Genomic DNA, 54,806 nt, shown 5'->3' with positions numbered 1-54,806 from the left:
AGCGCGCGCAGCACCTCCGCGATCTCCCGGACGGCCCGGACGAGCACGGCGCGTCCGTCCGGGACGGCGGCGGGCGCGGTGCGGGCCAGCATCAGGCAGGCGGCGCCGAGCAGGCCGAGCCGGTCCGCGTGCTCCACCTCCCTGGCCGAGTGCCCGCCGCGCAGGCGCCAGGCCAGGGAGAACCGCGGCAGCGTGGTGGTGGCCCGCCGCATGCGGTCGACGTCGCCGACGCGGTCGTCCGGGTCGCGCAGCGTCTCGATCGCCTCCGCGGCGAGCCGGCCGCCCCGCTCCCCCGCGTCCCCGGGCGCCAAGGCGCGCGCCACCGCCTCCAGACCGGCGGCCGCCCAGTCCAGCGCCGCCGTCTCCGCGCGCCGGAGCAGCGCGACCGGTTCGGGCGTGAACAGCAGCTGCGTGAACACGAGCGCGACCCCGGCGCCGATCAGCGCGTCGACGATCCGGTACACCCCCAGCTGGTCGTCGCCCACCCCAACGGTCAGCACCGCGCCCGCCGCCGCCTGCGCGATGACGAGCCGGTTCTCGCCGAGCGCGGCGGCCAGCGCCGTCGCGACGAACACCGCCGCCGCCATGCTCGCCGTGCCGCCGCCCGGCCCGATGAGCGTCAGCTCCCCCACGCCGATCCCGAGGATCACGCCGGTGAGCAGGTGCAGCGCGTTCACCCCGCGCCGCCCCCGGGCGGCGTTCAGCGCGATCACCGCGGCGATCGGCGCGAAGAACGGCTGCCGGGCGCCGCCGACGGCGTCGGCGATCGTCCACGCGACGACGGCGGCCGCCGTCTGCTGCGACAGCGGCCAGAACGCGCCCGCCAGCCGGTGCAGGGCCGCGGCGCCCGCCGCGCGCAGGCGGGCGCCCGGGTCAGCCGCCGCCGGCGGCATGCTCCGGCGGACGGCGCCCGAAGCGGCGCTGCAGGTCGGCGTCGATCTCCGCGTAGTCGCGGTGCTTGGTCTCCGGGACGTAGCGGGCCACGAACAGCAGGCCGAGCAGCGAGATCGCGGCGAAGATCCAGAAGGTCTCGCCCTGCCCGATCAGGTGCGCGATCGGCAGGAACGCGAGGCTGACCGCGAAGTTGGACGCCCAGTTGACGGCCGTCGACGCGCCGGACCCCGCCGCGTGGACCCGCGCGGGGAAGATCTCGCCGATCATGGTCCAGAAGACCGGCCCCAGGCCCCCCGCGTACCCGGCGATGTAGAGCACCATGAACACCAGCGCCAGCTCCGACGACCAGTCCGCCACGAACGCCAGGCCGAGCAGGACCATGGTCACCGTCATCACGGCGAGCGACACCAGCATGAGGCGGCGCCGGCCGGCGCGGTCGATGGCACGGATCGCCACGATCGTCATCAGCAGGTTGATGACGCCGATGGCGATCGAGTAGAAGATCGCGTTCGACGCCGTCAGGCCGGTCTGCTCGATGATCGTCGGCGCGTAGTAGATGATCGTGTTGATCCCCGCGAACTGCTGCAGGGCCGCGAGCCCGAGCCCGACGACCAGCGCCGGGCGGACGCGCGCCCCGAGCAGCGCCCGCGCCCCCCTCTCCCGCGGCTCGTGCCGCTCCGCCTCCTCGCTCGCCCGCCGCTCGTACCGCTCGATCAGCCGGTCGGCGGTCGCCGTGTTGGTGACCGAGGCGATCAGTTCCCGGCACTGGCCGCGCCGCCCCTGCTCGAGCAGCCACACCCCCGACTCCGGCAGGACGAGCACCGCCGCGACCACGATCACGAACGCCGGGATCGCGCCGACCGCGATCATCGCGCGCCAGTCCCCGGCGCCGGAGAACGCGAGGTTGACCAGGTACGCCGCCAGGATCCCGGTCGTGATCATCAGCTGGTTGAGGGTCAGCAGGCGGCCCCGGATGTCCTTCGGGGAGATCTCCGACAGGTAGATGGGAACGGTCGCGGACGCGGCCCCGACCGCGAGCCCGAGGATCAGCCGCCCCGCCAGCAGCGTTCCGTAGCCGGGGGCGAACACGGCGATCACCGTGCCGACCAGGAACACCAGCCCCTCGACCTCGAGCGCCCGTTTCCGGCCGAACCGGTCGGCGATGCGGCCGGACGTCAGCGCGCCCACCATCGCCCCGAGCACCAGCACGCTGACGACGCTGCCCTGCTGGAAGGAGTTCAGGCCGAAGTCCGGCCGGATGAACAGCAGCGCCCCGGAGATCACCCCGGTGTCGAAGCCGAACAGGAAGCCGCCGAGGGCGATCAGGACGCCCCACGTCCAGATCTTGCGGAGGCCGGCGGGCGGGACCTCCGCCAGCGGACCCTCGCGCACCGGAGCGCTGGAGAACCCCTGCATGCTCGCTTCCCTCCCGGCCGGGACCGCCGATCGGCGCCGATGCCGATCACCGGACGTCCTCCCCCGGCCTTCCCCCCGTCGCCCTTCGCGATCTCGAGCTTCAGCAAAATGATCGTGACGTCGCCCGTTCACCGGCTCCGGCCGAGAGAGGGCGGCGGTATCGGCGGTCAAATGGACCATCTACGGGCGATGATTGTGCACAGAACCTAAATCCACCGGTTGTTCGTGGAGGAGTACATGACGGGCGGTCTTCGAAAGTCATGCAGGTCGGCGTGATGTTTGAGCACCAAATTGCGTAGGCGCACCCCGTTCAGCACACTGGCGTTGAAGATCTCCACCCCCCGACCGTGCGCGAATGCGCACTGCAAGGAGACGTTTCTCGGTGAAGTTCAGCTATGCCATGCTCCCCGACTACCCGGTCGCGGAGTCGCTGGCCTCCATCAAGCTCGCCGACGAGCTCGGGTTCCACGCGGTGTACGCCGCCGACGAGCCGTGGCACAAGGACCTGTGGCTGCTGTTCGCCGCGGCCGCGGCGAGCACCTCGCAGATCCGCATGGGCCCGTCGGTGTCGGCGGTGACGCTGCGCGAGCCGTCCCTGATCGCGCAGGCCGCCGCGACGCTGGACGAGCTCACCGGCGGCCGCGCGGAGGTCGTCCTCGGCAGCGGCAACTTCGGGGTCCTCGCCCAGTACAAGATCGACTGGGCTCGGACGAAGCCGCTCACCCGGGTGAAGGAGGCCGTCGCGGTCGTCCGGACCCTGCTGGACGAGGGCACGATCACCCGCGACGGCGAGTTCTACTCCTACGACGGCCTGTTCACCTTCGCGCGTCCGGTGCAGGAGCGGCTGCCCGTCAAGATCGGCGCGATGCGCGGGCCGAAGTCGTTCGAGGCGGCCGGCGAGCTGTCCGACGGCGTGCACCACGCGCTCAGCTACTCGCGCGGCGCCTACGAATACGCGGTCGAGCACTTCCGGGCGGGCGCCGAGCGCGCGGGCAAGGACTGGCGGTCGCTCGACATCGGCGCCTGGGTGGTGTTCGCGGTCGGCCCGGACTCGGCCGCGGCCAAGGAGTCGGCCCGCAGCATGGTGGGCCTCTACGCGTCGGCGATGCCGCCCGAGCAACTGGAGCGCAACGGCGTCGACCCGGCGGACATGGCACCGATCATCGAGGCGATCGGCGCGGGCGACCTCGCCAAGGGCATCGAGCTGACCACGCCGGAGATCACCGAGAAGCTGTCCCTGTCGGGCACCCCGGAAGAGGTCCGCGCCAAGATCGAGCGCGACATCGCGCCGACCGGCGTCAACCACATGATCTGCGCGATCACGGACCCCGGCCTGGTGAAGTCGTTCACCGGCCGCGACCTCACCGGCGTCCCGGACGTGGACGGCCAGCTCCGCCTGATCCACGAGCACCTGATGCCCGCGTTCGCGTAACGGCCGCGCCACGGGGGTCATCGCCCCGCGGGTCCTCCCCCGCCGTTGCGGACGGAGGAGGACCCGTCCGGGGTCGCTCCCGTGCTCGCCGCCCGGGCGAACCGCCCCGGTGCGGATCCTCACCCGGCGGGCACCGTCGCGGCCGCCCGCCGGCCGTCCGGCGGCGGAGCGGCGGTCAGTCCTCCAGCAGGGCGCGCATGCGCTCGATCTCGGCCGCCTGGGTGGACTGGACGTCGCGGGCCATCTCCTGGACCGTGACGTCCGTCCCCTTGTCCAGGACGTCGTCGACCATGGTGATCGCGCCCTGGTGATGGGTGATCATCAGCTTCAGGAAGAGCTCGTCGAACGCCGCGCCGCGCGCGCCCCGGAGCCGTTCGAGCTGCTCCGGCGTGGCCATCCCGGCCATGCGGGCCGTGTGCCCCGCCCCGTGGTTGCGGCCGTGCGCCTTCAGGACGGCCTCGGGGTTCTCCTCGAGCCACGAGCGCATGACGTCGATCTCGATCTTCTGCGCGGTCTCGATGCGGGAGGCCAGCGACTTCACCCGCTCGTCGGACGCCCGGGACGGCGCGAGCGCGGACATCTCCAGCGCCTGCGCGTGGTGCGGGATCATCATCTGGACGAACCCGACCTCGGCCGCGGTCGGCGGCGCGGCCTCGCGCGGGCCGGCGACCCGCGTCTCGTTGGGCTCGCCCGGACGGTCGGGGACCAGCACGGTCCGCGGCGGCGCCGCCTCGGGCTCGTCCTCGCCGCCGAAGAACGCCAGTGCCCCGGCGGCCAGCAGGACCACCGCGCACACCAGCACGATCCGATGCCGCATCGCACCTCCCACGTCCAGCCCGAACCGTACCCACAGAGCAGTCCGCCGCAAAAGGGCCTTTGATCTCTAGAGGCTTACATTTGCGTTCAGACCTATGCACGGGCCGCAAAGCGCTACATACTCCGGAAGATCAGCACCTGTACGCCGGGGGACGTGTAGACAAAGGAGTCAGGGGTGGCGCCAGTTCCCATGCGAAGAACCAGACGCAGGACCCTCGTGGGTGCCCTTTCGGGCATCCTCCTGGTGATGTCGGCCGTGCTCGTGCCGTCGGCCTCGGCCGACGGCGTCCCGGGCGGGGACGAGATCGTCAAGAGCCGGAACATGCACCACGTGGCGAACATCCCCAAGCAGGGACCGCTCGCCGCCGCCAACGCCTACGGCTCGGACTGGGCGTTCAAGGGCCGCTACGCGTTCGGCGGCAACTACGAGGGCTTCACGATCTACGACATCAGCCGGCCCAAGCGGCCGAAGGTCGTCACGGTCGTCCACTGTCCCGGCTCCCAGAACGACGTGTCGATCGCCGGGAACCTGCTGTTCCTGTCGACCGACAGCTCGCGGAGCGACGACTCGTGCCGGTCCGTGCCCAAGCCCGCGACGGAGAAGTCGTCGTGGGAGGGCATCAAGATCTTCGACATCAGCGACGTGCGCAACCCGCGCTACGTCAAGGCCGTCGAGACCAAGTGCGGCTCGCACACCAACACCCTCGTCCCGGGGAAGCGCGGCACGGCCTACATCTACGTGTCCTCGTACTCCCCGAACGACACCTACCCCGACTGCAAGACCCCCCACGATCTCATCTCGATCGTCAAGGTCCCGCTGAAGGATCCGCGCGCGGCGCACGTGGTGGCCGAGCCGGTGCTGTTCCCGGACGGCGGCAACCCCGGTGACCCGCCGGGCACGCCGTGGCCGAACGAGACCCGCGCCACGTCGGGCTGCCACGACCTGACCGCCTACCCCGACAAGGACCTGATGGCCGGGGCCTGCATGGGCGACGGCGTGCTGTTCGACATCTCCGACCCGGTCAAGCCGCGCACGATCACCAGCGTGCGCGACGACGAGAACTTCGCGTTCTGGCATTCGGCGACGTTCAACAACAGCGCCACCAAGATCGTCTTCACCGACGAGCTGGGCGGCGGTTCGGCCGCCACCTGCAACGCGGAGGTCGGGCCGGAGAAGGGCGCCAACGCCATCTACGACATCGTCGGCAAGGGCGATGCCCGGAAGCTCGAGTTCCGCAGCTACTACAAGATTCCGCGCCACAACGCCGACAGCGAGAACTGCGTGGCCCACAACGGCTCGCTGATCCCGGTCAAGGGCAAGGACATCATGGTGCAGTCCTGGTACCAGGGCGGCATCTCGGTCATGGACTTCACCGACTCCCGCAACCCCAAGGAGATCGCCTGGTTCGACCGCGGCCCGTGGGCGGACGACCTGAGCACCCTGGCCGGCACGTGGTCGACGTACTACTACAACGGCTACATCTACTCCAACGGCATCCAGCGGGGCTTGGACGTCATCGACATCCGTGACCACCGCACCAACAAGGCCAAGCGCGTCCGGCTCGACGAGCTGAACGCCCAGTCGCAGCCGAACTACTTCGACTGATCCGGTTCGACTGATCCGGTTCGATTGATCCGGCGGGACGGGTCCCCGGCCTCGCGGAGCACGGTGCTCCGCCGGGCCGGGGACCCGACCTCGTGCGAGGACGGGCCCGGCCGGACGGTCGGGTCGACGCGCCCGCCCGGCGAGGGACGGGCCTCGTCGTCCCCGGTCACCGGCCGCGCACGGCGGTGCGCGCCGGGCGCCGGACGTCCGCGGGCGGATCGTCCGTCGACGATCGTTCGGCGGTGGCCGCGGGGCGGGACAGGGCGGGGGCGAGCCAGCGGTCGAGCAGGGCGCGGAGCCGGGCCTCGTCGTGCGGCGGCTCGCCGGGGTGCTGCAGGAGGGACGTCAGCAGCCGCATGATGATCTCGGCCAGGCCGTCCAGGTCGTCCTCGCCGATGCCGGCGGCCGCCCAGTCGACGGGGTAGCGCTGGAGCATCCGCGCGCCGTAGGCGATGGTGTCCCCGGTCGTGGCGCCGCGGCCGAAGGCGCTCGCGTCGCCGAGCCGCAGCAGGAGGCTCAGGCGCGGGTCGGCGGGGATGGTCCGCACGCAGAAGACCATGCCCTCCACGACGGCCTCGGCCGGGTCGGTGACGCCCTGGAGGTGGGCGATCAGCCGATCGACGAACGACTCGGCGCCCTGCGCGGCCACCTCGCCGATGATGTCGCTGATGCGGCCGAAGTGCCGGTACACGGTCTGGCGGGTGACGCCGAGCTCGTTCGCGACGTCGGACAGGGTCGTCTTCGCGACGCCGTGCCTCTCGATGCAACGGACGGTCGCGTCGACGATGCGCTGCCGGGCCTCGGCGTCCGACGCGGGTGGCCGCCCGGCCCAGCCGTGGTGCCCCATGGCCTTAGGATCGCACAGGCCCGGCCGTCCGCCGTCCGGTCGCGCGGAGCGCGAGCGCGATGAACGCGGACGCGGCGACGGCGCACGCCACGACGTACCAGAGGCTGCCGACGGGCGTGCCCTGCTCGGTGACGCCGTGGTCCGCCCCGAAGTACGCCGGCAGCGCGGCCAGCCAGAGGACGGCGTGGACGCCGAGGAACAGCGCCGGGTAGGTGCGCGCGAACAGCGGCGACGCCGCCGGGGACGGCGCGGCGCGCGTCGCCCGCCGGGCGTCCGCGAGCAGCCAGAGTCCGATGATCCAGACCAGGGCGAGTTCGGCCCCGAGGACGGCCCGCTGGATCCACAGCACCTCCTCGCCGCGGAAGGCGCCGCTGGGAGCGCTCACGATGATCATCGCCAGCGGCGTCGCGGCCCCGGCGACGGCGGCGCGCCAGGCGATCCGCGGGCCGCCGAGCGTCGCCGGCCCGTCCTTCCCGCCGGTCAGCCGGACCACGAGGTAGGTCATCGCGCCGAAGGAGACCGAGGCGAACAGGAGCATGCTGTTCATCGGGACCGAGGCGAGCGCCGGCTGGTTGATCATCTCGTTCTCGGGGTTCCACGCCCACCACTTCAGCTGCGGCCCGAGGTGGTCGAAGATCTCGTAGAAGACCTGGCAGGCGAACGCGACCGCCAGCGAGCCGACCAGCGGCCCGCGCCGCGCGAAGACGCCCAGGACGCGGACCAGTTCGTAGGCGAGCTGTGACAGCGCGGGGTAGAAGGCCACGATGTAGAGCGGCAGCCGGTCGTACATGAACTGCACGGTGAACACGTTGTGGGAGAAGATGAACCCGACGTGCTCCTCCAGGCCGAACCACTCCGGGAAGTAGAGCGGCGGCTCGATCACGGCCAGGTAGACGACCGAGGCGAACCACAGCGTGATGTTGGCCGGGTCGCCGTCGCGGCGCCACCGCCGCCACGCGTGGACGAGGGCGAACACCGCGCCGCCGACGACGAGCAGCTCGAGGACCGGCATGGTGCCGTTCTCGAGGCCGAACGGGTTGCGGAGGTCGACCACGGGTTCGGCGTCGTGGCAGGAGAAGCCGAGTCCCTCGGCGAGCCGCCCGGCGGCCGGGCCGCAGGTGTTGTCCATGCGTCGCTCCTCGGGTCAGGCGTCGACGAGGCCGGTGCCGGCGGACGATGACCGGGCGGACCGCGCGTAGCCGGTGAAGTCGGTGCCGGGCGGGTCCTGCTTCTCGTCGAATCCCCCGGGGACGACCGTGCGTCCCAGCCGCCGGCGCACCTGGTAGCGGACGATGCCGAACCAGAACCGGGGATCGAGGGCCATCTCCCGGAGCGACTTGTCGAGGTTGAACACCTCGGCGAACGTCCGCTCGACGTAGGCGTCCTCGCGGCTCGCGGCGTTGACGGCGTTGAAGACCGGCCAGCTGAACCGCGCGGTCAGCCTGCGCCGCCAGGGGGCGGCGACCTCCGTGCCGGTGGCGAAGTCGTACGCCTGGTCACGGGCCATCGCGAGCATCCACGGCACGTCGAGGGACGCCTTCTGCCGGTCGAGGAACGCGCGGAAGAAGGCGGGGTCGAGGGCGTCGCGGCCGCGCAGCAGCTCGGCGAGGATCAGCGCGGAGCGGGCGGCCGAGCTCATCCCCTGCGCGTAGAACGGGTTGAAGGCGCAGATCGAGTCGCCGATGCAGACCAGCCCGGCCGGAGGGGTGTCGAGCAGGTCGAAGCGGCGCCACTTGTTGCCCGTCGACCGGGTCAGGTGCACCTCGGACGTCGGCGTGCAGGCGCGCGCCGCCCGCCCGAAGGCGGTGGCCCGCACCCGGTCGACCGCGGCCTCGAACGCGTCGGTGTCGCGCGGCATCCGGATGCCCCACGACCCCATGCACACGATGGCGCGGTCGCCCTCGATGGGGAAGAAGTTGCTGAGGAACTCGTGCTCCTCCGGACGGTCGCCGCGGTCCTGGGACGGCGTGACGACCAGGTGCTTCCACCACCACGACTCCGGGCGCCCGTCGGCGGGCGGCAGGTCGTACCACCGCGAGGCGTAGGTGACCTTGGCGTCGAGCGTCTTCTCCGGCGGCGCGGGCCAGCCGGCCGCGGCGAGCCAGCCGGTCACCTGGGAGCCGCGCCCGAGCGCGTCGACGACCAGGTCCGCGGCCAGCCGGCCCTCGCCGCCGGCGGTTCGGTACTCGACTCCCTCGACGCGCCCGCGGGCGGTGCCGCCCCCGGTGGCACGAAGCCCGGTGACGGTCACGCCCTCGCGGATCTCGATGGCGGGCAGCTCGCGGACCTTGTCGCGCAGGACCCGCTCGATGAGCACGCGGGAGCCGTAGATCATCGTCATCGATCCCGACTTGCGCGGCGCCCAGCCGTCGTTCTCGCAGTACGCGGCGTCCATCGACGGCATCAGGCGCATCCCGCCGGCGGCGATCAGCGCCTCCTCGAAGCCGGGGAAGATCTCGCCGATCGCGCGCCGCCCGGAGTTGAGCAGGAAGTGCGGGTGCTTGCTCTGCGGCACGCCCCTGCGGTGCTCCGCGCCCGGCGGCAGCCGGTCCCGCTCCAGGACGATCACCTCGTCGAAGTGCCGCGCGAGCACTCCGGCGGCGCACAGGCCCGCCACGCTGCCGCCGAGCACCACGGCCGTCCGTCCCCGCATCCCGCTCACCCCTCATTCATACAGATTATGAGTGAATGTATGATCGGGGCGTGGGCGGGTCAATAGCCCGGACCGAACCGGCTCGTGAGGCGGTGGATCCTCTCCGGGCGCCCGCGGAGGACGCCGAGCCCGCCCGGCGAACGGACGGCGAGCGGGGTCAGGCCGGGTGCCCCGGTTCCATGGCGGGCAGCGAGCGGAAGGTGAGCGGCGCGGTTTCGACGTCGACGGCCACGTCGATCGGGGCGAGCAGGAGACCGACGTGGTCGCCGAGGTCGGCGCGCGCCACGATCCGGCCGACGAGACGGCGCCGGGCCCCGGCGAGCAGCGGCACGCCTTCGGGGCCCGGCCGCCAGGAGCAGCGGGCGAACTTGTCGACCTCGTCGCCGGTCCGCGTCCCGAACAGGGCCGCGAGCCGCTGCTGGTCCTCGTCCCGGCCGAGGACGTGGACGGCCAGGACCGTCGCCGCCTCGGCCACCCGGTACGTGTGGTTGCGGCGGGACAGGCACACCAGGAACCGGAACGGGTCGATGCTGGTCTGCGTGGCGAACCCGACCAGGCAGCCCGCCCGCGTCCCGGTGCCCGCGTCGACGGCGGTCACCACGAACATCGGGTAGTCGAACCCGGCGACGAACTCATCGCTGTCCACCCGGGCAGCCTACGGCCCGTTCGCGGCGGGGGCCGGTCGCGCGCGCCGTTCGCCCGCCACCCGAGTGCACGTTCCTCCCCGCCGGCGCGGGGGAAGGCTGGGCATTACGGGACACGGCGGCTGACCGGGGGTAGGCAATGGACGACGCCTGCGGGGAAGGGACCGGCGGGCTCGCGCTGGAGGCGTTCGATCCCGCGCCTGTCGCGATCGCCCTGACCAGCGGGCCGCGGCATCGCCTCATGTACGCCAACGCCGCCTACCGGGCGTACTTCGGCGGCCGTCCGCTCGGGGAACCGGTCCAGGAGGCGTTCGCCGACCTGGCCCGGCCGGAGTGCCCCGATCTGTTCGACCGGGTTCTGGCCACCGGGGAGGCGATCACCCTCGCCGAGTCGCGGCTGAAGGTCGGCCCGGGCGGCGCCGGCCGTGGAGAGCGGTTCTTCACCTTCAGCCTCTCCCGGTTCCGCGAGGAGCCGCCCGGGGTGATGGTGATCGCGGTGGACGTCACCGAGCGGGTCGCCGCGACCCGCCGGGCGGTCCGCTCGGCCGAGGAGCAGCACCGGTTCCGGCGCAGATTCGAGAGCCTGGTCCAGGTCGCCGGGACGAACGCGCCGATCATGTGGGTGACGGGACCGGCGGGCGGGGTCATCGAGCCGAGCCCGGGCTGGGAGCGGGTGACCGGGCAGAGCTGGGAGGAGTTCCGTGGCAACGGGTGGCTGCGGGCGCTGCATCCGGACGACCGCGAGGCGGCGAGACGGTCACGGGACGAGGCCCGCCGGGAGGGGCGTCCCTGGCGGTTCGTGTACCGGCTGCGCACCGTCGACGGCGAGTACCGGCATTTCGAGGTCCGCACCGCGCCTGTCTACCAGGACGGCGCCCTGATCGAATGGATCGGGGCCTGCACCGACATCGAGCAGCAGTGGCGGGAGGAACGCCGCCGGGAGCTGATCGACCGCGCCGCCGCCGCGATCGCCGAGAGCTCCGGGCTGCCGGAGATGTTCGGGGCGCTCGCCGACGTGCTGGTCCCGGCGCTCGCCGACGGCTGCGGCGTGCACCTGCTGCCGAACTTCAGCGACCGTCCCGAGGGCGCCCCGGTCGTCGCCCAGCGCGTCGCCACGGCCGCGCAGGACGGCATGCCGCGCCAGCCGCCGCTCGGCTTCGAGCGGTTCGCCGCCGACAGCGGGTTCACCCGCGCGGTGGAGCGGCGCCGCCCGCTGCACCGCACGTTCCCGTCGGGCGAGCCCCCGGCCGGGGTGCTGCCGGAGAGCACCACCACCTGGCTGAAGCGGGCCGGTGCCAACAGCGTCGTGCTGATGCCGGTGGTCGTCGACGGCGTCGTGGCGGCCGCCGTCACCGCCGCCCGATGCGGCGACCGCGCCCCCATGACCCCCGAGGACGTCGACCTGATGCGGCAGCTGTTCGACCACACCCACGACGCCCTGAGCACCGCCGTCCAGGCCCACCGGACGCAGCAGGTGGCGCTCGCGCTCCAGGACGAACTGCTCGCGGAGCCGCCGCGCCTCACCGGCCTGGAGGCCGTGGCCCGGTACCGGCCCAGCCCGGCGGCCGCCGAGGTGGGCGGCGACTGGTTCGACTGCTTCGTCCTGCCCGACGGAGCGACCGTCCTCGCCATCGGCGACGTGGCCGGCCACGACCTCGCCGCCGCGGTCGCGATGAGCCAGCTCAGGAACATGCTGCGGGCCCTGGCCGTCGACCGCGCCGGCCCGCCCGGCGAGACCCTGCACCGGCTCAACACCGCGATGGCGACGCTCGCCCCGGACGCCACGGCCACGGCGGTCCTGGCGCGCGTCAGCGGCACCGGGCCGGACGATCGGCGGCTCGACTACGCCGCCGCGGGCCACCCGCCGCCGCTGCTGGTCACCGCCGACGGCGACGCCCGGCTGCTGGAGGACGCAGCCAACCCCCTGCTCGGCTTCCTGTTCGACGAGCCCTACGGCACCGCGACCGAGCCGCTGCCCGCAGGCGCCACCCTGCTGCTGTACACCGACGGGCTGATCGAACGGCCGGGCGAGCACCTGGACACCGGCCTGGACCGGCTCCGCGAGCAGGCGTCCGCCCTCGCGCACCGCCCCCTGCGCGCTTTCTGCGACACCCTTCTGGACGGCCTTCCCACCACCGGGACCGACGACATCGCCGTGATCGCCCTCCGCGTCACCGGCCGCCCCCGCCCCCGGGGCGCCGGAGTCGGTCCGCGCCGCTAAGACGTCCCCGCTTCGCCGGCGTCGAGTTCCCGGCGGTGCGGGGGTCGTGCGCCCTCCCGGGTCGTCGCGAGGGCACCGGCGAGCACCGCGCGGGCGAGCAGACGCCGCAGCGCCTCACGTCGGACGGGGAAGCGGACGGACGGCCGTCCCTCCGCTCCGGGGCGGACCAGCCCGTCCAGGAGCGCCGCCTGGAAGGAGTCACCGGCGCCGATGGTGTCGACGACCTCCACCGGGGGCGCCGGTACCGAGACCGCCGCGTCCGCGGTGTGAGCCGTCGCCCCTTCCGCGCCGCGCGTCAGCACGACCAGCCGGGGGCCCAGGCCCAGCAGCCGGCGGGCGCTGTCCTGAGGATCGCTGTCGGGCCACAACCAGCGGAGGTCCTCGTCGCTGGCCTTGACCACGTCCGCGACCTCGGCGACGCGGTGGACCGCCGCCCGGTACTCACCGCGATCCGGTTGCACGGCCGGGCGGACGTTGAGGTCGACGCTGACGGCGCGGCCGGTCCCGCGCCGGAACCGTGCGCACAACTCCAGGACGCGCCCGGCCCCGGGCTCGACGATCACCGCGAGCGAGCCGGTGTGCAGGAGCACGGCATCGTCGCTCGGCTCCAGGGCCGGGGGCGCCCAGTGAGGCACGAAGTCGTAGGTCGCGGAGCCGGTGTCGGGGTCGAGGTAGGCCAGGGCGACCGTCGAACGCGGTGACGTCCCGGCGGCCCGGACGACGTCGAGACCGGTGTCCGCCAGGTAGCGTGCGATCACCTGGCCGGGCGGGTCGTCGCCCCAGCATGTGACCAGGCCGACCGAACGGCCCAGGCGCCGCAGCCCGAGCGCGACGTTGGCCGGGCTGCCCCCGGGGGACGCGTGCACGCGGTCGGCGCCGGCTCGCCACATCAGGTCGACGAGCGTTTCGCCCACCACGACGAATGGTGCGTTCGGAATCTTCATGGGTCCTGTCCTTCAGGTGGGCGTCTGGCCGGGCTCCGGGCGTCCGAGGGCGATGAGTCTCGCCGTGGTAGCCGGTCAGTATCCCCGACACGCGTATCGACCGGACCGAGGAGAGCATCGTGACCGCCACCTACACCTTCGACGTCTTCTCCAGCCTCGACGGCTTCGGCGCCGCGGGCGGCGACTGGAGCGGCTACTGGGGCAAGCAGGGCCCCGAGCTTCTCGACCACCGCCTCGCCCTGTACGGCGAGGAGCAGCGGATGGTCTTCGGGGCCAACACGTACCGGGCCTTCGCGCGGATGCTGGCCTCGAGCACCGAGGAGTCCGACGTGCGCGACCCCTGGGTCACGCGGATGAGGAACCTGCCGGCGACGGTGGTGTCGACCACCCTGGAGGGACCCCTCGACTGGCCGGACGCGACCGTCGCGCGCGGCGACGCCGTCGACGTCGTCGCCCGGCTCAAGGAGGAGTCCGAGGTGCCGTTGCGCTCGCACGGCAGCCTGTCGATGAACCGGGCCCTGATGGCCGCCGGCCTGGTCGACCGCGTCCAGGTGACGCTCTTCCCGGTGATCACCGGCCGGACCGGGCTGGACCCGGTCTTCCAGGGCGCGGCCGACTTCGACCTCGAGCTGATCGAGCACCGGACGCTCGACGGCCGCACCCAGGAGCTCGTCTACCGCCCCACCCTGCATGCCTGACACCGTCCGCGCTTCCCGCACACCGCGAGCACCAGCCCCGCGTACGGCACAACGATCTTCCGGCACATGGGGAACGGTCGTCAGCGGCGGACCCGCCCGGCCGGGTGCGGCGACGGCGTCCTTCCAGACCGCGCGGACGGCGCCCGCGCCGGAGCCGCGCCACCTGTCGGCGGCCGCGGCGAGCTCCTCGGCGAGCTCCTCGGCGAACACTTCGGAGGGCCCGCCCCCGAGCGGGCGCCCGGGGGGCGGGCCGGTGGAGCTCCGTCAGGAAGGCCGCCGGGATTCGACAGCAGACCGACGGCGGACGAAGCGGCCCGGACGCCGAAGAACGCGGCGTCCGGGCCGGGACTGTCAGGTCAGCAGTTGCCCTCGACCGGTTTGCCCGCGAACCGGTCGTCGAGGAACTTGGTCACGTCCTGGGCGGCGGCCCAGTCCGTCGAGAGATGCTCGGACATGTAGGTGTTCTTCCAGGTGGTGTTGATGCCGGCGTCGCAGTAGAGCTGCCGGGTGCCGTCCTCGGTCTCGTGCGGGATGATCTCCTCGAGCCAGCCGCGGTACTGGAACACCGGGAAGCCGATCTCGTAGCGGGCGCCCGAGCCCGCCGGCCCGATGCCGACGCCGACCTTCTGCCGGTCGACGATCTCGCCCCAGGTCACGCCCCCGGGCCCCTCGATCGCGTACAGGTCGTCGAGCGTCAGCTTGTCGGTGGTGAAGTTCTCCACCCGCGCGCCCGTGAACACCGCCAGGGTGCCGAGCAGGCAGTTCTTCTTGACGTCGTCGACGGCGCGGCGGCCCGCGTCGTTCATCAGCTCGTCGAACGGCATCTCGGGATACTGGGCGTTCAGGCCGACGAGGGCGTCCGCCAGGAAGCCCGCGAACAGGCTGCCGTTGAGCGCCTTCGCGGTGACCCGCAGGTCGCCCGGGACGCCTCCGGCGGCGGCGCCGACGACGTTCAGCTCGGGGGCGTACGACTCGGCGAGCTGGGCGCCCCACAGGGAGGCGTGCCCGCCCTCGGAGTACCCCGCGATGCCGACCTCGCCGTCGGCCTTCAGGCTCCCGCCGGGGATCTGCCGGGAGGCGCGGACGATGTCCAGCAGCGCGTGCCCGGCGTTGACGCCGTTGACGTAGGTGTGCACCTTCCCGTCGATGTAGCCGACGCCGTCGGTGGCCGCGATCGCGTGGCCGGCCTTGAGGAACGTGGCGATGTTGTCGCCCTCGTACATGTCCTGCTTCTGGCCCGCGAGCTGCTTGGAGAACGCGCACTGCGGCCCGGACCCGAGCGTCCCGGGGTTGAACGCGACGGTGGGCCGCGAGCCGCCCTTCGTCCACGCCGCCGTGGGGATCGCGACGGTTCCGGTCACCGCGACCTTGGCTCCCTTGGCGTCGGTGGAGACGTAGCGGACCTTCCACGCCTTGTGGCCGGGCGGGTTGCGGACGCCCTCGAGCTTCACTTCACGGCAGGCGAGCAGGTCGCCCGGCGAGCCCTGGACGTCGTTCGCCGCCGCGTAGATCTGGTCGTCGGAGGACCAGCAGAACCACGGCGCCGCCGACGCCGACGGGGCCGTCAGCAGGGGGACCGCCAGCGCGGCGCCCAGGACGCCGGCCGTGAACAGGGATCGGAAACGCATCGACCGCTCCTGACAGTGGGGGTGGCAGCAGAGCCCGACCACCTTGCCAAGCCGGAATCGCCGTCAGAAATGTGTCGGGAGACGAACTTCAGAAACGGCATTAGCACTCCCGACCAATTTCGACCGGGCACGGCCCCGCCGCGCGCAGGTCAGCGGCCGCCGCCGTGCGAGCAGCGCCCCGAGCCGCCGCACGTGCCGCAGGTGCGACCGCCCGGCAGCGTGCCACTGCCCCCACATCCGGGACATCCCGGGCAGTCGCACGCCTGCGAGACATGACCGGAGAGAACACGGCCGGGGTTCATCGCGGTATCGGACATGAGGTCGGCCTCCTGGCGTATTCGGGCTGGACGACCACAGGGCGTTCATGCCGACGGAAGACGCGGCGCCCGCCGATCGCCGTCGTCACGCGGCGATCGGCGGGCGGCGCGGTCGCCCGGCAGCGCTGTGGCACCCCTCCCGACACGCTCACCGTCCGTCGATGACGCGTGACCATGCGTCTATCACCTCGGCGTCATACGATCTGCCCGTTACCGTAAGTAGCAGCCCGCCGACCGCCGCTCTCGAGCGCCTGGAAACGAACCGCCGACGCTCTCGGCCGTCCCCTCGATCACCGTTGGGCGGGTCCGGGAACCGAACCGCGGCGCCGGCGGTCAAAGCCCTTCGGGATGACGATCTGGGAGGGGCGGGTGCGTACTTTCGCGCGTGCGGTGACCGCACTGGGACTGTTGGCCGCCTCGTCGGCGGCCGCCGTGGCGCAGCCGGCGTGGGCGTGCGGCTGCGGTGCGATGATCGCCGACAGTTCGGTCAGGATCTCCGGTGAGACGTCGATCGTCCGCTACGACGCGGCGGCGCGCACCGAGGAGATCGTGATGAGGCTGTCGGCGGAGTCGGCGGCGAAGGACGCCGCCTGGCTCCTCCCCACGCCGTCCGAGGCCGCGGTCCGGCTCGGCGAACGCGGCTGGTTCGAGCAGCTCGACGCGCTCACCGCACCGCGCGTGGTCACCCGTAAGGTCTGGTTCCCCGACCTCGGCCACGGCGGGGCCGGCGAGGCCGCGGCGCCCGGCGGCGGCGGGGGCGTCGAAGTGCTCGGCGAGCGCGACCTCGGACCGTTCCGCGTCGCGACGCTCGACGCCGGCGACCCGGACGCGCTGAGCGACTGGCTCGCCCGGAACGGCTACCGCCTCCGCTCCGACCTCGCGAAGGCGCTCGGCCCGTACGTCGAGCAGGGATGGAAGTACGTCGCGGTGAAGCTGCGGCCGAGCTCGGGCGAGGCCCTCACCGGTGAGCTCGACCCGCTGCACGTGTCGTTCTCCTCGGACGAGCTCGTCTACCCGATGCGGCTCTCCCGCCTCGCGGAGAACGCGCAACGGCTGCATCTCTACGTGCTCGGCGAGCACCGCGTGAAGCAGACGACCGGGACGAAGATGCGGCTGGCCTTCGCCGGGCCGGTGACGCCCGAGCAGGTGCGCTCCCCGGGACTCCGGCGATTCCTCGGGAAGGGCATGTTCCTGACCGAGCTCACCGACGGCCGGATCGACCCCGAGGAGATCGTCGACGACTACCGCTTCGTCTCGACGGACGACGAGCCCTACCGGCAGGTCGTCTACAGGGAGGAGGTCGTCCGGTTCCTGGGCGTGCCGGCCGGATGGCTGATCGTCTTCTCCGTCGGCACGCTGGCCGCGGCGCTGGGCGTCGTCCTCCTCGTCCGCCGCCGCGCCCGAGCGACCTGACCCGTTCCCCTCCACGTTCAGGGGTTCCCGGACGGGCCTTCGAAGACCCCGGGGGCGGTCCGATAATCCTTTGCTCGTGCGACGAACACGCGCCTAAGCTGGCATTTCATGCGATCGATCACCGAACGGGAGCTGCGGTCCTGCTTCGTCAACTGCTCCAAGGGCGACGCCAAGCGCCTCAACCTCTCCAAGGACTTCGACCAGTCCCCCTGGGACGACCTCGACTTCCTCGGCTGGCGAGATCCCAAGGCGCCCGACCGCGCCTACCTGATCACTGAGACGAGCGAACGGCTCACCGGAATCGCGCTGCGCATCGCGTCCGCGCCCGGCAAGGCGCGCGGGTTCAACTCGACGAACCTGTGCTCGTTCTGCCAGACCGTGCACCTCGGCGGCGGTATCGCGCTGATGAGCGCGCGCCGCGGCGGCGAGGCCGGCAAGCAGGGCAATACCGTGGGCCGGTATCTGTGCGCGGACCTGGCCTGCTCCCTCTACGTGCGGGGCAAGAAGCAGACCCTCCTGGGCGACGGCCACGGCGACGGCGTCCCCCTCGAGGAGAAGGTCTCGCGTATCAGGACGAACCTGGACGCCTTCCTCGCCGCCGTCGTCGCCTGATCAGCGGGTCCGCCGTCCCGGCGGGACGTCCCCGTGACGAGCCCCGGGGCGGCGCGACATGCAGCCACGGCGCCGATCGGCCACCTCCAGTGGAGGCGTGCAGGGCACCCGCCGTGAAGGCGCGACGATCAGAGAAACCCCTGCACAGTGATCTACGAAACTCTGTAGTGGCCGATGTAGTTTTTCGGGGCGGCTTCGGGTAGTGTTCCTGTCATCGGAGAGAGAAGAGTCCATGAGCAGCGGCAGTGGACGAACTGCCGGAACGGATGGATGAGGCGGACCGGGCGTGCCGGGGCCAACGCAGTGGAAGGGGCTCCGGCAGCCGGTCCGGCCGGTGGCCGGGAAGCCGCCGGGAGCAAGGGAACACCGGAAACACGCAGTACGAGTAGTGATGTCGAGGAAAGGAGGGTCCGACGCCATCGGGATCGCCCGCCGCGGGCTCCGGTCACGCCGCGCGGGTACCGCAGTTCCACAGATTGGACGGTGGTCTACGGTCACGCATCCGCGATCCCCGCGTCACCACGCGCCCATGGGCGGGCGACGCGGAAGACCGGCCCGTCAGAGCCGGTAGATGGTGTTGCACCTCTGGGCCCCGGCGCCGTGGTACGGCGCCGGGGCCCCTGTCATTCCGGACCCGCCACCGGCGGCCCGGCCGCGACGCGAGTCACTGGTCGCGCGGGACCTGTTCCTCCCTGAGTTCCTTCTTGACGCCCAAGATCCGCCCCAGGACGATGCCGGCGCCGATGGCCACGGTGACGATCAGCGCGCTGAGGAGCTGCCTTCCCGCGCCCGACGATCCGGCGGTGTAGGCGGAGAGGCTGCGGTACATGTCGGGTCCGGGCAGCAGGGAGGCGCCGATGGCGGGGGTGATCAGCGCACCCGGCGGGACGTGCAGCCGGGGCGCGAGGCGGCTCGCGGCGACGCCGAGCGCGGCGGCGGCGCACAGGACGGCGAGTGCGGGCGGCAGGCTCAGGTGTGCTTGCGTGAGGGTCCGGACGGCCATGGACAGCGTGCCCGTCAGCGCGGCGAAGGGAAGCAGCCGCGCGGCGCCGCCGGCGGCGACGGCGCCGGCGCAGGCGCCGATCGCGGCCGCCGCGAGCGCCGGCCCGATCGGCAGGGCGACGAACCGAACGTTCTGGGCGTTGCCGACGACGCGCACGTCCCCGGCGATGAAGCCGACCGTGGCGATGCCCGCGAACAGGGCCCCGGAGATCAGGACCACGTTGATCAGCCGCACCGAGGCGAGGGTGCCGAACCGGGTGATCGCGTCCTGCGCGAGGGAGACGATCGACGTCACCGGCAACAGCAGCACGAGGTTGGCCGCGGTGGCGCTCGCGTACGCCCGGAGCGACAGCACCTCGAGGTCGAAGGCCAGGATGCCCAGCCCCGCGACCAGCGACGCCTGCACGAACGTCGCGTAGTAGCCGGGGATCCCGCCGCGGGCCAGCGCCCAGCCCGTGCGGTCGACGAGGACGAGGACCCCCATGGCGAACAGGACGCCGGACGGCGTCCCGTCGGCCTGCAGGGTGATGGACGAGACCAGCACCGTCCGTCCCGCGAGCCGCGCCCACCACGGCCACCGCGATCGGAGCCGCTTGATGTCCCGCAGTCTCCGCTCCGCCCCGGCGAGGCCGGCATCACGGTGCACGACCTCCTCCACCAGGCGGTAGATCATCACCGCCCGGTACAGATCCCGGCCGTCGTCGGTGCGGGCGACCTTCATCATGACCTGCGGCTCGCGGTCCCGCGGCGCGTACTGGACGAAGACCGTCCGGCCGGCGATGGTGAACTCGAACGGGCTGAGGCCGTAGGTGGCGGCGACCGCGACGACGGAGACCTCGATCGCCCGGGTGTCGGTTCCCGCGGCGAACATCTGCTCGGCGAGGTCGAGGACGAACTCCATCACCCGCCGCGCCCGCCGCGGGCCGAGATCGGCCCGCTGCGGCGGAAGCCCCGCGAACCGGCTGCCGGCCAGCAGCCCCACCAGGGCGGGGTCGCGCGGTGGTTCTTCCTGGACGTCCGGACGCAGCAGGCGGTGCAGCGCCTTGTGCAGGCGGCTCCTTCCCAAGCGGTCCTCCCCTTCCGCATCCGGGCAGATTCCGAACCCCGAGCTCCCGGCCCCGCCGCCGGGATCTCCCCTCGTCAATCCGCGGATCCCGCCGCTGCGAGGCCGGGGCGCTTGTGAGCCTCGCCCTCATTCATGACGAAGTCGTCCTGTCCGGTATTTGCGAGAAGAGAGGCTTCGGGTATTTCGCGCACCTCTGTGCGGGACGCGGCCCGGCGCCACCGTGCGCATCACTGGGATTTGCCCGCGGGGGTTGCCAAGAACACCGAATCCGATGGAAGCGAGCCTCAAAAACGAGGTCTCACTCAGGAAAAAGCCGGATGCGCGAGCACCGCGAACAGCGCGATGCCGTGCGACGCACGGCTTCGCTGCCGTCCGTGCCCCCGGGCGGTCCCGTCCTCCCGGTGACCGGGAAGGGCGCTGTCGGCGCCGGAGAGCGGGCGGCTGTGATGGGCGGCACGCACACGGCCACCTTTCCGGGCGGGAGTACACATGATCGAGCTGGGGATGATGGCGCCGTTCGCGGACGGCCTGATCACCTCGGGCGGATTCCTGCGGGACTACGCGGGCACCCTCGAGGAATGCGGCGTCGAGTCCGTATGGACGGTCGAGCACGTGGTGGTCGCCGCCGAGTACGAGCCGCGCTATCCGTACTCTTCGAGCGGCCGGATCCCCGGCCCGCCCGAGGGCGTCCCGATGCCCGACCCGCTCGACACCATCGCCTACATGGCGGGCGGGTCCCGCGTCCTGCGCTTCGGGACCGCCATGGTCGTCGCGCCGCTGCACAGCCCGGTCGTGCTGGCCAAGCGCGCCGCGACCATCGACCTGCTGTCCGGCGGGCGGCTGATGCTCGGGCTCGGCATCGGCTGGCAGAAGGAGGAGTACGCGGCCGTCGGCGTGCCCTACGAGCGGCGCGGCGCACGTCTCGACGAGTGCATCGGCGCGATGCGGGAACTGTGGTCGCGGTCCCCGGCGACGTACCGGGGCGAGTTCGTGTCGTTCGACCGCGTGCACTGCCTGCCGCGCCCCGAGGCCGGCACGGTCCCCATCGTGCTGGGCGGCAACAGCGAACCGGCCGTCCGCCGCGCGGGCCGCGTCGCCGACGGGTGGTTCCCGTACACCATCGCGCCCGGGGAGTTCACCGAACGGGCCGAGCTGCTGCGCACCGCGGCCGCCGGACGCACCGTCGAGATCACCGCCTGGCCGGGCAGCTGCGACCCCGCCCGGGAGGCGGATCTCGATTTCGTCCGCCGGTACGTCGGCGCGGGCGCCGCCCGCATCGTGATCGCGCCCCGTCTGGGCGGCCGGGACGGCGTTCTCGGCCCGCGCGGGCTGACCGCCCTGCGCGAGCAGATCGCCCGGTACCGCGACACCGTGCTGGAGAAGCTGTGACCTCCATCCTGGACACCGTCGTGCTGCCCGAGCGGGAGGCGGACGGCTGGCTCCGCCGCTGCCGCGCCGAATACCTGCCGGGCGCGCGCGAGCGGGGGCTGCGGCTCGAGCGGGTCTGGCGCTCCTACACCGGCCCCGAACAGGTCGCCGTCCATCTGCTCTGGTCGCTGCCGACGCCGTACGACTTCTACGCGATGCGCGCGACCGCGGCGGCCGATCCGTCGGTGACGGCCTTCTGGTCCGCGACCGACACCCTCGCCCACGCCCGCGAGAGGCGCGTGCTGGAGGAGGTCCCGTGCGACGCTGGGTGATCCTCTCTCCTCCGGAGACGACCGTGCCGGGGGCCGACGGCGGGCCCGACCTGCCCGGCAGCGTCGGCGGCCGCGGCGCGAGCTGGGACCTGGCCGCCGGCGCGCCCCCGGACGTCCCCGGAACCGAGGCGGTCGCGCTGTCCGAGATCGCCTCCGCGCACGTCGAGCTGACCGGCCCGCGCGTCAAACGCACCTTGCTGCTCACCGTGCGTCCCGGCACCCCGCCCGGCGTGGTCGCCGCCTTCGAAGCGGACCTCATGGCCATGCCCCGGCACATCCCCGCCATCCGGTCCTGGGCGCTGAGCCGAACGACGGGCGCATGGACCCATGCGTGGGAACAGGAGTTCGCCGACGAGAGCGGCCTCACCGGGCAGTACCTTCTCCACCCCTACCACTGGACGTACGTGGACCGCTGGTTCGACGCCGAGCTGCCGACGGCGATCGTCCTCCCCCGCATCGCCCATCTCTACCGCGCCGCGCCCGGCCCCGTCCTCGGTGCCCGATGAGGCACCGGCGACGGGGGTTCGGGCGGTGGCGCCGGGCGCGCGGCGATCAGTCCCGTTCCCGGGCCGCCTTGGCCGCCGCGCGGGCCGCTTTGCCGATCGTCTCCTCGACGATGGAGTTGAGCCGTGCGCCGTTCGGCCAGCCCGCGTAGTGGCTGAGGAACACGACGATCTCGCGCAGCGCCGCGTCGTCGAGCTCACCGGCCGCGTGGGCGGCGGGGATCTGGACGCCGAGCACGTCGGCGGCGCCCTGGCCGGCGAGCATGCCGATGAGGAGCAGGCGGCGGTCCCGGTCGGAGAGGCCGGGCCGCTGCCAGATGTCGCCGAAGAGGTGGTCGGCGGTGTAGCGGAAGAAGTCGCCGGCCCCGTCGTTCATGTCGAAGCCGTAGACCTGCTCCATCTTGCGGAGCCCCCGGGCCCGCGCCTCGGGGAGGCCGTCGAACTTCCCGCTCGTCTCGTCGCTCATGATCGCTCCTCGGGGAATCCCAGCCCGGGCGCGAGCCGGTCCCGCGCGAGCCTGGCCAGCGGTACGTCGACGCCGAGTTCCCCGGCCATCGCGATCGCGAAGTCGAGGTCCTTCTCCGCGAGCCGCCTGAGGTGGTCGAAGGCGGTGAACCAGAAGGAGCCCGGCTCCATCTCGGCGGTGGTGTCGCGGTGCATGATCGCGCCCGGTCCGCCGGTGAGCGCGTCGGTGTGCCGGACCACCTCGCCCAGGGCGACGATGTCGAGACCGGCCGCCTCGGCCAGCCGCTGCGCCTCGGTCGCCGCGGTGAACGCGGCGTAGTGCATCAGGTTGCGGGCGAGCTTGAACCTGGTGCCCGCGCCGATCGGCCCCGCGTGCACGACCTTCGTCGCCAGGACGTCCAGGACCGGGCGGACCGCGGCGAACGCCGCCGCGGACCCGCCGACCATGACGGCCAGCTCGCCGGTGCCCGCGCCCATCGCACCGCCGGAGACGGGCGCGTCGACCAGCCGGACGCCCCGCCGTGCGGCGAGCGTCTCGAGTTCTGCGGGCGTCCCGGGCGCCACCGTCGAGTGGACGGCCACGGTGAGCCCGGGACCCGCGCCGCCGGCCAGTGCCTCGTCGAGCACCGAACGCACCTGCTCGTCGTCGTTGACCATCACGCACAGCACGTCGCTGCGGGCGGCGAGGGCGCCGACGCCGCCGGCCGCCTCCGCACCGGCCTCGACCAGCTCCTCGACCGGTGCCGCGGCGATGTCGAACACGCCGAGGGCCAGGCCCGCTTCGGCCTGCCGCCGGGCCAGCCGGGTCGCCATCGGTCCGCCGATGTCGCCGAGCCCGACGAACCCGACGCGGACGGTTTCGCTCATGCCGGTTCCTCGTCTCACAGCCGGAAGGTCTGGCCGCCGTCGACGGCGATGATCTGGCCGGTCACCCAGGAGGCGTCGTCGGACAGCAGGAACTTCACCGCGCCGAGCATGTCCTCGGGCCGCCCGAACCGCTTGAGGGCCATGGTGCCGACGAGTTCCTTCGCCGCGTCGCCCGCCTGGACCCGCGTGGCCTCGGTGTCGGTGGGGCCGGGCGCGATCGCGTTGACCCTGATGTTCATTCCGCCGAGCTCGTGCGCGAGCTGCTGGGTCAGCCCGTTCACGCCGACCTTCGCCAGCCCGTAGAAGCCGGAGTAGAGGTAGGCGGCGGTGCTGGACTGGTTGACGATCGAGCCGCCGCCGCGCTTGCGGATCTCCCGGTAAACCGCGCGGGTCATGACCAGCGCGCCGTTGAGGTTCACGTCGAGGAACCGCCTGTAGTAGTCCCAGTCGACGCTGATGAGGAGATCGAACTCCATGGCGCCGTAGATGGCGGCGTTGTTGACCAGGGCGTCGATGCCGCCGTACTCGGCGACGGCCGCGTCCGCGACGGCCTGCGCCGACTCCGGCGACGCCACGTCGACGCGGGCGAAGATGGCGTCGCCGCCGTCCGTCCGGATCTCCTTGGCGACCCGGCCGCCGGCCTCCTCGTTGATGTCGGCGACCACCACCGACGCTCCCTCGGCGGCCAGGCCCCTGGCGTAGACCTCGCCGATGCCCTGGGCCGCGCCGGTGACGATGACGACCTTGTCCTGGAATCTGCTCACCGCTGCTCTCCCTGGGGTCGGGCCGGCTCGGCCACGGTCTTGATCTCGAGGTACTCCTCGAACCCGGCCACGCCCATCTCGCGGCCGATTCCGGACTGCTTGTAGCCGCCGAACGGGGCGTCCGCGCCGAACCACATCCCGCCGTTGACGCCGACCGTTCCGGTACGGAGGCGGGCGGCGACCGCCTTGGCCCGCCGCGGGTCGCCGGAGTCGACCGAGCCGGACAGCCCGTACGGGGACTCGTTGGCGATCCGGACGGCGTCGTCGTCCCCGTCGTGCGCGATGACGGTCAGCACCGGGCCGAAGATCTCCTCCTGGGCGACCCGTGCGGTGTTGTCGAGACCGGCGATCACGGTCGGCTCGATCCAGAACCCGCCGGCCAGTTCGCCCTCCTGCTTGGCGAGCCCGCCGCCGGTGGCGAACCGCCCACCCTCCTCGGCGGCGAGGTCGAGGTAGCCCTTCACCCGGTCGCGCTGCGCCGCCGAGATCACCGGGCCGCAGATGGTGCCGGGGTCGAGCGGGTCCTTCGCGCCGAGCGACCCCATCGTGGCCGCGGCGATCTCCACCGCCTCGTCGTAGCGCGCCCGCGGCACCAGCAGCCGGGTGGTGATGGCGCAGCCCTGCCCCGCGTGCACGGACGCCGCGAAGGCGGTGGCGCCGACGGCGGACGCCAGGTCGGCGTCGTCGAGCACGATCGCCGCGGACTTCCCGCCGAGCTCGAGGAAGACCCGCTTCAGGGTGGGCGCCGCGGCCGCCGCGATCGCCCGTCCGGTGCCGGTGGAGCCGGTGAAGGACACCAGGTCCACCCGCGGGTCGGTGGTCAGCAGCGCCGCCACCCCGTTGTCGCGGGGCGTCACGACGTTGAACACGCCGGGCGGGACGTCGGTGTGCTCGGCGAACAGCCGGCCCAGCTCGGCCGCCAGCCACGGGGTGTCGGGGGCCGGCTTCAGCACCACGGTGTTGCCGGCGGCGAGCGCCGGTCCGATCTTGGCGAGGTTGATCTGGTTGGGAAAGTTCCAGGGGGTGATCGCGGCGACCACGCCCACCGGCTCGCGCCGCACGGTGCGCCGGGAGCGGATGCCCATCGTGGTGCCGACGCCGAGGTCGGTCTCCCACGCGTAGCCCTCGGCGAGGTCGATCGTCCACTCCAGGCTCTCCACCGGGGTGTCGAACTGCGGCCCGGTGACGAAGAACGCCGGCGCGCCGGCCTCGGCGACGGTGAGCGCCCGGAGCTCGTCGGCGTTGTCGAGCAGCGCCCGGTGGAACTGGCGCAGCACCCGGATCCGCAGCGCGAGGTCGGTCGGCCAGGCCGTCTCGTCGAACGCCCGGCGGGCCGCGGCGACGGCGGCGTCGACGTCCGCGGCGGTGCCGTCGGGCGCGCGGCCGATCTCCTGCCCGGTCGCCGGGTTGAGGATCGGGTACGACGCACCGCCGCGCGAGCCGCCGAGCTCGCCGTCGATGTACTGCCGGGCGGGCGGATTGCCCGGGACCCGGCCGGTCACCGCGCCTCCTTCGCGGCGTCGCCGGGGGCCTGCCCCGGCGGCTGCGTGATGTAGTCGCCGCGTTCGACGGGCGGGGGCCACAGGGGCGAGGGCAGGTCCTTGTAGTGGTAGTGGCCCGGGACGTCGTGGCCGGCGACCTTCATACGCTTCAGCAGCGACTCGGGCGCCTTACCGGATTTGACGATCTCCATGAAGGTGTGGGCGGTCGACGGCAGATCGAACCAGTCCCGCTGCCAGGCGATCTTGATCTCGCCCTCGTCCGGCCCCGAGGTCTGCCGTTCCACGCCGAACCAGGAGCCGCCGATGCCGAGGATCTCGTACTCTCCGCCGGTCGCGTCGTCGGTGATGCCGGACTTCTGCTTCCAGAAGCCGACGATCATCGATTTCCGCTCGTCGATCACGGTGACCTGGTAGTCGTAGTGCCAGCCGTCGAGGCCGTCCATCTCGATGCCGATCGCCCAGTCGCGGATCTGGTCGCGGCCGACCGCCATGAAGTGCTCGTCGGGGTGGTACATCCAGCCGTAGGACGCGTCCTCGGCGTACCACTCCGCCATGATCCGCCAGTCGCCGGTCCGCTCGGCCTCCCGGTTGACGGCGAGCCAGGAGTCCCAGAACTCCTCGATCTCGGCGCGGGTCAACCCGCTGTGCTCACTCACGGTGTCTCCTCAGTCCTCTTCGATCGAGAGTGCGAAGGCCGGGCAGTACCTCACGGCCGTGGCGACGTCCTCGCGGCGCGACTCGTCCGGACGCTCGTCGAGGACCACGACCACGTCCCGGTCCTCGTCGAACCCGAACACGTCGGGCGCGTCCCCCTGGCAGAGCCGGTGCCCCTGGCAGACCCCCGTGTCGGCGACGACCCGCATCGGGCTCACCGCCCCGCCCGCCGGCGGTACTTCACGCGGCATGGCCGCTCGAGCTGGATCACCATCTTCGAGAAGTCGTCCCGGTAGGAGTCGAGGGGCTGGGCCGCCTCGAACGTGAAGTCGCGCAGGATCACGGAGAAGATCGCCTTCATCTGCATCATCGCGAACGCGTTGCCGACGCAGCGGTGCTTGCCGGCGCCGAACGGGATCCAGGTCCAGCGGTTCTGCAGGTCCTCCTGCCGGGGGTCGATGTACCGGCCGGGGTCGAACCTCTCCGCCTCGGGGAAGTCCTCCTCGATCCGGTTGGAGACCCGGGGCGACGCGGCGAGCAGCGTCCCGGCGGGGACGGGGGTGCCGAGCAGCTCGAAGTCCTCGCGGACCAGGCGCATCAGGATGATCAGCGGCGGGTGCAGGCGCAGGGTCTCCTTCAGCGCCGACTCCAGCACGGGGATCGAGCGCAGGGCCTGGAACGAGACCTCGGACCCGTCGGCGTAGAGCGCGTCCAGTTCGGCGACCACCTCGGCGAGGACGTCCGGGTGGCGCAGCAGCTCGATCATGGCCCAGGACGCGGTGCCGCTGGAGGTGTGGTGGCCGGCGAACATCATCGAGATGAAGATGCCGGTGATGTGCTCGGCGCTCATGTCCAGGGAGATCAGGACGTCCAGCAGGTCGCGCTCCTCGCGGGGGACCTCGCCCCGCTCCTTGCGGCGGTCGATGATGCCCTGCACCAGCGCGACCAGTTCCCCCCGGGCGGCGTCACGCGACCGGAAACTGTCGATGTCGGCGTGCGGGTCGACATAGGCGATGGCGTCCGTGCCCCGCTCCAGCTCGTGGTAGTGCCGCGCGAAGGACTCGTCGAGCTCCTCGCGGAACGGCTTGCCGATCAGGCACGCCGACGTGGTGTAGATGGTCAGCTCGGCGAAGAAGTCGAGGAGGTCGATCTCCCCCTCGTCGCCCCATCCGGCGACCATCCGGCGGATCTCCGCCTCGATGGTCCGGGCGTGCCCGCGCATCATGTCGCCGCGCAGCGCCTGGTTCTTCAGCATCTGCTGGCGTTCCTCCGGGGAGGCGTCGAAGACGACGCCCCTGCCGAAGATCGGCGTCATGAACGGGTACGCGGCGGCCTGGTCGAGCAGGTCGTCGGGCGCCCGGAAGAACACCTCGTTAGCCGCGGCGCCGCTGACCAGCACGACGTTCTTGTCGGCGAGCCGGAAGCGCCCGACGTCGCCGCACTCGGCACGGACGCGGTGGAACAGGCCGATCGGGTCGACCCGCATCTCCGGGAGATGCCCGGTGCCGCGGATGATCTCGGGGACGTCGGGGCTCCGGTCGTCCAGGACCGTGCTCACCTCGGGGATGCCGGCGAGCAGGTCGAGCCCGGGGGCGGTCATGATGATCTCTCCTCCACGGGTGCTTCGGGATTGACGTCGAGCAGGCTCAGGTGCACGCCGCGCGGCGCGCCGACGATCGTGGCGATCGCGTCGGCGTGCGCCTTCGCCTTGAGGAAGTGGGGATGCCGGGCCAGCCCGAAGCGGACCCACTGCTCCAGCACGAACGCGGCCTCGTCGGTGTCCCAGTCGGTGCCCATGCCGCTCCACGTCGGCCCCGGCCGGACGATCGAGGCCCGCACGCCGGTGCCTTCCAGCTCCATCTGCAGCGCGTTGACCATTCCCTCCAGCCCCCACTTGCCGGCGGAGTAGGCCGCCATGAACGGCCGCGGACGCACCGCGACGTCGGAGGAGACGAAGACGATGTCGCCCCGCCGCCGCTCGACCATGGCGGGCACGAACGTCCGCGCGACCCGGTGGGCGCCGACGAGGTTGACGTCGATCTCCCGCGCGAAACGCGCGGAGGAGACCTCGATGGTCGCGCCGGGCGCCACCAGGCCGGCGTTGCTGACCACGACCTCGATGTCGCCGAGGTCGGCGGTCGCCTTCGCGGCGAACTCGGCCACCGCGTCGTCGTCGGTGACGTCGAGCGCGTGCGCGACCGCTTCGCCGCCCCCGGCGCGGATGGCGGCGGCGAGTTCCTCGAGGGCGCCGACGCGGCGCGCGCCGAGCGCGACCGGGTGCCCCGCCGCGGCGAGGGCCTTGGCCGTCTCCGCGCCGATGCCGGAGGACGCGCCGGTGATCACCGCGGGACGCCGGTCGGGATGCTGGTACTTCTTGGACACGTTGAGCCCTTCCGCTCAGCCTTTCCGCAGGGTGAAGCCGGTCGGCAGGCGGGCGAAGCCCCGGACGCTGGTGGAGTGCACGCGGACGGCGCGGTCGGCGTGCACGTGGAAGTCGTCCACCTGCCGGACCAGCTCGTTGAGGACGACGCGGGCCTCCAGCCTGGCGAGGTTGGCGCCCAGGCAGAAGTGCTTGCCGGAGCCGAAGCTGAGGATCCGGCCGAGCTCGTCCTTCGGCCGGTGGACGTCGTACACGGCCGGGTCGGTGAAGACCCGTTCGTCGCGGTTGGCCGACCCGAGCAGGACGAGCGCCTTGGCGCCGGCGGGGATCGTCACGCCGTGCATCTCCACGTCGTCGACGACGTAGCGCGCGAGCATCTGGCTGGAGGTGTCGTGGCGCAGCGTCTCCTCGATCCACGGCGTCACCAGCGGCTCGGGGTCGTCCGGGGCGGCGAGCACCTGCGCCTTCTGCGCGGGGTGCGCGGAAAGGTGGTACAGCGCGTTGCCGAGCAGCTTGGTGGTGGTCTCGTTCCCCGCGACCACCATGAGGAACAGGAACGCGATGATCTCGCCGTCGGTGAGCCGGTCGCCGTCGATCTCGGCGACGGTGAGCGCGGCGGTGAGATCCTCCGCGGGCCCGGTCGCGGCCCGGCGCTCGGCGACCATCCCGCCGTAGTAGGCGAGGAGCTCGCCGGCCGCCTCCATGCCGGCCGGGGGGACGTCGCGGACGCCGTCCTCGCGGTGCACGACGAGGTCGGCGAGGCGCCGGATCTCGTCGCGGTCGGACTCCGGCACCCCCATCATCTCCGAGATCACGTCCATGGGGAGCTTGCCGGCGAAGTCGTCGATCCAGTCCGCCTCGCCGTGTTCGGCGGCGGCGGCGAAGGTGCGCCGCAGATAGTGCTCGGTGAGCCGCTGGATCTGCGGCTGGAGCTCCCTGACCCGCCGCGGCGTGAACGCGGCCGAGACGAGCCTGCGCAGCCGGGTCTGCCGCTGCCCGTCGAGGGCCAGGAAGCTCATCACCCGGTGCGCCTCGGCGTTCCACGCGCTCGCGTCGAGGGAGACGCCCATCCGGTTGGAGAACGTCACGTCGTCGCGGAGCACGTCGAACACGTCGGCGTGCCGCGAGACCACCCACAGGTCGTCCCGTTCGGCGTGGAAGACCGGCGCCTCCTCACGCAACCGCCGGTAGAGCGGGTACGGGTCCTCGTGGAAGTCGTAGTCGTAGGGATCGAAGGTCAGGGGTCCGGCCGCTGCGCCGCTCTTGGCGGTCATTCGTTGCCTCTCATGATGACGTCGACGGAGGTGACGAGCCGGTCGGTGATCTGGTCGTAGGTCAGCAGGCCCATCCCCGCCTGCAGCAGCGCACCGGTGAAGGTGAGCACCAGCACCTCCAGGACGGCGGGGTCGGCCGGCTCGCCGGAACGCCCCGGCCCGGTGAGGGCGGCCTCGAACCGCTCGTAGAACTCGCCGCCGATCCGCAGCCGCAGCCGGGCGACGTCCGGGTCGCCGCCGAGCAGCGCCGGTGTCACCGCCGCCGCCAGCTCCGGTTCGGCGACGATCCGGGCCGTCAGCGCCCGGACGGCCCCCTGCAGGCGCTCGGTCGCACCGGCCCCGGCCGCCGCGTCGGCCTCGCCCTCGTTGATATGCCGCCAGAACAGTTCCGCGAAGAGGTGGTTCTTGGACGAGAGGTAGGTGTAGGCGGTCGCCGGGGAGACGCCCGCACGCTGGGCCACCGTCCGCACCGTCAGCGCTTCGTGCCCCACGGCGCGCAACTCCTCGAGTCCGGCCGCCATCAGTTTGCGCACCGTCTCGGCCCGGCGAGCGTTGAGGCCCTGCCGGGGCGCGAGACTGGTCACTTGACTGGACACCTGTCCACCATAAGCCGCCCCGAACGCGACCGCAATAGCCGCGCGCCGGCCGGACGGCTCCCCCGGGGCCGCTTCGCGGCTCCGGCAAGACAGCTGTCCAGTCACCATTCCAAAACATGTAGAACACGTTCTAGCATGGCGCCATGCGCAACGGAATAGTGCTCTTCACCTCCGACCGCGGCATCAGGCCGTCGGTGCTCGCGCGGGCCGCCGAGGAGCGCGGCTTCGACACCTTCTACGTGCCCGAGCACACCCACATCCCGGTGCGCCGCGACGCGCCGCACCCCACCGGCGGCCAGGACCTGCCGGACGACCGCTACATGCGCACCCTCGACCCGTGGGTGTCGCTGGCGACCGCCGCCGCGGTCACCGAGCGGATCGGCCTGGCGACCGCGGTCGCCCTCCCGGTGGAGTCCGATCCGATCACCCTCGCCAAGACGCTCGCCACCCTCGACCACCTGTCCGGCGGCCGGGTCACCGTCGGCGCCGGATTCGGCTGGAACACCGACGAGCTCGCCGACCACGGGGTCCCCGCGGCGAAGCGCCGCACGGTCCTCAAGGAGTACCTCGAGGCGATGCGCGCGCTGTGGGCCGAGGACGAGGCGTCCTACGACGGCGAGTTCGTCTCGTTCGGGCCGAGCTGGGCCTACCCCAAACCCCCGCGCGGCCGGATCCCGGTGATCATCGGCGCGGGCGGCGGCCCCAAGACCATGAAGTGGATCGCCCGCCACGCCGACGGCTGGATGACCACCCCGATCGAGAGCGACATCGCCGCGAAGGCCGGCCTGCTCCGCGAGGAGTGGGCGGAGGCGGGCCGCGACGGCGAGCCCGACGTGCGGATCCTGGTCGCGAAGAAGCCCGCCCCCGAGGACGTCGCCGCGTGGTCCGCCGCCGGCGCGTCCGAGCTCATCTGGGGCGTGCCGGACGCCGACGAGGCGACGGTGATCGAGTACCTGGACAGGACGGCCGCGCGCCTCGGCCTGCCCCGGACCTGACGATCGAGGAGACCGGCAGATGACCCCAGCGACACCTCCGAGCCGTTACGCCGCTCTCTCCCGTGCGGAGCTCGCGGCCGTCGTCCCCGAACTGCTCCTGATCGGGCAGCTCATCGACCGTTCCGGAATGGCGTGGTGCATCTCCGCCTTCGGGAGGGAGGCGATGGCGCAGATCGCGATCCGGGAATGGGCCGCCGCGAGCCCGATCTACACCAGGCGGATGCAGCGGGCCCTCGGCTACGCACCCGAGGTCCCCGGGAAAGGCGACGTCCCGACGATCTTCAAGGGCCTGCAACTCGACATCGGCGCCCCGCCGCAGTTCATGGACTTCCGCTACACCGTCCACGACCGGTGGCACGGCGAGTTCCGCCTCGACCACTGCGGGGCCCTCATGGACGTCGAGCCGATGGGGGACGCCTACGTCCGGTCCATGTGCCACGACATCGAGGACCCCACCTTCGACGCGACCGCGGTCGCGACCAACCCGAAGGCGCGGGTGCGGCCGATCCACCGCCCGCCGCGCACCCCCGCCGACCGGCACCCCCACTGCGCCTGGACCGTCACGATCGACGACTCCCGCCCGGACGTCCAGGGCATCCCGCTGCTCGCCGTCAACGAGCGCTCCCGCGCCGCGAACCTCGAGCTGGCCCCGATCGACCCGGCCGACGAGGGCCGCGCCGACTACTCCGGCCCGCTGCTGTCCGACCTCGACTTCGCCGGCTTCTCCCGCTCGGCACTGGCCCGGATCGCCGACGAGGTGTGCCTCCAGATGCACCTGCTCGACCGGGCCTTCGCGCTCGCCGTGGCCGAACGCGCCGCCGACGCCGGCGAACTCCTCCGGATCCGCCGCAAGCAGCTGGTGGGCATCGCCGGCATCGCCGCGGAACGGCTCGCCCGCGCGCTGGACCCGCCGAACGACGCGGAGGGGGCGGCCCGCCTCCTGGCGGTTCACCCGCTCTTCAACCCCTCCGCCTACGTCGACGCCGACGTCCGCGCCGACGGCGACGGCGCCACCGTCGCGCTCCGCCCCTCCCCGGCCCACGAGGACGGCGCCTGGATCTCCCTGTGCGGCCCCGCCTGGACGACCGCGCTGCAGGCGGTCGTCCGCGCGGCGGACCCTCGTCTGGACGTCGAGGTCACCGGTACCGACGACGAGTGGCGGCTCGTCGTCGTGCGGCGCGACCACCCGTCCCCGGAACCCGACGAGGTCGCCGTCGTGCGCTTCAGCACCGGCACCGACTTCGCCTTCGAGCCCCGCCGCGCGCTGCCGATCACCCCCGTCTGACGTCCGGCTCGGACGTCCCGGACCGAGGAGCGGTCACGGGTGCGAGAGCGCCTCCTCGAGGATGTCCAGGCCCTCTTCCAGCAGATGTCCCGGGATGACGAGCGGCGGCAGGAAACGCAGGACGTTGCCGTAGGTGCCCGCGGTCAGGACGAGCAGGCCGCGCGCGTGGCAGCGGCGCGCGACCTCGGCGGTCAGCGCGGGGTCGGGGTCCTTGGTGCCGGGCCGCACCAGCTCGATCGCGATCATCGCGCCGCGTCCGCGCACGTCGCCGATGGCCGGGAGCCGCTCGGCCAGCGCGCGCAGCCGGGGCAGCATGACCGCGCCGATGCCGCGGGCCCGTCCGGCGAGATCGTGCTCCTCGATCTCCTCCAGTACGGCCAGGGCCGCCTCGCAGGCCAGCGGGTTGCCGCCGTAGGTGCCGCCGAGGCCCCCGGCGTGCACGGCGTCCATGATCTCGGCGCGGCCGGTGACGGCGGCGAGCGGCAGCCCGCCCGCGATGCCCTTCGCGGTGGCGATCAGGTCGGGGACGACGCCCTCGTGCTCGCACGCGAACAGGTCGCCGGTGCGGGCGAAGCCGGTCTGCACCTCGTCGGCGATGAACAGGGCGCCGCTCGTCCGGCAGAACTCGGCCAGCGCCGGCAGGAACCCGGGCGCGGGTTCGATGAACCCGCCCTCGCCCTGGATCGGCTCGACGAGGACGGCCGCGAGGTTCTCCGCGCCGATCTGCTTGGTGATCTGGTCGATCGCCTGCGCCGCCGCCTCCGGGCCGCAGCCGTCCGGGCCGGTCGGCCAGCGGTACGGATAGGCGAGCGGCATCCGGTACACCTCGGGGGCGTACGGGCCGAAGCCGTGCTTGTACGGCATGTTCTTCGCGGTGAGCGTCATCGTGAGCAGCGTCCGGCCGTGGTAGCCGTGGTCGAGCACCACCACCGCCTGCCGCCCGGTCGCGTACCGCGCGATCTTGACGGCGTTCTCCACGGCCTCGGCACCGCTGTTGACCAGGATCGAGCGCTTCTCGTGGTCGCCGGGCGTGATCCGGTTGAGCCTCTCGCACACCGCGACGTACGACTCGTACGGCGCGACCATGAAGCACGTGTGGGTGAACCGCTCGACCTGCGCCTTCACCCGCTCGACCACGCGCGGATTGGCGTTGCCGACGTTCGTCACGGCGATGCCGGACCCGAAGTCGATGAGCGAGTTGCCGTCGGCGTCCACGATCACGCCGCCGTCCGCGTCCGTCACCTGGACGGGCAGCACGCTGCCGACGCCCTGGGCGACGGCGGACTTGCGGCGCTCGGCCAGAGCACGCGAGTTCGGGCCGGGAATGTCGGTGACGACGCGTCGTTCCTGCGGGAGGCGGCCGCTCCCGATCTCGCGGAGGGTGGTGTCCTGGCTGTCCATGTGCCGAACATAGGCCGAGCCGGCGGCGGAGAAGAACGTACGCGGCGGCGAATCGCACTCCCCCGGTTGGACACCGTGCACATTGACCGCTTCATCCGCCACGACCGCTTCATCCGCCACGACCGCTTCATCCGCCACGACCGCCTCCCCGCCGGTTCCCGTGTCGCCGATCACGAAGACGGTCCTCGTTGGGCTCGGCACGCCTCCACGAAACCGCCGAACAGCCGTAGGCGGTCCGCTTCCGGGCCCTCGTCGTCCTCCGGGTGCCACTGCACGCCGACCAGCCAGCGATCGGGGTCCTCGAAACCCTCGACGATGCCGTCCTGGGCCACCGCGGCGAGGACCAGCCCGGAGCCGAGCGCGTCCACGGCCTGATGGTGACCGGAGCGGACGACCAGGCCGCCCGCGCCCATGATGCGGGCCAGGCGGGTGCCCGGAACGAGCCGGATCTTCTCGTCGACGAACATCGGCCGCCCCTCGCCGCCGCGGTGCAGCGCGAACTCCTCGATGTCGGGGATGATCGTTCCGCCCCGGTGGACGTTGAGCAGCTGGGCGCCGCGGCAGACGCCGAGAATCGGGCGGCCCGCCTCCTCGGCCGCCGCGATCCCCCGGAGGGCGTCGCGATCGGCGCGGACGTCCACACCGTAGGAGTTCGGGACGTCGCGCAGGGCGGAGCCGTAGCAACTGCCGTCGATGTCGCCGCCGCCGAGCAGCAGCAGGCCGTCGAACCGGGCCGTCGCCGCCGGATCCGGCAGCGGAGCCGAGGTGTCCAGCAACGCGTACGACGCCCCCAGCCGGACGAGCGTCTCCAGCGTGACCCGGGTGAAACGGCGGACCAGTTCCGCGACCTGGTCGTCCAGGCCGGGGAAGTTGAGGGACACCAGTACCGCCACATGCGCCACCGGATCGTCCGGCAGGGCCCGCGCCGGCGTCACCTCCTCGACGCGGACGACCGGTGTCACAGCTTGATCCAGGTGCTCTTGAGGTGCGCGTACTTGTCGAGCGCGTGGAGGGACTTGTCGCGGCCGAAGCCCGATTGGCCATAGCCGCCGAACGGCACCGTGATGTCGCTGTCGTCGTAGCAGTTCACCCAGACCGTGCCGGCGCGCAGGCGCCGGGACACGCGGTGGGCGGTGGACAGATCGGTGGTCCACACCGCGGCCGCCAGCCCGTAGGCCGTGCCGTTGGCGATCCGTACCGCCTCGTCCACCGAGTCGAACTCGATGACCGACAGCACCGGGCCGAAGATCTCCTCCTGCGCGATCCGCATCCGCGGGTCGACCCGGTCGAACACGGTCGGCTCGATGAAGTAGCCGCCGGTCTCGGCGAGGACCCTGCCGCCGCCGAGGACGGTGCGGGCGCCTTCTTCGCGGCCGACGTCGATGTAGCCGAGCACGCGGTCCATGTGCTCGGACTCCACGAGCGCGCCGATGTCGACGCCCGGGTCGAGCGGGTCGCCGACCCGCTTGCGGCGCGACGCCTCCAGCACCTTCCCGAGCAGCTCGTCCTTGATCGATCCGTGGACCAGCAGCCGGGAGCCGCCGGTGCAGACCTCGCCCTGGTTGAAGAAGATCCCGGTCGCGATCGCCTCGGCGACCCGGTCGAGGCCGGGGGCGTCGGGCAGGACGATCTGCGGCGACTTGCCGCCGAGCTCCAAGGAGACCTGCTTGATGTTCGACTCCGCGGCGTACCGCATGAAGCGGCGGCCGACGGCCCCGGAGCCGGTGAACGCGACGGCGTCGACGTCCATGTGCACGCCGAGGGCGCGGCCCGCGGTCGGCCCGAAGCCCGGGACGACGTTGAGGACACCGTCGGGGAGGCCGGCCTCGGCGGCCAGTTCGGCCAGCCGCAGCGCGGACAGCGGGGACTGCTCGGCCGGTTTCACGATGACCGAGTTGCCGACCGCCAGAGCCGGGGCGACCTTCCAGATCGCCATCATCAGCGGGAAGTTCCACGGCACGACCGCGGCGACGACGCCCAGCGGCTCCCGAGTGATCGTCGCCAGCACGTCCTCGGCCGTCGGAGCGACCTCGTCGTAGGTCTTGTCGATCGCCTCCGCGTAGAAGTCGAGGGTCTGGACGGTGACCCGGAGGTCGACGGCGAGCGCGTCGGTGAACGGCTTGCCCATGTCGATCGCCTCGATGAGCGCCAGTTCCTCGGCGTGCTCCTCGACCAGCCGGGCCAGGCGCTGCAGGACCGCGCGGCGTTCGCGCGGCGGCCGGCGCGCCCAGCGGCCGTCCTCGAAGGCGGCGCGGGCGGCGGCCACCGCCCGGTCGACGTCGGTCTCGGCCCCTTCGGCCACCCGCGCGATCACCGTGCCGTTGCGCGGCGAGACGCAGCCGAACGTCGCCCCGCTCGCGGCGTCGACGAACGCTCCGTCGATGAACAGCCGGGTCGGCGGGGTCAGCGCCGCGGCGCGCTCCTCGAGCGCGGCCCGGTCGAGCTTCGCGGTCATCGGTCGTCCCTTCTCTTGTGGGCGCGCTCCACCAGGTCGGCGAAGAGGGCCGCGTCCGAGGCGGAGCGGTCGTGCAGGTCTTCGGGATGCCACTGGACGGCGATGACGTCGGCGCCGCGATGCTCGACGGCCTCGACGACGCCGTCCGCCGCCGTCGCGGCAACCGTGAGGCCGGCGGCGAGGACGTCGATCGCCTGGTGGTGGTAGGACGACACCGGCACCCGCTCGGAGCCGACGACGCCGTGCAGGCGCGACCCGCGCACGACGCGCACGTCGTGCACGCCGTTGCGGTGATCGACGGTGGTCTCCCGCAGGTGCTGATGGAGCGTGCCGCCCAGGGCGACGTTCAGCACCTGCATGCCCCTGCAGATCGCCAGCGTCGGAAGCCGCGCGGCGATCACGGCGCGGGCCGTCGCGAGGTCGAAGTCGTCCTGGAAGCCGACCACGTCGACCGTCTCCGGGAGCGGCCGCTGCCCGTAGCGTTCCGGATCCAGGTCGGCGCCGCCCGGCATCAGGACGCCGCCGAACCGCTCCAGCCGCTCCGCCAGCCCGCGCGCCGGATCGGCGGCCGGGCCGTGCAGCACGACCGGTTCACCGCCGGCGGCGTACACCGCCTCGCAGATGGCCTCGGCGGCGAGCGTCGCACTGAACCGCAGGATCGGCACGGTCTCGGCGCGGCGGCCGACGACCGCCACCAGAGGACGCACTCAGACCTCCTCGAAGGGGTAGTCCAGGGTGGGCAGCCACGCGTCCCACGCCGCGCGGTGGCGCCCGTCGACGATCGCCCGGGCGAGGGCGCCGTCCAGCTCCGCGCGCAGTTCTGGCCGGTCCTTGGCCACCCCGATCCCCCAGCGGTTGCCCGTCCGCACGGTGAACGCGATCTCGAACCGCGGGTCGCCCTCCCCGAGCGGCACGAACACGACGTCGTCGTCGACCACCGCGTCCACGGCCCCGGTCTCCAGCGCGGCGAGCATGTCGCCGTACACGTCGTCGGAGCCGCCGGACCCGAAGCCGACCGGGACGGCCCCGGCGAACGTCTCGGCCAGCGCCATGTTCGTACTGCCCTCGATGGCGGCCACGCGCAGCCCGGCCAGGTCCCGGGCCGAGGCGATGCCCGAGCCGCGGCGGACGAGCACGCTCTCATGGAAGACCGCGTACGGCCGCGTGAAGTCGACCAGGGCACTGCGCGCCGGGGTGATGCCCTGCCCGCACAGCACCGCGTCCGCGCCGTGCTCCCGCACGATCGGGATCATCCGCGCCCACGGCACCCGGACCCACTCCACCGGCCGGCCGAGTTCGGCCCCCAGCAGCCCGGCCACCGCGGGCTCGAAGCCGACACGGCCGCGTTCGGCGGACCACCGCGAGAACAGCGGGGGCGCCTCGGCGTCCAGGCAGGCCAGCCGCAACGGCGTCCCGGCGCTCACGGGGCGTCGTCCCAGTAGGTCGCGCGCTCCCAGTCGGTCACGTGTCCGCAGAACCGGGCCCACTCGTCGGTGTGGTAGTCGATCAGGAGGGCGGAGAGCTCGTCGCCGAGCGCGGAGGTGATCACCGGGTCCCGGCGGAACGCGGTGATCGCCTCGCCCAGCATCATCGGCAACTCGGGGAAGCGGGAGTCCTGCGCGCCCTCGTACGACGAGCCCTGGTCGGGCTCCCCGGGGTCGATGGCGTTCTTCAGCCCGTCCTCACAGGCCGCGATCATGACCGCGTGGGAGAGGTAGGGGTTCACCGCGGCGTCGGGCAGCTTGTACTCCAGCCGCCCGTTCGCCGGGAGCCGGACGGTGCAGGTCTTGTTGTCCAGGCCCCAGTTGATCTTCGAGGGCGCGAACTGCCCGGCGTCCCAGTACCGCTTGTAGGAGTTGACCGTCGAGCCGTTGATCAGCATCGCGCCGGCCGAGTGGAGGAGGAGGCCGCCGAGCGCGTGCCGGCCCTCCCGTGACAGGTGCAGCTCGGTGACGCCGGGGTCCTCCAGCACGTTCACGCCGTCGCGCCAGAGGCTGAAGTTGTGGTGGCAGCCGTTGCCCATCATCCCCGTGGCGGGCTTGGGCATGAAGCTCGCCTCGATGCCGAGTTCGCGTGCGACCTGCTTGCAAATCTGGCGATAGGTGACGAGCCGGTCCGCGGTCAGGTCGGCGTGGTCGTACATGAAGTTGAGCTCGATCTGGAACTCGTCCTCGTAATCGCCCTCGATCATGTCGAGGCCCAGCGCCTCGGCGTAGTCGATCACCTTCTTGATGATCTCCCGGTTCCGCTCGAGGTGCTCGATGTGGTACGCCGGGCTCGATTCCGGCCGGAATCGGGCCTCGAGCCCCTCCCCCTTCCACGTCATCTCCGGTTCGCAGCCCGTGCGCATCTCCAGCCCGGTGCGCAGGGTGAACTCGCGGTGGACGCGCTTGAGGACGCCGCGGGCGTCGCAGGCGTACGGCGCGCCCGCGCCCTCACCGAGATGGTCGGGCTCGTAGAGCCGGCAGAAGACCCGGGCGAACGAGGTGTCCCACGGCAGCACCGCGAAGGTCTCCAGGTCGGGGATCGCGGTGTACTCGGCGGCGTTCACGCCACCGCCGAGCAGCAGCCCGTCCCGGGTCGTCTGCAGGTTCGCGACCGCCGTGCGGTGCTGCTGCACGCCCTTGACGGCGGCCCGCCCGAAGTGGCGGGCGGGCATCACCTTGCCGACGACGCGGCCGGTGATGGACACGGACTGGTAGTAGACGTACTTGACGCCGCGTTCCGTGATCGTCGCGAGGGCGTCGGCGAGGTGCGGGCCGGAGGCGTTCTCCTGGCGGTGGTGATCGAGAGCGCTTGTGGTCACGGGTGTGCCTCTGTCTGGTCGGTGGACCGCGTCAGGCGGTCGGGGCGAGGGCGGCGAACGCGTCACGGAGATCGCGCTGCCGGGCGGGGCCGATGTTGACGGTGAGGGCGCCGACCAGGCGCCCGCTCCGGTGGTACGTGGCGAGGACGCCGCCGGCCAGATGGTCCGGGTCGCCTTCCTCGACGCGGACCTCGTCGGCCAGGGACGGCGAGCCGAGGCTCTGGAACCGGAGGCCGAGCTGGTCGCTCCAGAAGGACGGGAGCGGAGCGAACGGCGTGGTGTCGGGGGGCTCGCCCGCGAGCAGCGCGACGAGCGTGGCCGCGGCCCGCTTGGCGGTGTCGGCGGGAATCGACCAGTGCTCCACCCGCCTCGGGACCTCGTCGAAGAGCGGGTTCGGGAAGCGGGCGACATCACCGGCGGCGACGGCGCGCGGCGCTCCGGCGATCCCGAGCCGGTTGTCGGTCAGGACGCCGTCGTCCAGCGGCAGCCCGTTGCCCGCCAGCCACTCGGTGTTGCACGCCGAGCCGACCGCCTCCACGACGACGTCCGCGGGCAGGACCTCACCGCCGCCGAGGACGACACCGGCGACCCGCCCGTCCCCGGCGAACGCGGTGACGCCGGCGCCGAGCACGAACCGAACGCCCGCCGCCTCGTGGTGGCGTCGCACGGCCGCGGCGAGCGGCTCGCCGATCACCCGCACCAGGGGCGGGCCCGCCGGCTCCACGACGGTGACGGCGTGGCCGAGGGTGCGCAGCGTCGCGGCGGCTTCGCAGCCGATGAAGCCGGCGCCGATCACGACGACCTCGGCGCGGCCGTGCCGGCGCAGGGCCGTGCGCAGTCCGTGGCAGTCCTCCACGGTGCGGAGCACATGGCGTCCCGCCGCGGGGCCGGGGACGGCGAGCCGGCGCGGGCGCAGGCCGGTCGCCGCCACCAGCCCGTCGTACCCGGCACGGTGACCGGACTCGGTGGTGAGCGTCCCCGCCGCCAGGTCGGCCGAGGCGACGGCGTCGCCCAGCCGGAACTCGACGTCCGCGGTGGCGGCCCGGTGCCGGAAGGAGAGCCGCTCGGCGAGGGCGGACGGCTCGGTGGCGCGGGGGTCCGCGAGCGCCTCCTTGGTCAGTGGCGGCCGGTTGTAGGGCGGGTGCGGCTCGGCGCCGAACACCGTGATCGGGCCGTCGTGTCCGGCGGCGCGGAGCCGCTCGGCGGCCCGGAGGCCGGCGAGCGAGGCACCGACGACGGCGACTCGCGGGCGGGCCGGCATCAGCCCTCGATCAGGATCGCCTGCACGGGGCAGACATCGGCGGCCTCCTCGACGTGCTCTCTCATCGCCTCGCCGGGCGTGCCGTCGTACTCGAGCCGGCCCTCGTCGTTGATCCGGAAGACCTCGGGGGCGGCGATGGCGCACTGGCCGTGGTCCTGGCACAGCGAAAGGTCGACGTTCACCTTCATCGGGAACTCCTCGCGGGGGTGGCGTTCGGGGCGGGTGCGGTCAGGGGGCGGGGGTGAAGCCGATCGGCAGGCGCACGGGGCCGGTGTTCCCCGAGTCGGGCAACCACGTCGCACCGGGCAGGAGGCGGATGTCGCGCATCCGGCGGGCCAGCAGCGGCAGCGCCTCGCTCATGTCGGAGCGGGCGACGAAGTGGCCCAGGCAGTGGTGCGCCCCGCCGCCGAACCCGAAGTGGGGCTTGCGCTCGGCGGTGATGTCGAGCCCCGGGGGGAACACCCGCGGGTCGGTGCCGGCGGACTCGCTGTAGAGGTGCACCGTGGTCCCGGCGGTGAGGTCGAGTCCTTCGAACGTGAAGTCCTCGAGCACCTCCCGGGTCACCCAGCGGACGGTCGGGTTCACCCGCATGACCTCCTCGACGGCTTTGCCGCCGAGGTCGGGGCGCTCGGCCAGCAGGCTCCATTGGTCGAGGTGGCCGCTGAAGGTCTGCATGGCGAGCCCGAGCTGGTTGCGCGTGGTGTCGAAGCCGCCGAAGATCAACAGCACCATGCCGTCGCGCAGTTCGGCGTCGCTGAGCCGGCCGTCGTCGGCGCGGGACGCCTCGACCAGCGCGGTGACGAAGTCGTCGCGCGGGGCGGCACGGCGGTCCGCGATCAGCGCGTCGCAGTAGTCGTAGAGCCGGGCGAGCGCCGCCTCGATCTCGGGCAGGTCCCGGCGGAGCGTGACGCCCATCGCGAGCCCGATGGTGGCCGAATCCCGGGCGATGACCGGCCACTCCTCCTCGGGCAGGCCCAGCATGATCGCGATCACCCGGGCGGCGTACGGCTCCGCGAACTCCGCGACGAACTCGCACTCGCCGCGCTCGGCGAAGCCGTCGATCAGTTCGGTGGCCAGGGCCCGGAACCGCGGCACGAGCCCGCCGATGAGCTTGCGCGAGAACGCCGGGTTCATCAGCCGCCGCAGCCGGTGGTGCTCCTCGCCCTCCTTGTTCAGGATCCAGCTCGCCCACCACCGCGCGAAGGGGCCCTCGGTGACCCCGTTGTGGGCCGGCCACGCGACGCTGCCTTGGCGGAGCCTGGGGTGTTTGAGGAGCCGGCTCACCTCGTCGTAGCGCAGGACCGCGATCCCGTACGGGGTGGTGGCGTACCAGCTGCGCTCCCGGGCGGCGTGGACGTCCGCCGAGGTGATCGAGAAGGACGGGTCGGCGACGTCCAGGACGGGAGGCGAACCGGGGGCGAGGGGCGGCATGGGCGACCTCCAGAGAACTACGGTCAGCGGCGTGACCCAATACTCTGGACTTAGAGTTTAAATTGTCAAGATGCCCGCCTCACCGATTCTCCGGCGCCTCCGGTTCCGCGAGCGCGAGCACCCAGCCGGTGCTCAGGGGCAGCTCCACGACGTCGACGAACGCGCCGCGGCCCGCCGTCCCCGAGGGCGTCGGCATGTGCGGCAGCAGCGCGCCGATCACCCAGCGCGGCGTGTTCGCCGCGATCACCCGCCGCTCGGCGTTGACGATGACCGCGTCGGCGGGCGTCCCGCGCAGCACGCCGATCAGCCTGCGCTCGAGCTCGCCGACCGACAGGTCCACTCCCGAGACCCCGAGGAAGACGCCGTCGACGGTGATCGGGACGGCGGCGGTCACGACGTACAGCTCGGAACCGGAGTAGTCGACGTAGGGACCGTACGCGACCCGGCTCCGCGACTGCCGGGCGGGCTTGAACCACTCCATCTGGAGGTAGTCGTAGACGTCGATGCTGTCGGGGTCGAAGTTGAGCCGCAGCCTGACCGCCCGATCGCCTTGGCGCTGCCACCACGCCATGTACCGGTCCTCCCCGTCGATCTGCCCGGGGGCGGCGGCGAAGCCGAAGCCGACGGCGAGGCCGTCCTCCGCGAGCAGCTCGATCAGCAGGTTCTGCACGTCGCCGAGGTGGGCCTCGGACCAGCCGTCGCCGCCCGGCGGACGGCTCTCGGCGACGGCCTCGGCGATGCGGGCGAGCCGGGCGAACACCGGCTCCAGCGCGTCGGAGGCCGCCCGCGCCAGGGCGCCGGCGTCGGGACCAAGCCGCTTTGCGTTCACAGCTGCGCTCCTTCCTCGGTCAGCAGGAGGTGAAGGGCGGTGAGTCTGCGCAGATTGCCCGCCACATGCTCCTCGGTGAGGCGTCGGGCCTCCTCACCGTTCTCGGACACGACCGCGGTCGCGATCGCGTGGTGCTCCTCCACCATCGCGTCGAGATCGATCTCGGGGCCGAGCGGCAACCAGAGCAGGCCGGACACCTCCGCCTGGAGGCTCGCCTCGAGCCGGGTCAGCCGCGTGGACTGCGCGGCCACCGCCAGCTCGATGTGAAAGCGGCAGTCGGCACGGATCCGGTCACCGAGGCCGTCCGCCGTGCGGAGCTGCTCGGTCAGCGCGAACAGCCGGCGGACGTTGACCGCCGAAGCGCGCTCGGCGGCGAGCCGGGCCGATCGTCCGGCAACGGCCTGGTGCTCGTCGACGATGTCCCGCAGCTCCGAGACCGTCATCGCGGCCAGGCGCTGGCGCTGCGGCTCGATCGGCGGCGACTTGGGATGGCGGACGAACGAGCCGCCGTTGCGCCCCCGCTTGGTCTCGACCAGGCCCTGCTCGCGGAGTTCGGCGAGCGCCTCGCGCACCGTCATCGGCGCGACGCCGAACTGGGCCGCGAGATCGACCTCCGCGGGCAGCCTCTCCCCGTCGCTCAGGAGCCCCAGGTGAACGGCCTCGCTGATCCGCTGGACGACCTCCTGGGCCCGGCCGGCCCCCGTCGAGGGCGCGAGAAGCGCAGCGAGCGCGGACATCTACCGGCCTCCTTCCACCCCCGGCGGGCGAGGGCGCGTTCAACGTAGTCGATCAGGCTCACCGAATGCTTGACGCATAACCCCTGGAATTGTAGTTTTCCGCGAACCTCGTAGTGCGAGGCGGCACCCCCCGGCCACGACAGAGCGGATGACACGCACGACGTCCCCATCGGCGGAGTCCGACGGCCACCCACGATCCGACCAGCACGACGACGCGGCTCATCTCCACGCCCTGGGCTATGAATCGGAGTTCAAGCGGGACATGAGCCCCTGGGCGAACCTCTCCCTCGGGTTCACCTACCTGTCCCCGGTAGTCGGTGTCTACACGCTCTTCGCGTACGCCCTCGCCACCGGCGGCCCGCCGATGATCTGGAGTTTCCTCATCGTCGGCATCGGCCAGTTCATGGTGGCGCTCGTCTTCAGCGAGGTGGTGGCGCAGTTCCCGGTCGCCGGCGGGGTGTACCCGTGGGCGCGCCGGCTGTGGGGCCGCCGGTACGCCTGGATGACCGGCTGGGTGTACATGGTCGCGCTCCTGGTCACCATCGCCTCGGTCGTGTACGGCGCCGGCCCCTACATCGCGGCCACGTTCGGTTTCACGGCCACCGTCAACACCACCATCGTGTGCGCGCTCGTGCTGCTGGGGCTGGCGACCGCGATCAACTTCATGGGCACGAAGGTGCTGGCCATGGCCGCGCTGATCGGGTTCACCGCGGAGATCCTCGGCGCCCTCGCGGTCGGCGGCTGGCTGCTGATCGCGCACCGCGAGCACGACCTCGGAGTCCTGTTCGACACCTTCGGCACCGGGGGCGGCGGCAGCTACCTCCCGGCGTTCGCGGCCGCCGCGCTGATCGGCGTCTTCCAGTACTACGGCTTCGAAGCCTGCGGCGACGTGGCCGAGGAGGTCGCCGACCCCGGCCGGCTGATCCCGAAGGCGATGCGCCGCACCATCTACATCGGCGGGGCCGCGGCGACCTTCGTCTGCCTCGCCCTGGTCCTGTCGGTGACCGACATCGCGGCGGTCGTCTCCGGGGAGGCCGCCGACCCGGTGAGCACCGTGCTCGACCAGGCGTTCGGTGACGTCGGCGCCAAGATCGTGCTCCTCGTGGTGCTGCTGTCGTTCCTCTCCTGCGCCATGAGCCTGCAGGCGGCGGCCAGCCGGCTGGCCTACTCCTACGGCCGCGACGGGATGATCCTGGGGAGCTCGCTGCTCAAGAAGTTCTCCCAGGCTCGGCACGTGCCGCCGTACGCGCTGGTCGTCGCCGCCCTGGTGCCGGCCGCCATCGTCCTCGGCTCGAAGTTCTCGACCGACGCGATCACAAAGATCATCAGCTTCGCGTCGCTGGGCATCTACATCGGCTTCCAGATGGTGGTGCTGGCCGCGCTCCGCGCACGGCTCAAGGGCTGGGTGCCGAGCGGCAAGTACACCCTGGGCCGGTGGGGCCTGCCGGTGAACATCGCGGCACTCGTCTACGGCGTCATCGCCATCGTCAACATGGCATGGCCCCGCACGCCGGACTCCCCCTGGTACGACAACTGGATCGTGGCACTGTCCGGGCTCGTCGTGATCGGCACCGGCCTGGTGTACATGGCGGCGCACCCGCTCCACGGCCGCAGCACCGCGCCGTACGACGACGCGATCCCGAAGGACCCGGTGAAGAGCTGACGGTGGAACCAGAGACGCGGAAGGGGCGGGGCCGAGAGGTTCCCGCCCCTTTCCGGTGAGTCCCGCCGCCGCGTCCGCTGCCGCACGGCTCGCGAAGGCCGCCGGGACCGCCGTTCAGGCCACGGCCTCAGGGGACACCGGTCACCGGCATCACGGAACCGCGCCCGCGGGCACCTCCAGGCCGCGGGCCGTGACCAGGCGGGCCGTCCCGTCGGCCAGCCGGTACGACAGCCCCACCACCGCCGTCCGACCGGCGTCGACCTCCTGCGCCAGGACGTGCGAGCGGTCCACGAGAAGGTCGACGGTGTGCCGGATGTGCCCGGCGATGAAGTCCTCGTCCTCGGTGTGCCCGGCGGCGCGGGCGGCCAGCACGCTGGGGGTCACCCGCTCGATCACGTCCCGCACGTAGCCGCCCGCCGCCGTGCCGTCATCGACGGCGGCACGGGTGGCCGCGACCGCGCCGCACGCGTCATGGCCGAGCACCACCACCAGCGGGGCGCCGAGCACGCTCACCCCGTACTCGATGCTGCCCAGCACCTCCGGCCCCGCGACGTGACCGGCGGTGCGGACGACGAACAGGTCGCCCAGCCCGCGGTCGAAGATCAGTTCGGCGGCCAGGCGGGAGTCGGAGCAGCCGAAGAGCACGGCGAACGGTTTCTGCGCGGGTACGACTTCGGCGCGGCGGGCGGCGTCCTGATTCGGATGTTCCGGCGAACCGGCCACGAACCGCTCGTTGCCGGCCAGCAGCGTCTCGAAGGCTTCTCGCGGCGTAAGGGACGAGGTATCGGTCATGGTGAGCAGACTAACGGGCGGCCTCGCGGCGCGGCGCGCCCGGCCGCCCGGTCGCGGCCCGGCCCGGCGGGCGTGCTCCCTGCCGAGAGCCGCGCGCCCGCCGGGCCGGGCCGCGCCACGGCGCCCTTGACCCGCCAGGCCCGACGGCCCGACCGCCGACGCAGGCGGGATTCAGGCAGGTCGTCGAGTTGCCGGGGCCGGGGTCGGCGAGGTGCGCGCGCCGGACGGCCGGGAAACCGGCGGAGCCCCGGAACCACGACGGCGGAGAAGCCGCGATGGGCGTGTCGCGGGCGGGCGGATCCCACCGCGGTCGGACATCACAGGCGCCGCAGCGGTTCGACGGCCTCGCGGTCGATGAAGGCGGGACCGTGAAGGAATTCGGCCGGCGACGACGCCTGCCGCCGAACTGTTTCCCGAGAACGCCCAGTTCAGGCTTGACCGCCTGGAATCCGACATTATGGATCCCGCGGTCACACGGCCGGACGAACGTTGCCGTGGACCGACTTCTCCAAGGGCTCGGCGATCACGGTCCCGCCTCACCCCGAACCGAAATTGGCCCGTTTCGTTACAAATCCGTACGCAAGCCTCAACAGTCGCCGCCGTAACGTCTCCTGGCTCGCCCTCACATTTCGGGCGTATCGCCATCTTTTGCCAGGAGGTTGTGCGTTGCGGCGTACCTTGATCATCGCCGCCTGCGCCGTCGTCACCGCGACGACCGCGCTGGCGGCCCCAGCTTCGGCCGTGCCCGACCGGGCTTCCGGCCAAGCCTCCGAGTACGTCGTCCTCTACAAGGACGGCGTCTCGCTCACCGACGCCCGCGCCGCCGTCAAGGCGGCCGGCGGCACGATCGTCCGCGAGAACACCGATGTCGGCGTGGCGACCGTCCGGTCCACCGACACCGGTTTCGCGGCGCAGGCCCGCAGGCAGGGCGCGCTGGACGGCGCGGCCGCCAACCGGGTGATCGGCCGGGCTCCCAAGACCGGGAAGGTCACCGAGCAGTTCGCCGTGGAGAAGGAGGGCCGGGGCCAGACCACCGGCGCCACCACCGTCAAGGGCGCGAAGAAGGGCGAGGAGCCCCTCGCCGGCCTGCAGTGGGACATGAAGCAGATCCGCGCGACGGCCAAGGGCTCGTACAGGGTCGAGCCCGGTGACCGGCGCGTCACCGTCGGCGTCATCGACACCGGCATCGACGGCTCCCACCCGGACATCGCGCCCAACTTCGACCGGGCGCTGAGCCGCAACTTCACCACCGACATCCCGGTCGACGCCAACGGCGCGGAGGTCGACGGCCCCTGCGCCGACGAGCCGGACAAGTCCTGCAACGACCCGGCGGACGTGGACGAGAACGAGCACGGCACCCACGTCGCCTCGACGATCGCCTCGCCCCGCAACGGTCTCGGCATGGCGGGCGTCGCGCCCAACGTGTCGCTCGTCAACCTGCGCGCGGGCCAGGACTCCGGCTACTTCTTCCTCCAGCCCACGGTCGACGCGCTCACCTACGCGGGCAGGCACGGCATCGACGTGGTCAACATGAGCTACTACATCGACCCGTGGCTGTTCAACTGCGCGAACAACCCCGCGGACTCCCCGGCCGACCAGGCCGAGCAGCGGACGATCATCGAGGCGACGAACCGGGCGCTGAACTTCGCGCACCGGCACGGCGTCACCCTGGTCGCCGCCGCGGGCAACGAGGCGATCGACTACACCAAGACCAACACCGACGCGTCGAGCCCCGACTTCGCCTCGGAGCCCGGCGAGCAGCCCTACGAGCGCACGATCCCGGCGAGCTGCCTCTCCCTGCCCGGGGAAGGCGACCACGTCATCCCGGTCTCCTCGACCGGGATCAGCGAGCGCAAAGCCTACTACTCCAGCTACGGAAAGGGCTACATCGCGGTCGCGGCGCCCGGTGGCGACAAGTACGACACCGCCGACCGGAAGCTCGACGACAAGGCCGGAATCTGGGCCGCCTACCCTGAGTCGATCGCGCGTGAACGGGGCGAGCTGAACGCCGACGGCACGCCCAACACCCCGCGGGTGGTGCGCAGCTGCAAGGGCGGCGTCTGCGCGTACTACCAGTCGATCCAGGGCACCTCGATGGCCTCGCCGCACGCCGCGGGCGTGGCGGCGCTGATCGTCAGCAGGTACGGCAAGCGCGACAAGGCCGACGGCGGGCTCACCATGGCCCCGGCGGCCGTCCGGTCGATCCTGACCGGCACCGCCACCGCGACCAAGTGCCCGCCGTCCGGGTCCTACACCTACACCCGGTACGTCAAGCAGGCGGACGGCTCGTTCCAGAAGGTCGTGACCACTCACGCCTGTGAGGGCTCGAAGCGCTACAACGGGTTCTACGGCAAGGGCATCGTCGACGCGTTCAACGCCGTGAGGCGCTGACCCCGTCCGCTCGTGTCACGTACGTGGCCCCCGACCCACGAGGTCGGGGGCCACGTTCTGGTGGGAAGCCGGTTTCTTCCGCTGCACGGATACCTCCGGCGGCGAGGTCGCCTCCCTTTGACCAGCGAGAACAGGCACCGGACGCGGCATGTTCCGAATTCTTCGCCGTGCGATTGTCCCAGCAGCGGTAAAAGCAGACCGTGACGCCCGTTCTGTGGGCCTTTGACCTAATTCCAAAGGTGCGGGCAAGGGCACCGGGCCGACATAGCCGCGACCGGCCCGGGGAGGACGCCTGTGTGAACGGGAATCCGACGGCGGCCGAGCGGGGGCTGACGGCCGCCGAGGTGCGCGAGCGCGTCGCGGACGGGCGCGTCAACGACGTGCCGCGACGGTCCAGCCGGTCGGTGCCCGAGATCGTCCGCGCGAACGTGCTGACCAGGTTCAACGCGCTGATCGGGACGCTGCTGGTGCTCGTGCTCGTCTTCGGGGAGTGGCAGGACGGGCTGTTCGGGCTGATTCTCGTGGCGAACTCGGCGATCGGAGTCGTCCAGGAGTTGCGCGCGAAACGAACGTTGGACCGGCTCGCCGTCGTCGGCGAGACGCCCGCGCGGGTCCGGCGGGACGGGGCCGTCCATGAGATCGCACAGCAGGAGGTCGTGCTGGGCGACCTGATCGTCCTCGGCTCCGGCGACCAGATCGTGGTGGACGGCGACGTGGTGGCCTCCGACGGGCTGGAGGTCGACGAGTCGCTGCTCACGGGAGAGGCCGACGCCGTCCGCAAACCGGCGGGGGCGCGGGTGCGGTCGGGCGGCTTCGTGGTGGCGGGCGGCGGCGCGTTCACCGCCGCGAAGGTCGGCCCGGACGCCTATGCGGCCCGGCTGGCGGAGGAGGCGAGCCGTTTCTCGCTGGCGCACTCCGAGCTGATGGCGGGCATCAACGCGTTCCTCAAGTACGTGACGTGGCTGGTCGTCCCCGCCGCGGTCCTGCTGTTCGCCACCCAGTTCTCCTCCGCCGACAACGTCTCCGACGCGGTGACCGGCGCGGTCGCGGGCGTCGTGACGATGGTCCCCGAAGGGCTGGTGCTGATGACGAGCATCGCGTTCGCGGTCGGGGTCGTCCGGCTCGGGCGGCGCCGCTGCCTCGTCCAGGAGCTGCCCGCGATCGAGGGCCTGGCCAGGGTGGACGTGCTGTGCGTCGACAAGACCGGCACGCTCACCGAGCCCGGCATGGACCTCGGTGAGGTGGTCGTCCTGCGCGCGGACCTGCCCGCCCGGGAGGCGCTCGCGTCGCTCGCCGCGTCCGATCCCGACCCGAACGCGACGATGCGGGCCGTGCTCGACGGGCTCGGCGCGGAGGCGGAGCCGTGGGAACCGGCCGGGAGCGTCCCGTTCTCCTCGGCCCGCAAGTGGAGCGGCGCGGAGTTCCGCGGCCGCGGATGCTGGGTGTTCGGCGCGGCGGACGTGCTCCTCGGGCCGGACGACCCGTCCCGCGGCCGGGCGCGGGACCTGGGCGCGGGCGGGCTGCGGGTGCTGGCGCTCGCCCGCGTGCCGGACGGCTCGCTCGCCGATCCCGGCCGGCTCGACGTCGCGGCGACCGCGGAACCGGCCGCGCTCGTCGTCCTGCGGCAGCGGCTGCGGCCGGAGGCGGCGCCGACCCTGCGCTACTTCGCCGGGCAGGGCGTCGCGGTGAAGGTCATCTCCGGCGACGACCCGGTCTCCGTCGGCGCGATCGCCCGCGCCCTCGGCCTGGCCGGCGCCGACCACCCCGTCGACGCCCGCGAGCTCCCCGGCGACCCCGCCGCGATGGCGGACGTCCTGGACGAGAGCTCGGTGTTCGGACGGGTCGGTCCGCAGCAGAAGCAGGCGATGGTCAGGGCACTGCGGTCCAAAGGCCACACGGTCGCGATGACGGGGGACGGCGTCAACGACGTGCTCGCGCTCAAGGAGGCCGACCTCGCCGTGGCGATGGGGTCGGGCAGCGGCGCGGCCCGGTCCGTCGCGCAGGTCGTGCTGCTCGACAACCGTTTCGCGACGCTGCCGCACGTGGTCGGCGAGGGCCGGCGCGTCCTCGGCAACATCGAGCGGGTCGCCAACCTGTTCCTCACGAAGACCGTCTACGCGATCATCCTGGTCGTACTGGTCGGGCTGGCGAACGTCCAGTTCCCGTTCCTGCCCCGGCACTTGACGCTGATCAGCTCGTTGGCCATCGGCGTCCCCGCGTTCTTCCTGGCGCTCGCCCCCAACAACGAGCGGGCCCGGCCCGGGTTCGTGCCACGCGTGCTCCGGTTCGCGATACCGGCCGGGGTCGCCTGCGGCGGCGCCACGTTCGCGGGCTACTACCTCGCGACCGCCCGGCCGGCCGGCGACTTCGCCGACCTCAGCACGACGGCCTCCATCGCGCTGTTCGCGCTGTCCCTGTGGGTCCTGGCCCTGGTCGCACGGCCCTGGAACTGGTGGCGGCTCGGTCTCGTCGCGGCGATGGCCGCGGCGTTCGCCATCGTCCTCGGCGTCCCTCCGCTGCGGCGCTTCTTCGCCCTGGAGACCGGCCAAGGGCACAACGACGCCGTCGCACTGGCGATCGCGGCCGCCGCCGCGGTGCTGCTGACCGTCGTGAGCCGGTACATCCCCGCCTTCGGCGCCAGGACTCCCGGTTCATCGCCGTCAGACCGGGTTCGTCCCTCGGGTGGGCGCGGAGGGCGACGTGGTGGGCACGGCCGACGGAGACGGTCGGCGGGGGCGCAGGCCCGCCGCGATGAGCCGCTCCCGTAGCTCGATGCCGGTTCGGCCGCGCACGAGGAGCCCGCGCCGGCCGACCGCGAACCAGACTCCGGCGGGCGGGTCGGCGACGAAGCCGAGTCCGGGGAACTCGGCTCGCAGGAGCCGGAGGGACTCCCCCGGTCCCGCCCGCTCGTCCGGGGCGGCCCGCAGGAGCGGCCGCGGTGGGGACCGGCGCGGGACGGCTTCGGGCCGGGCGGTCATGCGTCGGCCCCCCGCAGCGCGCCCTTCACCGAGGTCATGATCTCGTGGGGTTTGTCGGCTTCGCACAGCCAGGTCCCGTCCGCCTGCCTGAGCCACCATCGGTCGCCGTCGTCGGCGCGGCGGCGGCACTCCAGCCGTATCGTCCGGCCGCCGGTGCCGTCGTTCACCTGCAAGCCGTCGTCCTCTAGCCGGGCCGTCAGTCCCTGGCCTCGTAGGTTGCCCATCAGGCCGATGAGCAGATCCGTACCGGCGGTGTCGCCGGGTCGCCCGGTGCGGGCGGGATGCCCGGTGCCGGCCTCGCTCGTCTGGTCCAACGATTCCTTCTCCTCCGATAGAGGGGGCGAATCCTTGTTCGACCGGGGGCGTCCGCGCTCGGGCGGCGGAGGGTCTCCGACGGCGATGGGCGGTCGGCCCCGGGAGCCCGGGATCGGGGATGTGGTCCCGGCGGTCGGGTCCCCCCGGGCTCGACCGCCGGGCCGGCGGCCGCGGGGATCGCCGGTGGCCGCACGGGTGCATCGCCGGGGGGAGCCGCGCCGGCCGCGCTCCGCCCGCCGTGGTCACCGGCCGTCCCTCCCCCCGAGGAACGGCCGCTGCTCCCGCTCGACACGGTCACCTATCGTCGTGCAGCCCGCACGGTCCGTGCATCAGTGGATGTACCAATGGGAATACCGAATTCTTGGGGACGGGCCCGAGGGATCGGCTTCTCGGTAGCCCCTGCGATACCTAAGGGGACCGGTTTCGACGTGGCCGGTGCCGGACGTCCCAGGCGGGCCGTCCACTCGCCCGCCGGAACGATGCGCCTCTTGAAGCGCGCCACCGCTCCGGATCATGCTGTGTTCAGGTCGCACGGTCGGTGCTGAGCGCCTCATCGCGGGCGTCCGATCGCAGGTGCGGTGCGGGAGCGTCATCCGACGCCGACGCCGACGCCGAAGGCGAGGGCGAGGGCGAGGCGAGCGGACGCGTGAAACGGTGGGCGCCCCTGGCCGTCCGGGACTCGGCGGGTGAGAAGGCGGACGGTGGGTGAGATGGCGAACGGGATCGCGGGGGGCCGGACGGGGCGATGGCTGCTGGCGGTGGCGCTCTGCGCGCTGTTCCCGCTGACCGCCTGGCAGGCGGTCGAGGCGTGGCGTGCCGCGCAGGCGCACGAGGACTGGCGGAAAAGCCGGGTGTGTTCCGCCGCCGTGGTGCCGGAGTGCCGCGCGTCGGTGCCCGCGCAGGTGGTGGAACGCGAAGAGGAGGTGCGCGCGAGGTTCGTCTATCACTGGCTGCGCCTTCGCGAGACCTCGCCCGCCGCCGCGGCCACCGGGAGCGGCGACCGGACGGGCGGTGGAGCCGCGCGCACGTACCGGGTGCGGGTGCTCGACGACGACGCCTGGGCCGGTGCCGAGCCGGGCGAGCGTGCGGAGCTCGTGCGCTGGCGCGGCGAGATCCGCCAGGTCCGGCTGGACCCCGGCGGCCCGTGGCCGGAGACCCTGCCGACGAGCCGCCACCCTTCCTGGCTGCCGGTCCGCCCGACCGGGATCGCCCTCGCCCTCGGCGGCTTCGGCACGACCCTGGCCTGGCTCGCGGTGACCTACGGCCGCAGGAACGCCGACGGGACCCTGGGCGGGACGACCCCCCGGGGAGAGGCGAAGTGGTCCCCGCTGGTGCCGGCGACCTCGCTGTTCATCGGCACCTGTTTCGTCGGCACCGGCGCGGCCGTGGCGGGCCGGACCAGTGAATGGCAGCCCCCCACCGCCGCGCGGACACTGCTGTACGCGGCGGTGGCGGTGGCCGCGTGCGTCCCGCTGGTCACGCCGTTGTGGCTGTGGCAGCGCGGGGGAGTCCGGAAGGCGCACACCGCGCCGCTCACGCCCCCGACCGAGCGCGCCGTCCGGGCGGTGGTGTGGGGCCACGACGACTTCCGCCGGCCCGACTACGACGGCCTCCTCATCGGCCCGAGGGGGATCGTGGCCAGTTGCCCCGCCCCGGACGTCCGGGTCGCCCTGCACCCGCTCCCCCGGCCTTTGGTCCTCGACCGCATCCGTGGCCCGCTCCACCACGACCCCGCCTGGTTCGAGCTCGTGGCCGACTGCCGAACCCCGGACGGCCGCCCGCTGCACATCGGCGCCGGTCACGAGGCCATGCGGTGGATCCACGGCGCCCTGCAGGCGGCGGCGGGGCCGGGCCGGTGATCCTCCTGCGGGAAGGTTCGGCGTTCGGCGTTCACCGGCCGGGGCGGCGGACGTCCCCGCGCCCGGCTCCTGCTTCCCGGCTCCTGCCTCCCGATTCCGCCTTTCCGGATTCCGTCTTTCCGCATTCCGTCATCCGACGGTGAGCGCGATGCCGCTTCCGATGCCGAGGGCGAGGGATCCGGCGGCCGCCAGGTAGGCCGTCCACCGGGCCGAGTGGTCCGGGCGGCCGTCCCCGGCGGTGTCCCGCGAGAACACCGGGACGATCCAGCGCAGGTAGTAGAAGACGCTCGCGACGGAGTTGACGGCGGCGACCACCGCGAGCCACGCGTGGCCGCCGTCCAGCGCCGCGCCGAACATCAGGAGCTTGCCGACGAACACGGCGGTCGGCGGGGTGCCGACCAGGCCCAGCAGGCAGACGACGAGCGAAACGGCCAGCAGCCGGGAACGCCGCGCGAGCGCCGCGTAGGCCCCGATCTCGTCCCGGCCGACGGCGACGACCACCGCGAACGCGCCGAGGTTGGTGACGGCGTACGCGGCGAGGAAGTACAGCAGCGCCGGTTCGGCCAGGTCGGTGCGTCCGGCCACGGCGACCGGGACGAGGAGGTACCCGGCCTGGCCGATGGTCGAGTACGCGAGCAGCCGACGGACGTTGTCCTGCGTGAAGGCCGCGAGGTTGCCCAGCGTCATGGTCACC

At 72.6% G+C, this 54,806-nt stretch carries 49 protein-coding genes; 15 read left to right on the top strand and 34 right to left on the bottom strand.

Annotated features, from left to right (window positions below; genetic code table 11):
- On the bottom strand, nucleotides 1–893 hold an 893-nt coding region (locus ACFQ11_RS21535; protein WP_378301332.1), incomplete at its 3' end, for an FUSC family protein.
- Complete coding sequence (locus tag ACFQ11_RS21530) at nucleotides 874–2,310, bottom strand: sugar porter family MFS transporter (protein WP_378301330.1); 1,437 nt, start codon at nucleotides 2,308–2,310, stop codon at nucleotides 874–876. The genes ACFQ11_RS21535 and ACFQ11_RS21530, both read right to left, overlap by 20 nt.
- 382 nt (nucleotides 2,311–2,692) lie before the next feature.
- On the opposite strand from ACFQ11_RS21530, the gene ACFQ11_RS21525 reads away from it, so the two are divergent.
- A complete protein-coding gene (locus ACFQ11_RS21525; protein ID WP_378301328.1) occupies nucleotides 2,693–3,742 on the top strand; it encodes an LLM class flavin-dependent oxidoreductase in 1,050 nt (349 codons plus the stop codon).
- Nucleotides 3,743–3,917: 175 nt separating this feature from the next.
- Here the strand turns inward: ACFQ11_RS21525 and ACFQ11_RS21520 are convergent, their stop codons facing one another.
- Nucleotides 3,918–4,559, bottom strand: coding sequence for a DUF305 domain-containing protein (locus ACFQ11_RS21520; protein WP_378301326.1), 642 nt, complete (start codon nucleotides 4,557–4,559; stop codon nucleotides 3,918–3,920).
- Between the two features lie 189 nt (nucleotides 4,560–4,748).
- Here ACFQ11_RS21520 and ACFQ11_RS21515 point away from each other — a divergent pair, with 189 nt between their 5' ends.
- A complete protein-coding gene (locus tag ACFQ11_RS21515; protein ID WP_378301324.1) occupies nucleotides 4,749–6,164 on the top strand; it encodes an LVIVD repeat-containing protein in 1,416 nt (471 codons plus the stop codon).
- Between the two features lie 166 nt (nucleotides 6,165–6,330).
- Here ACFQ11_RS21515 and ACFQ11_RS21510 read toward each other — a convergent pair whose 3' ends face one another.
- The 4 genes from ACFQ11_RS21510 to ACFQ11_RS21495 all read right to left on the bottom strand — a co-directional run bounded on the left by ACFQ11_RS21510 (nucleotide 6,331) and on the right by ACFQ11_RS21495 (nucleotide 10,310).
- Nucleotides 6,331–7,011, bottom strand: coding sequence for a TetR/AcrR family transcriptional regulator (locus tag ACFQ11_RS21510; RefSeq protein WP_378301322.1), 681 nt, complete (start codon nucleotides 7,009–7,011; stop codon nucleotides 6,331–6,333).
- A 4-nt stretch (nucleotides 7,012–7,015) separates the two neighbouring features.
- Nucleotides 7,016–8,140: a hypothetical protein gene (locus tag ACFQ11_RS21505; RefSeq protein ID WP_378301320.1), complete on the bottom strand. Its 1,125-nt coding sequence runs from the start codon at nucleotides 8,138–8,140 to the stop codon at nucleotides 7,016–7,018.
- A gap of 15 nt (nucleotides 8,141–8,155) precedes the next feature.
- A complete protein-coding gene (locus ACFQ11_RS21500; RefSeq protein ID WP_449193583.1) occupies nucleotides 8,156–9,673 on the bottom strand; it encodes an FAD-dependent oxidoreductase in 1,518 nt (505 codons plus the stop codon).
- A gap of 148 nt (nucleotides 9,674–9,821) precedes the next feature.
- Entirely contained in the window at nucleotides 9,822–10,310 is a 489-nt protein-coding gene (locus tag ACFQ11_RS21495; RefSeq protein WP_378301318.1) for a flavin reductase family protein, read from the bottom strand.
- 137 nt (nucleotides 10,311–10,447) lie between these two features.
- Between ACFQ11_RS21495 and ACFQ11_RS21490 the strand changes: the two genes are divergently transcribed.
- Entirely contained in the window at nucleotides 10,448–12,529 is a 2,082-nt protein-coding gene (locus ACFQ11_RS21490) for a SpoIIE family protein phosphatase (RefSeq protein ID WP_378301316.1), read from the top strand.
- On the opposite strand, the gene ACFQ11_RS21485 is transcribed toward ACFQ11_RS21490, so the two are convergent.
- On the bottom strand, nucleotides 12,526–13,473 hold the full coding sequence (locus ACFQ11_RS21485; RefSeq protein WP_378301314.1) for a carbohydrate kinase family protein: 948 nt from the start codon (nucleotides 13,471–13,473) through the stop codon (nucleotides 12,526–12,528). The two genes, ACFQ11_RS21490 and ACFQ11_RS21485, sit on opposite strands and share 4 nt — an antisense overlap.
- 119 nt (nucleotides 13,474–13,592) lie before the next feature.
- Between ACFQ11_RS21485 and ACFQ11_RS21480 the strand changes: the two genes are divergently transcribed.
- Nucleotides 13,593–14,171: a dihydrofolate reductase family protein gene (locus ACFQ11_RS21480; protein ID WP_378301312.1), complete on the top strand. Its 579-nt coding sequence runs from the start codon at nucleotides 13,593–13,595 to the stop codon at nucleotides 14,169–14,171.
- Nucleotides 14,172–14,527: 356 nt separating this feature from the next.
- Here ACFQ11_RS21480 and ACFQ11_RS21475 read toward each other — a convergent pair whose 3' ends face one another.
- A complete protein-coding gene (locus ACFQ11_RS21475) occupies nucleotides 14,528–15,799 on the bottom strand; it encodes a lipase family protein (RefSeq protein ID WP_378301310.1) in 1,272 nt (423 codons plus the stop codon).
- A gap of 707 nt (nucleotides 15,800–16,506) precedes the next feature.
- On the opposite strand from ACFQ11_RS21475, the gene ACFQ11_RS21470 reads away from it, so the two are divergent.
- Together ACFQ11_RS21470 and ACFQ11_RS21465 are read left to right on the top strand one after the other, a co-directional pair.
- The gene (locus ACFQ11_RS21470) at nucleotides 16,507–17,529 is read left to right on the top strand and encodes a DUF2330 domain-containing protein (RefSeq protein ID WP_378301308.1); all 1,023 of its coding nucleotides are present in this window, start codon (nucleotides 16,507–16,509) and stop codon (nucleotides 17,527–17,529) included.
- A gap of 108 nt (nucleotides 17,530–17,637) precedes the next feature.
- Nucleotides 17,638–18,141, top strand: coding sequence for an FBP domain-containing protein (locus tag ACFQ11_RS21465; RefSeq protein WP_378301306.1), 504 nt, complete (start codon nucleotides 17,638–17,640; stop codon nucleotides 18,139–18,141).
- Between the two features lie 664 nt (nucleotides 18,142–18,805).
- On the opposite strand, the gene ACFQ11_RS21460 is transcribed toward ACFQ11_RS21465, so the two are convergent.
- A complete protein-coding gene (locus ACFQ11_RS21460; protein WP_378301304.1) occupies nucleotides 18,806–20,209 on the bottom strand; it encodes a threonine/serine exporter family protein in 1,404 nt (467 codons plus the stop codon).
- A gap of 489 nt (nucleotides 20,210–20,698) precedes the next feature.
- On the opposite strand from ACFQ11_RS21460, the gene ACFQ11_RS21455 reads away from it, so the two are divergent.
- Genes ACFQ11_RS21455 through ACFQ11_RS21445 form a run of 3 tightly spaced genes read left to right on the top strand, consistent with a single transcriptional unit; the run spans nucleotide 20,699 to nucleotide 22,415 of the window.
- Nucleotides 20,699–21,598, top strand: a complete 900-nt coding sequence (locus ACFQ11_RS21455; protein ID WP_378301302.1) for an LLM class F420-dependent oxidoreductase — start codon at nucleotides 20,699–20,701, stop codon at nucleotides 21,596–21,598.
- Complete coding sequence (locus ACFQ11_RS21450; protein ID WP_378301300.1) at nucleotides 21,595–21,909, top strand: hypothetical protein; 315 nt, start codon at nucleotides 21,595–21,597, stop codon at nucleotides 21,907–21,909. Before ACFQ11_RS21455 ends, ACFQ11_RS21450 begins: the two co-directional genes overlap by 4 nt.
- A complete protein-coding gene (locus ACFQ11_RS21445) occupies nucleotides 21,894–22,415 on the top strand; it encodes a Dabb family protein (protein ID WP_378301298.1) in 522 nt (173 codons plus the stop codon). The genes ACFQ11_RS21450 and ACFQ11_RS21445 overlap by 16 nt, the downstream gene beginning before the upstream one ends.
- A 46-nt stretch (nucleotides 22,416–22,461) precedes the next feature.
- Here the strand turns inward: ACFQ11_RS21445 and ACFQ11_RS21440 are convergent, their stop codons facing one another.
- Genes ACFQ11_RS21440 through ACFQ11_RS21395 form a run of 10 tightly spaced genes read right to left on the bottom strand, consistent with a single transcriptional unit; the run spans nucleotide 22,462 to nucleotide 30,914 of the window.
- A complete protein-coding gene (locus ACFQ11_RS21440; protein ID WP_378301296.1) occupies nucleotides 22,462–22,878 on the bottom strand; it encodes a carboxymuconolactone decarboxylase family protein in 417 nt (138 codons plus the stop codon).
- Nucleotides 22,875–23,744 carry an NAD(P)-dependent oxidoreductase gene (locus tag ACFQ11_RS21435; protein WP_378301294.1) on the bottom strand — a complete coding sequence of 290 codons (870 nt, stop codon included), beginning with the start codon at nucleotides 23,742–23,744 and terminating at the stop codon, nucleotides 22,875–22,877. The genes ACFQ11_RS21440 and ACFQ11_RS21435 overlap by 4 nt, the downstream gene beginning before the upstream one ends.
- A gap of 14 nt (nucleotides 23,745–23,758) precedes the next feature.
- The gene (locus tag ACFQ11_RS21430; protein WP_378301292.1) at nucleotides 23,759–24,508 is read right to left on the bottom strand and encodes an SDR family oxidoreductase; all 750 of its coding nucleotides are present in this window, start codon (nucleotides 24,506–24,508) and stop codon (nucleotides 23,759–23,761) included.
- Complete coding sequence (locus ACFQ11_RS21425) at nucleotides 24,505–26,010, bottom strand: aldehyde dehydrogenase (RefSeq protein WP_378301290.1); 1,506 nt, start codon at nucleotides 26,008–26,010, stop codon at nucleotides 24,505–24,507. The genes ACFQ11_RS21430 and ACFQ11_RS21425 overlap by 4 nt, the downstream gene beginning before the upstream one ends.
- On the bottom strand, nucleotides 26,007–26,666 hold the full coding sequence (locus tag ACFQ11_RS21420; RefSeq protein WP_378301288.1) for a nuclear transport factor 2-like protein: 660 nt from the start codon (nucleotides 26,664–26,666) through the stop codon (nucleotides 26,007–26,009). Before ACFQ11_RS21420 ends, ACFQ11_RS21425 begins: the two co-directional genes overlap by 4 nt.
- A gap of 9 nt (nucleotides 26,667–26,675) precedes the next feature.
- Entirely contained in the window at nucleotides 26,676–26,873 is a 198-nt protein-coding gene (locus ACFQ11_RS21415; RefSeq protein ID WP_378301286.1) for a ferredoxin, read from the bottom strand.
- Nucleotides 26,874–26,878: 5 nt separating this feature from the next.
- Nucleotides 26,879–28,264, bottom strand: a complete 1,386-nt coding sequence (locus tag ACFQ11_RS21410; RefSeq protein WP_378301284.1) for a cytochrome P450 — start codon at nucleotides 28,262–28,264, stop codon at nucleotides 26,879–26,881.
- Entirely contained in the window at nucleotides 28,261–29,046 is a 786-nt protein-coding gene (locus ACFQ11_RS21405) for an SDR family oxidoreductase (protein ID WP_378301282.1), read from the bottom strand. Before ACFQ11_RS21405 ends, ACFQ11_RS21410 begins: the two co-directional genes overlap by 4 nt.
- Before the next feature lie 15 nt (nucleotides 29,047–29,061).
- Entirely contained in the window at nucleotides 29,062–30,318 is a 1,257-nt protein-coding gene (locus tag ACFQ11_RS21400; RefSeq protein ID WP_378301280.1) for a cytochrome P450, read from the bottom strand.
- Nucleotides 30,315–30,914: a TetR/AcrR family transcriptional regulator gene (locus tag ACFQ11_RS21395; RefSeq protein ID WP_378301278.1), complete on the bottom strand. Its 600-nt coding sequence runs from the start codon at nucleotides 30,912–30,914 to the stop codon at nucleotides 30,315–30,317. Before ACFQ11_RS21395 ends, ACFQ11_RS21400 begins: the two co-directional genes overlap by 4 nt.
- Nucleotides 30,915–31,057: 143 nt before the next feature.
- Here ACFQ11_RS21395 and ACFQ11_RS21390 point away from each other — a divergent pair, with 143 nt between their 5' ends.
- Together ACFQ11_RS21390 and ACFQ11_RS21385 are read left to right on the top strand one after the other, a co-directional pair.
- Nucleotides 31,058–31,909 (top strand): LLM class F420-dependent oxidoreductase, encoded by an 852-nt coding sequence (locus ACFQ11_RS21390; protein WP_378301276.1) that lies wholly within the window; start codon nucleotides 31,058–31,060, stop codon nucleotides 31,907–31,909.
- Between the two features lie 19 nt (nucleotides 31,910–31,928).
- Entirely contained in the window at nucleotides 31,929–33,194 is a 1,266-nt protein-coding gene (locus ACFQ11_RS21385) for a hypothetical protein (RefSeq protein ID WP_378301274.1), read from the top strand.
- Between the two features lie 33 nt (nucleotides 33,195–33,227).
- On the opposite strand, the gene gabT is transcribed toward ACFQ11_RS21385, so the two are convergent.
- From gabT to ACFQ11_RS21330, 11 genes are all read right to left on the bottom strand, one after another.
- Nucleotides 33,228–34,595 (bottom strand): 4-aminobutyrate--2-oxoglutarate transaminase, encoded by a 1,368-nt coding sequence (gene gabT / locus ACFQ11_RS21380; protein WP_378301272.1) that lies wholly within the window; start codon nucleotides 34,593–34,595, stop codon nucleotides 33,228–33,230.
- 170 nt (nucleotides 34,596–34,765) lie between these two features.
- A complete protein-coding gene (locus tag ACFQ11_RS21375; RefSeq protein WP_378301270.1) occupies nucleotides 34,766–35,557 on the bottom strand; it encodes a gamma-glutamyl-gamma-aminobutyrate hydrolase family protein in 792 nt (263 codons plus the stop codon).
- Complete coding sequence (locus ACFQ11_RS21370) at nucleotides 35,554–37,050, bottom strand: aldehyde dehydrogenase (protein WP_378301268.1); 1,497 nt, start codon at nucleotides 37,048–37,050, stop codon at nucleotides 35,554–35,556. The genes ACFQ11_RS21375 and ACFQ11_RS21370 overlap by 4 nt, the downstream gene beginning before the upstream one ends.
- The gene (locus ACFQ11_RS21365; RefSeq protein ID WP_378301266.1) at nucleotides 37,047–37,757 is read right to left on the bottom strand and encodes a gamma-glutamyl-gamma-aminobutyrate hydrolase family protein; all 711 of its coding nucleotides are present in this window, start codon (nucleotides 37,755–37,757) and stop codon (nucleotides 37,047–37,049) included. Before ACFQ11_RS21365 ends, ACFQ11_RS21370 begins: the two co-directional genes overlap by 4 nt.
- A complete protein-coding gene (locus tag ACFQ11_RS21360) occupies nucleotides 37,758–38,474 on the bottom strand; it encodes a substrate-binding periplasmic protein (RefSeq protein ID WP_378301264.1) in 717 nt (238 codons plus the stop codon).
- Nucleotides 38,471–39,856, bottom strand: coding sequence for a glutamine synthetase family protein (locus tag ACFQ11_RS21355; RefSeq protein WP_378301262.1), 1,386 nt, complete (start codon nucleotides 39,854–39,856; stop codon nucleotides 38,471–38,473). Before ACFQ11_RS21355 ends, ACFQ11_RS21360 begins: the two co-directional genes overlap by 4 nt.
- Before the next feature lie 31 nt (nucleotides 39,857–39,887).
- On the bottom strand, nucleotides 39,888–41,117 hold the full coding sequence (locus ACFQ11_RS21350) for an NAD(P)/FAD-dependent oxidoreductase (RefSeq protein ID WP_378301260.1): 1,230 nt from the start codon (nucleotides 41,115–41,117) through the stop codon (nucleotides 39,888–39,890).
- Nucleotides 41,117–41,305: a ferredoxin gene (locus tag ACFQ11_RS21345; protein WP_378301258.1), complete on the bottom strand. Its 189-nt coding sequence runs from the start codon at nucleotides 41,303–41,305 to the stop codon at nucleotides 41,117–41,119. Before ACFQ11_RS21345 ends, ACFQ11_RS21350 begins: the two co-directional genes overlap by 1 nt.
- 40 nt (nucleotides 41,306–41,345) lie before the next feature.
- Complete coding sequence (locus tag ACFQ11_RS21340) at nucleotides 41,346–42,548, bottom strand: cytochrome P450 (RefSeq protein WP_378301256.1); 1,203 nt, start codon at nucleotides 42,546–42,548, stop codon at nucleotides 41,346–41,348.
- Between the two features lie 79 nt (nucleotides 42,549–42,627).
- Nucleotides 42,628–43,377 (bottom strand): cache domain-containing protein, encoded by a 750-nt coding sequence (locus ACFQ11_RS21335; RefSeq protein ID WP_378301254.1) that lies wholly within the window; start codon nucleotides 43,375–43,377, stop codon nucleotides 42,628–42,630.
- Nucleotides 43,374–44,114: a FadR/GntR family transcriptional regulator gene (locus ACFQ11_RS21330; RefSeq protein ID WP_378301251.1), complete on the bottom strand. Its 741-nt coding sequence runs from the start codon at nucleotides 44,112–44,114 to the stop codon at nucleotides 43,374–43,376. The genes ACFQ11_RS21335 and ACFQ11_RS21330 overlap by 4 nt, the downstream gene beginning before the upstream one ends.
- A 262-nt stretch (nucleotides 44,115–44,376) precedes the next feature.
- Between ACFQ11_RS21330 and ACFQ11_RS21325 the strand changes: the two genes are divergently transcribed.
- A complete protein-coding gene (locus ACFQ11_RS21325; RefSeq protein WP_378301250.1) occupies nucleotides 44,377–45,777 on the top strand; it encodes an APC family permease in 1,401 nt (466 codons plus the stop codon).
- 150 nt (nucleotides 45,778–45,927) lie between these two features.
- Here the strand turns inward: ACFQ11_RS21325 and ACFQ11_RS21320 are convergent, their stop codons facing one another.
- Entirely contained in the window at nucleotides 45,928–46,569 is a 642-nt protein-coding gene (locus tag ACFQ11_RS21320; RefSeq protein WP_378301248.1) for a carbonic anhydrase, read from the bottom strand.
- A gap of 666 nt (nucleotides 46,570–47,235) precedes the next feature.
- Between ACFQ11_RS21320 and ACFQ11_RS21315 the strand changes: the two genes are divergently transcribed.
- Nucleotides 47,236–48,960, top strand: a complete 1,725-nt coding sequence (locus ACFQ11_RS21315) for a S8 family serine peptidase (RefSeq protein WP_378301246.1) — start codon at nucleotides 47,236–47,238, stop codon at nucleotides 48,958–48,960.
- 296 nt (nucleotides 48,961–49,256) lie between these two features.
- Entirely contained in the window at nucleotides 49,257–51,728 is a 2,472-nt protein-coding gene (locus tag ACFQ11_RS21310; protein ID WP_378301243.1) for an HAD-IC family P-type ATPase, read from the top strand.
- 206 nt (nucleotides 51,729–51,934) lie between these two features.
- On the opposite strand, the gene ACFQ11_RS21305 is transcribed toward ACFQ11_RS21310, so the two are convergent.
- Nucleotides 51,935–52,252: a hypothetical protein gene (locus ACFQ11_RS21305; protein WP_378301241.1), complete on the bottom strand. Its 318-nt coding sequence runs from the start codon at nucleotides 52,250–52,252 to the stop codon at nucleotides 51,935–51,937.
- 711 nt (nucleotides 52,253–52,963) lie between these two features.
- Between ACFQ11_RS21305 and ACFQ11_RS21300 the strand changes: the two genes are divergently transcribed.
- Nucleotides 52,964–54,112, top strand: a complete 1,149-nt coding sequence (locus ACFQ11_RS21300; protein WP_378301239.1) for a hypothetical protein — start codon at nucleotides 52,964–52,966, stop codon at nucleotides 54,110–54,112.
- A 129-nt stretch (nucleotides 54,113–54,241) separates the two neighbouring features.
- Here the strand turns inward: ACFQ11_RS21300 and ACFQ11_RS21295 are convergent.
- Nucleotides 54,242–54,806 (bottom strand): proton-conducting transporter transmembrane domain-containing protein (locus tag ACFQ11_RS21295; RefSeq protein ID WP_378301237.1); only part of this gene is annotated, 565 nt, incomplete at its 5' end.

It is taken from the genome of Actinomadura sediminis, from assembly GCF_042675525.1.
Lineage (GTDB): Bacteria > Actinomycetota > Actinomycetes > Streptosporangiales > Streptosporangiaceae > Spirillospora > Spirillospora sediminis.
The sequence above is the reverse complement of the archived record's forward strand: the minus strand, read 5'-3'. Positions and strand labels throughout refer to the sequence as shown.

Bases quoted from the DNA above. Each gene is read 5' to 3' on its own strand.
- ACFQ11_RS21520 (WP_378301326.1), bottom strand. From the start codon at position 4,559: ATGCGGCATCGGATCGTGCTGGTGTGCGCGGTGGTCCTGCTGGCCGCC.
- ACFQ11_RS21490 (WP_378301316.1), top strand. From the start codon at position 10,448: ATGGACGACGCCTGCGGGGAAGGGACCGGCGGGCTCGCGCTGGAGGCG.
- ACFQ11_RS21485 (WP_378301314.1), bottom strand. From the start codon at position 13,473: ATGAAGATTCCGAACGCACCATTCGTCGTGGTGGGCGAAACGCTCGTC.
- ACFQ11_RS21370 (WP_378301268.1), bottom strand. From the start codon at position 37,050: ATGACCGCGAAGCTCGACCGGGCCGCGCTCGAGGAGCGCGCCGCGGCG.
- ACFQ11_RS21475 (WP_378301310.1), bottom strand. From the start codon at position 15,799: ATGCGTTTCCGATCCCTGTTCACGGCCGGCGTCCTGGGCGCCGCGCTG.
- ACFQ11_RS21330 (WP_378301251.1), bottom strand. From the start codon at position 44,114: ATGTCCGCGCTCGCTGCGCTTCTCGCGCCCTCGACGGGGGCCGGCCGG.
- gabT (WP_378301272.1), bottom strand. From the start codon at position 34,595: ATGGACAGCCAGGACACCACCCTCCGCGAGATCGGGAGCGGCCGCCTC.
- ACFQ11_RS21510 (WP_378301322.1), bottom strand. From the start codon at position 7,011: ATGGGGCACCACGGCTGGGCCGGGCGGCCACCCGCGTCGGACGCCGAG.
- ACFQ11_RS21320 (WP_378301248.1), bottom strand. From the start codon at position 46,569: ATGACCGATACCTCGTCCCTTACGCCGCGAGAAGCCTTCGAGACGCTG.
- ACFQ11_RS21325 (WP_378301250.1), top strand. From the start codon at position 44,377: ATGAGCCCCTGGGCGAACCTCTCCCTCGGGTTCACCTACCTGTCCCCG.
- ACFQ11_RS21465 (WP_378301306.1), top strand. From the start codon at position 17,638: ATGCGATCGATCACCGAACGGGAGCTGCGGTCCTGCTTCGTCAACTGC.
- ACFQ11_RS21385 (WP_378301274.1), top strand. From the start codon at position 31,929: ATGACCCCAGCGACACCTCCGAGCCGTTACGCCGCTCTCTCCCGTGCG.
- ACFQ11_RS21435 (WP_378301294.1), bottom strand. From the start codon at position 23,744: ATGAGCGAAACCGTCCGCGTCGGGTTCGTCGGGCTCGGCGACATCGGC.
- ACFQ11_RS21410 (WP_378301284.1), bottom strand. From the start codon at position 28,264: ATGACCGCCCCCGGGCTCGACCTGCTCGCCGGCATCCCCGAGGTGAGC.
- ACFQ11_RS21345 (WP_378301258.1), bottom strand. From the start codon at position 41,305: ATGAAGGTGAACGTCGACCTTTCGCTGTGCCAGGACCACGGCCAGTGC.
- ACFQ11_RS21300 (WP_378301239.1), top strand. From the start codon at position 52,964: ATGGCGAACGGGATCGCGGGGGGCCGGACGGGGCGATGGCTGCTGGCG.
- ACFQ11_RS21455 (WP_378301302.1), top strand. From the start codon at position 20,699: ATGATCGAGCTGGGGATGATGGCGCCGTTCGCGGACGGCCTGATCACC.
- ACFQ11_RS21440 (WP_378301296.1), bottom strand. From the start codon at position 22,878: ATGAGCGACGAGACGAGCGGGAAGTTCGACGGCCTCCCCGAGGCGCGG.
- ACFQ11_RS21400 (WP_378301280.1), bottom strand. From the start codon at position 30,318: ATGACCGCCAAGAGCGGCGCAGCGGCCGGACCCCTGACCTTCGATCCC.
- ACFQ11_RS21390 (WP_378301276.1), top strand. From the start codon at position 31,058: ATGCGCAACGGAATAGTGCTCTTCACCTCCGACCGCGGCATCAGGCCG.
- ACFQ11_RS21340 (WP_378301256.1), bottom strand. From the start codon at position 42,548: ATGCCGCCCCTCGCCCCCGGTTCGCCTCCCGTCCTGGACGTCGCCGAC.
- ACFQ11_RS21350 (WP_378301260.1), bottom strand. From the start codon at position 41,117: ATGCCGGCCCGCCCGCGAGTCGCCGTCGTCGGTGCCTCGCTCGCCGGC.
- ACFQ11_RS21515 (WP_378301324.1), top strand. From the start codon at position 4,749: ATGCGAAGAACCAGACGCAGGACCCTCGTGGGTGCCCTTTCGGGCATC.
- ACFQ11_RS21505 (WP_378301320.1), bottom strand. From the start codon at position 8,140: ATGGACAACACCTGCGGCCCGGCCGCCGGGCGGCTCGCCGAGGGACTC.
- ACFQ11_RS21415 (WP_378301286.1), bottom strand. From the start codon at position 26,873: ATGCGGGTCGTCGCCGACACGGGGGTCTGCCAGGGGCACCGGCTCTGC.
- ACFQ11_RS21530 (WP_378301330.1), bottom strand. From the start codon at position 2,310: ATGCAGGGGTTCTCCAGCGCTCCGGTGCGCGAGGGTCCGCTGGCGGAG.